Source organism: Pleomorphovibrio marinus (genome assembly GCF_003347495.1).
In the GTDB taxonomy this organism is placed as follows: domain Bacteria; phylum Bacteroidota; class Bacteroidia; order Cytophagales; family Cyclobacteriaceae; genus Pleomorphovibrio; species Pleomorphovibrio marinus.
Genome location: NZ_QCXY01000003.1, coordinates 288,357 through 346,027 on the forward strand (window position 1 = coordinate 288,357; position 57,671 = coordinate 346,027).

Annotated in this window: 47 protein-coding genes and 1 pseudogene (2 of these 48 cut by a window edge); 9 read left to right on the plus strand and 39 right to left on the minus strand. The window is 42.8% G+C overall.

The window, feature by feature from the left end; genetic code table 11:
* The 3 genes from DB520_RS10370 to DB520_RS10380 form a co-directional block, all read right to left on the minus strand.
* Nucleotides 1-338: the 5' portion of an FAD-dependent oxidoreductase gene (locus tag DB520_RS10370; RefSeq protein WP_157972013.1), read on the minus strand. Its footprint begins 1,567 nt before the window's first position; only the first 338 of its 1,905 coding nucleotides appear in the window; its start codon is at nucleotides 336-338; the stop codon falls past the left edge of the window.
* A gap of 88 nt (nucleotides 339-426) precedes the next feature.
* The gene (locus DB520_RS10375) at nucleotides 427-1,026 is read right to left on the minus strand and encodes an alkaline phosphatase family protein (RefSeq protein ID WP_114749651.1); all 600 of its coding nucleotides are present in this window, start codon (nucleotides 1,024-1,026) and stop codon (nucleotides 427-429) included.
* Complete coding sequence (locus tag DB520_RS10380; protein WP_114749652.1) at nucleotides 1,023-1,208, minus strand: FAD-dependent oxidoreductase; 186 nt, start codon at nucleotides 1,206-1,208, stop codon at nucleotides 1,023-1,025. The genes DB520_RS10375 and DB520_RS10380 overlap by 4 nt, the downstream gene beginning before the upstream one ends.
* A 484-nt stretch (nucleotides 1,209-1,692) precedes the next feature.
* Here DB520_RS10380 and DB520_RS10385 point away from each other — a divergent pair, with 484 nt between their 5' ends.
* The gene (locus DB520_RS10385) at nucleotides 1,693-2,226 is read left to right on the plus strand and encodes a VOC family protein (RefSeq protein ID WP_114749653.1); all 534 of its coding nucleotides are present in this window, start codon (nucleotides 1,693-1,695) and stop codon (nucleotides 2,224-2,226) included.
* A gap of 122 nt (nucleotides 2,227-2,348) precedes the next feature.
* Here the strand turns inward: DB520_RS10385 and DB520_RS26600 are convergent, their stop codons facing one another.
* A complete protein-coding gene (locus DB520_RS26600) occupies nucleotides 2,349-2,492 on the minus strand; it encodes a hypothetical protein (protein WP_157972014.1) in 144 nt (47 codons plus the stop codon).
* A gap of 40 nt (nucleotides 2,493-2,532) precedes the next feature.
* Between DB520_RS26600 and DB520_RS10390 the strand changes: the two genes are divergently transcribed.
* Together DB520_RS10390 and DB520_RS26605 are read left to right on the plus strand one after the other, a co-directional pair.
* The gene (locus DB520_RS10390; RefSeq protein ID WP_114749654.1) at nucleotides 2,533-2,739 is read left to right on the plus strand and encodes a hypothetical protein; all 207 of its coding nucleotides are present in this window, start codon (nucleotides 2,533-2,535) and stop codon (nucleotides 2,737-2,739) included.
* 158 nt (nucleotides 2,740-2,897) lie between these two features.
* Entirely contained in the window at nucleotides 2,898-3,059 is a 162-nt protein-coding gene (locus DB520_RS26605) for a hypothetical protein (RefSeq protein WP_157972015.1), read from the plus strand.
* Here DB520_RS26605 and DB520_RS10395 read toward each other — a convergent pair.
* The 24 genes from DB520_RS10395 to DB520_RS10505 form a co-directional block, all read right to left on the minus strand.
* Nucleotides 3,056-3,910, minus strand: coding sequence for a sugar phosphate isomerase/epimerase family protein (locus DB520_RS10395; protein WP_114749655.1), 855 nt, complete (start codon nucleotides 3,908-3,910; stop codon nucleotides 3,056-3,058). The genes DB520_RS26605 and DB520_RS10395 overlap by 4 nt on opposite strands.
* Nucleotides 3,911-3,971: 61 nt before the next feature.
* Nucleotides 3,972-5,243 carry a polysaccharide pyruvyl transferase family protein gene (locus DB520_RS10400; protein WP_114749656.1) on the minus strand — a complete coding sequence of 424 codons (1,272 nt, stop codon included), beginning with the start codon at nucleotides 5,241-5,243 and terminating at the stop codon, nucleotides 3,972-3,974.
* A gap of 164 nt (nucleotides 5,244-5,407) precedes the next feature.
* Nucleotides 5,408-5,551: a hypothetical protein gene (locus tag DB520_RS26610; protein ID WP_157972016.1), complete on the minus strand. Its 144-nt coding sequence runs from the start codon at nucleotides 5,549-5,551 to the stop codon at nucleotides 5,408-5,410.
* Between the two features lie 185 nt (nucleotides 5,552-5,736).
* Nucleotides 5,737-6,204: a nucleotidyltransferase gene (locus DB520_RS10405; protein WP_114749657.1), complete on the minus strand. Its 468-nt coding sequence runs from the start codon at nucleotides 6,202-6,204 to the stop codon at nucleotides 5,737-5,739.
* Nucleotides 6,188-6,433 (minus strand): hypothetical protein, encoded by a 246-nt coding sequence (locus tag DB520_RS10410; protein ID WP_114749658.1) that lies wholly within the window; start codon nucleotides 6,431-6,433, stop codon nucleotides 6,188-6,190. The genes DB520_RS10405 and DB520_RS10410 overlap by 17 nt, the downstream gene beginning before the upstream one ends.
* Nucleotides 6,434-6,516: 83 nt before the next feature.
* Nucleotides 6,517-7,074 (minus strand): Uma2 family endonuclease, encoded by a 558-nt coding sequence (locus tag DB520_RS10415; protein WP_114749659.1) that lies wholly within the window; start codon nucleotides 7,072-7,074, stop codon nucleotides 6,517-6,519.
* A gap of 202 nt (nucleotides 7,075-7,276) precedes the next feature.
* On the minus strand, nucleotides 7,277-8,371 hold the full coding sequence (locus DB520_RS10420) for a hypothetical protein (RefSeq protein WP_114749660.1): 1,095 nt from the start codon (nucleotides 8,369-8,371) through the stop codon (nucleotides 7,277-7,279).
* Between the two features lie 25 nt (nucleotides 8,372-8,396).
* The gene (locus DB520_RS10425; protein WP_114749661.1) at nucleotides 8,397-9,776 is read right to left on the minus strand and encodes an FAD-dependent oxidoreductase; all 1,380 of its coding nucleotides are present in this window, start codon (nucleotides 9,774-9,776) and stop codon (nucleotides 8,397-8,399) included.
* A 362-nt stretch (nucleotides 9,777-10,138) separates the two neighbouring features.
* Nucleotides 10,139-11,668 carry a sulfatase-like hydrolase/transferase gene (locus DB520_RS10430; RefSeq protein ID WP_198675289.1) on the minus strand — a complete coding sequence of 510 codons (1,530 nt, stop codon included), beginning with the start codon at nucleotides 11,666-11,668 and terminating at the stop codon, nucleotides 10,139-10,141.
* 263 nt (nucleotides 11,669-11,931) lie between these two features.
* A complete protein-coding gene (locus DB520_RS10435) occupies nucleotides 11,932-13,086 on the minus strand; it encodes a glycoside hydrolase family 43 protein (RefSeq protein WP_232834911.1) in 1,155 nt (384 codons plus the stop codon).
* A gap of 343 nt (nucleotides 13,087-13,429) precedes the next feature.
* Nucleotides 13,430-14,881, minus strand: a complete 1,452-nt coding sequence (locus tag DB520_RS10440) for a sulfatase family protein (RefSeq protein ID WP_114749663.1) — start codon at nucleotides 14,879-14,881, stop codon at nucleotides 13,430-13,432.
* Between the two features lie 36 nt (nucleotides 14,882-14,917).
* Nucleotides 14,918-15,922: an alpha-L-fucosidase gene (locus tag DB520_RS10445; protein WP_114749664.1), complete on the minus strand. Its 1,005-nt coding sequence runs from the start codon at nucleotides 15,920-15,922 to the stop codon at nucleotides 14,918-14,920.
* 312 nt (nucleotides 15,923-16,234) lie between these two features.
* Nucleotides 16,235-16,468 carry a hypothetical protein gene (locus tag DB520_RS10450; protein WP_198675290.1) on the minus strand — a complete coding sequence of 78 codons (234 nt, stop codon included), beginning with the start codon at nucleotides 16,466-16,468 and terminating at the stop codon, nucleotides 16,235-16,237.
* Between the two features lie 84 nt (nucleotides 16,469-16,552).
* Nucleotides 16,553-18,298, minus strand: coding sequence for a RagB/SusD family nutrient uptake outer membrane protein (locus DB520_RS10455; protein ID WP_114749665.1), 1,746 nt, complete (start codon nucleotides 18,296-18,298; stop codon nucleotides 16,553-16,555).
* A 24-nt stretch (nucleotides 18,299-18,322) separates the two neighbouring features.
* Nucleotides 18,323-21,781, minus strand: a complete 3,459-nt coding sequence (locus DB520_RS10460) for a SusC/RagA family TonB-linked outer membrane protein (protein ID WP_232834912.1) — start codon at nucleotides 21,779-21,781, stop codon at nucleotides 18,323-18,325.
* A 133-nt stretch (nucleotides 21,782-21,914) separates the two neighbouring features.
* Nucleotides 21,915-22,943 carry a FecR family protein gene (locus tag DB520_RS10465; protein WP_198675291.1) on the minus strand — a complete coding sequence of 343 codons (1,029 nt, stop codon included), beginning with the start codon at nucleotides 22,941-22,943 and terminating at the stop codon, nucleotides 21,915-21,917.
* 257 nt (nucleotides 22,944-23,200) lie between these two features.
* Nucleotides 23,201-23,815, minus strand: coding sequence for an RNA polymerase sigma factor (locus DB520_RS10470; RefSeq protein WP_114749667.1), 615 nt, complete (start codon nucleotides 23,813-23,815; stop codon nucleotides 23,201-23,203).
* Nucleotides 23,816-24,037: 222 nt separating this feature from the next.
* Nucleotides 24,038-25,393, minus strand: coding sequence for a Gfo/Idh/MocA family protein (locus DB520_RS10475; protein ID WP_114749668.1), 1,356 nt, complete (start codon nucleotides 25,391-25,393; stop codon nucleotides 24,038-24,040).
* Nucleotides 25,394-25,533: 140 nt separating this feature from the next.
* Nucleotides 25,534-27,036 carry a sulfatase family protein gene (locus DB520_RS10480; protein WP_114749669.1) on the minus strand — a complete coding sequence of 501 codons (1,503 nt, stop codon included), beginning with the start codon at nucleotides 27,034-27,036 and terminating at the stop codon, nucleotides 25,534-25,536.
* Between the two features lie 20 nt (nucleotides 27,037-27,056).
* Entirely contained in the window at nucleotides 27,057-27,356 is a 300-nt protein-coding gene (locus DB520_RS10485; RefSeq protein ID WP_232834913.1) for an alginate lyase family protein, read from the minus strand.
* A 199-nt stretch (nucleotides 27,357-27,555) separates the two neighbouring features.
* Complete coding sequence (locus tag DB520_RS10490; protein WP_232834914.1) at nucleotides 27,556-28,410, minus strand: RraA family protein; 855 nt, start codon at nucleotides 28,408-28,410, stop codon at nucleotides 27,556-27,558.
* A gap of 196 nt (nucleotides 28,411-28,606) precedes the next feature.
* Nucleotides 28,607-30,037: a mandelate racemase/muconate lactonizing enzyme family protein gene (locus DB520_RS10495; RefSeq protein ID WP_114749671.1), complete on the minus strand. Its 1,431-nt coding sequence runs from the start codon at nucleotides 30,035-30,037 to the stop codon at nucleotides 28,607-28,609.
* 156 nt (nucleotides 30,038-30,193) lie between these two features.
* Complete coding sequence (locus DB520_RS10500; protein WP_114749672.1) at nucleotides 30,194-30,526, minus strand: putative collagen-binding domain-containing protein; 333 nt, start codon at nucleotides 30,524-30,526, stop codon at nucleotides 30,194-30,196.
* Between the two features lie 4 nt (nucleotides 30,527-30,530).
* On the minus strand, nucleotides 30,531-32,795 hold the full coding sequence (locus DB520_RS10505) for an apiosidase-like domain-containing protein (RefSeq protein WP_114749673.1): 2,265 nt from the start codon (nucleotides 32,793-32,795) through the stop codon (nucleotides 30,531-30,533).
* Nucleotides 32,796-33,430: 635 nt separating this feature from the next.
* Between DB520_RS10505 and DB520_RS10510 the strand changes: the two genes are divergently transcribed.
* The gene (locus tag DB520_RS10510; protein WP_157972018.1) at nucleotides 33,431-33,868 is read left to right on the plus strand and encodes a hypothetical protein; all 438 of its coding nucleotides are present in this window, start codon (nucleotides 33,431-33,433) and stop codon (nucleotides 33,866-33,868) included.
* Between the two features lie 66 nt (nucleotides 33,869-33,934).
* Here the strand turns inward: DB520_RS10510 and DB520_RS10515 are convergent, their stop codons facing one another.
* Nucleotides 33,935-34,750 (minus strand): hypothetical protein, encoded by an 816-nt coding sequence (locus DB520_RS10515; RefSeq protein WP_157972019.1) that lies wholly within the window; start codon nucleotides 34,748-34,750, stop codon nucleotides 33,935-33,937.
* A gap of 35 nt (nucleotides 34,751-34,785) precedes the next feature.
* Nucleotides 34,786-36,060 (minus strand): purple acid phosphatase family protein, encoded by a 1,275-nt coding sequence (locus DB520_RS10520; protein ID WP_114749676.1) that lies wholly within the window; start codon nucleotides 36,058-36,060, stop codon nucleotides 34,786-34,788.
* A gap of 472 nt (nucleotides 36,061-36,532) precedes the next feature.
* Between DB520_RS10520 and DB520_RS10525 the strand changes: the two genes are divergently transcribed.
* Together DB520_RS10525 and DB520_RS10530 are read left to right on the plus strand one after the other, a co-directional pair.
* Nucleotides 36,533-36,967: a hypothetical protein gene (locus DB520_RS10525; protein WP_114749677.1), complete on the plus strand. Its 435-nt coding sequence runs from the start codon at nucleotides 36,533-36,535 to the stop codon at nucleotides 36,965-36,967.
* Between the two features lie 82 nt (nucleotides 36,968-37,049).
* Complete coding sequence (locus tag DB520_RS10530; RefSeq protein ID WP_114749678.1) at nucleotides 37,050-37,646, plus strand: hypothetical protein; 597 nt, start codon at nucleotides 37,050-37,052, stop codon at nucleotides 37,644-37,646.
* Between the two features lie 117 nt (nucleotides 37,647-37,763).
* On the opposite strand, the gene DB520_RS10535 is transcribed toward DB520_RS10530, so the two are convergent.
* The 3 genes from DB520_RS10535 to DB520_RS10545 all read right to left on the minus strand — a co-directional run bounded on the left by DB520_RS10535 (nucleotide 37,764) and on the right by DB520_RS10545 (nucleotide 44,106).
* Entirely contained in the window at nucleotides 37,764-39,266 is a 1,503-nt protein-coding gene (locus tag DB520_RS10535; protein WP_198675292.1) for an alkaline phosphatase D family protein, read from the minus strand.
* A 179-nt stretch (nucleotides 39,267-39,445) separates the two neighbouring features.
* Nucleotides 39,446-41,368 carry a sulfatase-like hydrolase/transferase gene (locus DB520_RS10540; protein ID WP_114749679.1) on the minus strand — a complete coding sequence of 641 codons (1,923 nt, stop codon included), beginning with the start codon at nucleotides 41,366-41,368 and terminating at the stop codon, nucleotides 39,446-39,448.
* A gap of 116 nt (nucleotides 41,369-41,484) precedes the next feature.
* Complete coding sequence (locus tag DB520_RS10545; RefSeq protein WP_114749680.1) at nucleotides 41,485-44,106, minus strand: alkaline phosphatase D family protein; 2,622 nt, start codon at nucleotides 44,104-44,106, stop codon at nucleotides 41,485-41,487.
* A gap of 283 nt (nucleotides 44,107-44,389) precedes the next feature.
* Between DB520_RS10545 and DB520_RS10550 the strand changes: the two are divergent.
* Nucleotides 44,390-44,620 (plus strand): annotated as a pseudogene (locus tag DB520_RS10550) (DUF433 domain-containing protein).
* Nucleotides 44,621-45,065: 445 nt separating this feature from the next.
* On the opposite strand, the gene DB520_RS10555 reads toward DB520_RS10550, so the two are convergent.
* From DB520_RS10555 to DB520_RS10585, 6 genes are all read right to left on the minus strand, one after another.
* Entirely contained in the window at nucleotides 45,066-46,604 is a 1,539-nt protein-coding gene (locus DB520_RS10555) for a RagB/SusD family nutrient uptake outer membrane protein (RefSeq protein WP_114749681.1), read from the minus strand.
* A gap of 22 nt (nucleotides 46,605-46,626) precedes the next feature.
* Nucleotides 46,627-49,974 carry a SusC/RagA family TonB-linked outer membrane protein gene (locus DB520_RS10560; protein ID WP_157972020.1) on the minus strand — a complete coding sequence of 1,116 codons (3,348 nt, stop codon included), beginning with the start codon at nucleotides 49,972-49,974 and terminating at the stop codon, nucleotides 46,627-46,629.
* 239 nt (nucleotides 49,975-50,213) lie between these two features.
* Complete coding sequence (locus tag DB520_RS10565; RefSeq protein WP_114749683.1) at nucleotides 50,214-51,320, minus strand: FecR family protein; 1,107 nt, start codon at nucleotides 51,318-51,320, stop codon at nucleotides 50,214-50,216.
* Nucleotides 51,321-51,420: 100 nt separating this feature from the next.
* Nucleotides 51,421-52,023: an RNA polymerase sigma factor gene (locus DB520_RS10570; RefSeq protein WP_114749878.1), complete on the minus strand. Its 603-nt coding sequence runs from the start codon at nucleotides 52,021-52,023 to the stop codon at nucleotides 51,421-51,423.
* Nucleotides 52,024-52,603: 580 nt separating this feature from the next.
* Nucleotides 52,604-55,090, minus strand: a complete 2,487-nt coding sequence (locus tag DB520_RS10580; RefSeq protein WP_114749685.1) for a heparinase II/III domain-containing protein — start codon at nucleotides 55,088-55,090, stop codon at nucleotides 52,604-52,606.
* 16 nt (nucleotides 55,091-55,106) lie between these two features.
* Complete coding sequence (locus DB520_RS10585) at nucleotides 55,107-56,522, minus strand: sulfatase (RefSeq protein ID WP_232834915.1); 1,416 nt, start codon at nucleotides 56,520-56,522, stop codon at nucleotides 55,107-55,109.
* 450 nt (nucleotides 56,523-56,972) lie between these two features.
* Here DB520_RS10585 and DB520_RS10590 point away from each other — a divergent pair, with 450 nt between their 5' ends.
* Together DB520_RS10590 and DB520_RS10595 are read left to right on the plus strand one after the other, a co-directional pair.
* Nucleotides 56,973-57,419, plus strand: coding sequence for a DUF2459 domain-containing protein (locus tag DB520_RS10590; RefSeq protein ID WP_198675293.1), 447 nt, complete (start codon nucleotides 56,973-56,975; stop codon nucleotides 57,417-57,419).
* A 38-nt stretch (nucleotides 57,420-57,457) separates the two neighbouring features.
* Nucleotides 57,458-57,671, plus strand: partial view of an AAA family ATPase gene (locus DB520_RS10595; protein WP_157972022.1) — the 5' portion only. It continues 68 nt past the right edge of the window; the window shows 214 of its 282 coding nt (coding positions 1-214); the start codon lies at nucleotides 57,458-57,460; its stop codon lies off the right edge, out of view.

The window sequence follows — 57,671 nt, forward strand, 5'->3', positions numbered from 1 at the left end:
AAGTGGCAATCCTCCACTTGCTGGGAATCGGGGCCGTATTTTTCTGTATAATAGGCAAGCACTCTGTTGGTATAGTTTTGGAATTCACCTCCCAAGACCTCGAAAGAAATAAAGTCAGTGAAGGAAAGCCCTCCTGTCATCAACCCTCCTATATGTTCATATTCCTCGACCAGAAGCACAGTATGCCCCCTGCGTCCTGCGTTGATGGCTGCCATAATTCCTGAGGGGGTTGCGCCGTAAATGATGAGGTCATATTCACTAAGGGAGTGCTTTTTTTGGGTAAAACCAGAAAAAAGAACTACAAGGGAAACTAGCACTATGGATTTAGGGATGTTCATATTATAAATTAAGGCCATCTTAACTCCCGCCAATGATTTGCTTCGGTGACAACTTCATTTTGAAGCTGGATCGTTTTTTTCTCATAACCTACAACAGTTGAGGGTGTTTGGAGGAAATTTCATGTTCCTGACGGGCGTCTTCTTTGATGTTATAGAGCCGGAAATTCTTCCGTTCCGATTCCTTAATCAACCCGACCCATTCCTCATCAAACAGGTTGTCCCTGGGGATATCAATTTTCAAACCTACGATCAGTGTACAATCTCCATCCCCTATAACACAGGCAGGCCTGGAGGGATAATAAAACCAAAATAAGGGGTTATCACGCAGAAGGGATTTGCCTTTAAATACAGGATACAGGCTTACACCATCAATTCTTCGATCCTCTGGCAGCGCTGTTCCGGTGATCTCACAGATTGTAGGCAAAATATCCACTATGCCGGCAAGGGTCTCCTCCCTAACACCTGGCTTTATCTTTCCATGCCAGCGATTGATGCCAGGCACCCGAATACCCCCCTCCCAAAGAGTGGTTTTCCCAGCTTTCAGTATTCTATGACTGACACTATCTCCCATTTTTCCGTTCCTGACACCCAGTCTTTCTATCAAAAGCCTGTTCATTCTCCCCACCGCCTCTATATTTGGACAATCCGTATTAGTTTTAACCCTTAACCCAAAATACCACCTACTCATTTGCTGGGCTCAATAATAACTACGGATTTGTTCTCCCGTTTCGCGGATATTGCAGCCGTGATACCTGAGGGAGTGGCTCCATAAATACAAATATCGACTTCCTTGATTCCCACATAATTATCTGCATAACTGTTGTAGGTTAGAAACAGTACAAGTAGCAATAGATTTGATAAATTTCGCATCTCCAATTTATTTTTGTACCTAACATCCGCAAAGGAGTTAATGAAAGGGCCATAAAAGTGCCTGAATTAACTCGATTCAGGCTTTTTAGGCCCGTTTTTTTCACTTATTTAGGTATTGACAGACAACCTGAACAAGTGAGATGAAAGTTACAAAATCAGCAGAAAAAATCCCCTCCTTCTTAGATTTTAAATCCTTCTCATAGGTAAAAATAGCTTTAGGATTAAACTTAAAAAGGCGTTGAAACCTCTGTTTCAACATTTGAAACATGAGTACTAACGACACATGAGGCTATTTTTTTAGCTTTAGTCCATCCATAGACTCCGCAACTATAGACCAACAATCCTGGGCAATGGGTATGAAAGAAGGGTTTCAATTGGATGTAATGCCCTATATGGAAAAGTAAGTATACTCGAAAGGAATCTAATGGATCCTAGATGTAGGAACGAAATAATCTATTCTTTGTACCAAAAAATTTAATACGCCATGAACGAACAAACAGCAACTACAAAAGGACCAGAAAACACCTTATTTGGACAGCACTTTGGGCAAGTTGCCTGGGTGGTTCCTGATATTGAGGTAGCAGCAAAATTTTTCCAAGAAACAATGGGAGTTCCCCGTTTCATGAAAATGGAAAATTTACGATCCCAAGATCTGGAAGGCACTTATAATGGGCAGCCTGCCGATTTTGAATTTCACCTTTATTTGGCCATGTCTGGAGGTACCATGGTGGAGTTGATCCAACCGGTTTCAGGCAAAAGCATTTATACCGATTTTCTGGACCAACAAAAGAATGGTGGTATACAGCATATCGCTTATGCGGTTCAGGAGGCGGAATTTGATGATGCCGTAGCTCAATTGAAGAATAAAGGTGTCACGATAATTCAGCGCTTGGTTTTACCAGTGGCAAAGGTTGCTTATTTTGACACCTATGCCAAAATAGGAGTTGCAACCGAGATAATTGGGTTAACAGCAGCTGGTAATCAGCTTTTAGAACAGCTCAATACCGGGAATTATTAAGTCTCAAGAATATTAGATAGAAGTGATTTTCAGGTTCAATGCGAATTAATCAGGTCGATGGTGCCGTTCATCTTTAAAGAACTTGTTACTTAGCCCTTTGGCAAGGCCCGCAATCTGCAAAGTCAGTTATTGCCAAGTTTTATCACTTCTTCCCAAGGCAACACCCCGGCATCGGCTGCCCATTCATCGTATTTTTGCTTCAGCTCCAACACCAAGTTTGCATTTAAATCACTGACGTCGTTTAATTCTGTCTGGTCGGTTTCCATGTCATAAAGCTCCCAATCTCCGGAGCTTTCCTCTCTTGCTATGGGAGATTATAACGCTACACTGATCCGGAAGTTTAAAGGGAAAATGGTTATTACCCTTAACCACGACACCCATACCCCTCACCCCAGGGAAAGTTTCCCGATTCTGGGAAACAATGGGGTCGATTTAAAAGCAAGAGATGCCCAACGGATTTACATTGAAGACCAAAGTCCCAAGGATCATCAATGGGAGCCGGCAGAAGCGTAATTAAAGGAATGTGAGCATTAGATCATGAAAGAGTATTTCCCCCGGGACGGATAGGCGGGGCTATCCGTGGCCACGGCAGCGGGGATACGACCCAAACGCCAATCAACTGGCACCGACTTGTTCTTGCCTTACAGGAAAATAAACAACCAGACTGGGATGTGTATGATTCTGTTACAAGTGCTGCCATTATTCCACTAACCGGGACTTCGGTGGAAGACAAAAGTCGGCCGGTGGATTTTCCTGATTTTACCAAAGGGAAGTGGGAAACCAGACCAGAGCTGTATTCGAAAACAGTGGAACTTAAGATAGTATTTTCTTAATATCTTAGACTTCGTAAATAGGCTATGGATTTGGGTACCTGTTTATAGTAAATGGGACTTTCATCCTCTATGTAAAAATGCTCAATTCCAGCTTCTTTGGCCGCTTTCAGAATAGCGGGAAGATCCAGTTGCCCTGTACCCAGGACTACATCGTTTTCTTTGGGGGTCCCCCCGGACATGTCACCCTCCACCCCTTTTTTCAGGTCTTTTAGGTGCATCAATTTAAAGCGGTCCGGGTATTTGTTGATCAGTGCGACAGGATCTTCACCGGGAAAAAAGGTCCAAAGGATATCTATTTCATAGCTTACATATTCCGGATCGGTCTGTTCCATCATGTAGTCGAAGAGGGTGCCGTTTTCATGGGGATGAAATTCGTACCCATGGTTATGGTAACAGAAGGTGAGGTCATGCTCCTCCTTTAGCATCTTTCCTGCTTTATTAAAATCAACAATGGCCTGTTTGGCATCAGAGAGGCCAAAAGGAGCCTCATGGGGTATCCAGGCCACCCTTACAAATTTTGCGCCAAGGGTTTTGGCATTCTCTGCCACTTCATGGGTTTTATTGACCAAATCTGGATAACCGACGCCAAAAGAAGAACAAAACATGTCCCTTTCGTCTAGCAGTTTCCTCAACTCTTGGGCGGTTTTTCCAAAGAGGTTGGAAAATTCCATGTCTTTGACACCCATGGCCTGCAATGTGTCCAAGGTAGCAGCCACATCTTTGGAGAAGCTATCTCTGTAGGTATAGGAAACCATGCCCGGCATTTCCTCGAAAATAAGCCGGTTTCCCTGGGCCAAGACACTATCTACGCTTACTAGAAGGAGGAAGACAACGGGAATTAACTTTTTCATTTTTTGGTCATTTTGGTTTTATATCAATCTAAGCTCAATAATTATTCCCGAAATATAAATTCTATGTCAGTATTTTATTGATTCTAGTAGTACTCTTGCTGTAGATCTTATCGATTTTCCTCATTGATCGAGTTAATTTATTTTTGGCCTTATCATAATCACGCCATACCCCCATAAGTCTTTCCGCTATTTGATGTCCCTCCGTTTGATCGATTTCAAAGATCCAATCATCAAATCCAAGGTCATAATACATTTGGCCTTTGATGGTGTCTTCAGGTTGTCTAAGATAGAACATCGGGGTGCCATTAGCCGCAGCAATGATGGGTGAATGACATTCAAAGCTCAGAACGGTATGTGCCTTTGCATAAATGGATGCCGCTTCATCTGGCAGCCAATATCCACGTTTCACCACATTTGGCTTGACATCCTCAGGCAATGGGTCAAATAGCAATTCGTCCATAATGTCCACCTGGTAAGTCATTTCAGGGCATACCAATACCTTGTTTCCTGTTTCCTTTATCCATCGGATCATCGCTTCCCTCATCTTGGAATGATCCTTTTCCTTATATTGATCATTGGTGTCCTCCACCTCTTTTATTTTTTCGGCAGACCAATCCATTTTTCGAATTTTATGGTAGGGGGTGTACCGCAACCTGGGAATTACACATATGAATTCCTTTTCATTCAATTCATGTTGTTTCAAAAATTGCTCAGCGCTGGAATCATCACGCATGTTGAGGTAAAAAGTGGCATCAGGAGCAAAGGAAATGTGTTTCCCTCTTATTCCGCTTTTTTTCAAGACTTCTAAGGAAGCTGTTTCCCTTGTGTATATAAATGCGGATTGCTTCAATAGAACCTCCAAATCGGAGTCGATATGCTGTATGGTGGTCCCAAAAATACCGAATGGCTTATCCGTGTGTTTAACCCATGCTTCCAAATTTGTCTGTCCTACTACCGAAGGCCCCGACCCATGGATCATGATATCCGCTTTTTGCATTGCGTCCAAAACTTCTCTATTGGAAACGTTTTTATCATTATCCACCGCTCCGTAAATTATGCTGACAGCTGGGTAATTTCTATTTAAAAGGTCTTTCACTTCCTCTCCTTCGCTTCTTTTCCAAAGCACGATTTCATAATCAGGAAGGAATGTCTGAAGTATGTGCAATAGCCCCGGTGTATGGGCAATGTCCCCAATATTAACGTCCTGCCAACCTGATACTAATAGGATAGTTTTATTTGGGGAAGCATAACTATTGATTGTCAATAGCAGGTCTGAAATCAGCAAGGAGCCCGTCAGAGCCCCTAAATTTGTCAATGCTTTTCGTCTATTCATTATAGTTGGGTTTACCATTATTTTTTGACCAATTTAATCACAAATCCACAGGAACAGGCCATTCAAAAGACCCAGAAAACAGTGATCCTAACCAGAGAAGACCAGGCTTTTTTACAATCCCTGTATTTGTCCGGATTTAAAGCGTTGATAAAATAAATGTAATGTTATTCTAGAAAATCCCTAACCTTTTTCTCAATGGTTTTCTTTACCTTTTTCCAGGATTGACCTTTGAGGCTGACGGGATCTTCACTTTCCTCCGCATCCCCAAAATAAATCAAAGAGACTTTTTTCGATAAGGGTATTTTCAAATGGTTGGCAATTAAATAAATCCAAATCTACCGAAGTCCGATGTCCATATTACAATGACAAGGCTGTTCCCCATACAAGATGAAAATCCTTCAATGCCGGAATTCTCATCAGCATTTTCAATATGGAAAAAGTTCCGGGTTCGCCTGTTGGTCTCTATATGATAAACCTTGATCCGTGATGGGGCTTATCTTCCCCTATTGATCTTAGAAAGGTTTTCTACATCATCAAGATCCCTTGGTCTGGCAGATGCCAATTTATTTGTTATCAAATCATTATAATGAATTACCTTTATTAAGATTCCTTCAATCACCCTTGCCTCTACTTTTGAATAGGCTTCTTCAAACTTTACCCCTGCAATTCTGTTTGTAAGTTCAATATGACCTGGTTCATTTCTCGACCCCAAGCTAAACATGGTTATTTCTTCAATATCTATCTTTTTATAGTCGGAAGTATCATAACCAAATTCTTCTATGGCTGCAATTAATTTTTCCTTATTCGAATTACTTGAGCCAATCCATATATCAATATCACCGGTTCCCCTGCTATAACCATAAAAATTGACTGCTACAACGCCTATCAAAAGGTATTCTACCTCAAATTTATTAAGCAGTATGATGAATTTCTGATGATCCTTGTCAAATAGATCGGCCATTTTTATCTATCCGTCTGTAAAAATCATTTACACTTTCATCAGGAAATGCTACAAATAGCTCTGTTTTTTTTGAAATTTTTCCATAGCTTTCACCGTATAATTTTTTATTTATCCTGTACATTTCATTTAACCTTTTCGTGGCATTCCACCGAATGGAAAATGATTGGCCATGTAACCTTTGTTCTTCAAAACTAGAATGAAAAACTATCTTTTTTAATTTCTTTTCCATAAATGTACCAAAGAGGATAAATAAATATAAAGGTATAATTTGGAATTTCTCCGTTATTTTAAAGTAGTAATTTTCTTTTTCCCTTAATCCAAAATAAGCAACTCTTTTACGGAGAGCATTTTGCCCATCAGTGAGATCTCATCCCAAGGCCGGAAAATCCGGGTTTCTGTATAGGCATCGTCCTGGGGTTTGGAAAAGACTTCAATTTGATTGGTGTCCAGATCAATGATCCAATATTCCCGTATGCCATGTGTAGCGTATAGCGGGGCTTTCACTTCCCTGTCAAACCTGATGGAAGAACCTGCCACTTCAAAAATGGCTAGCACATCGGCCGGTACCGGATGTGCCGAAGCGTAATCATCGGCTTTGTATTTCAACAGGGAAATATCCGGCTCAGGTTCATTGTTCATATCAAATCTGATGGGGTTTTTAACTCTAATATTTATTTGGTTCGGGAATAATTGATTTAATTTTCTGGCTAATCTATCAACTATCGCTGCATGCCTGCTTCCTATCGGGCTCATTTGAAAAATTTCTCCATTAATAAGTTCTACATGGTCATCCGGTTTTAGAATCCCTACTTCGGCCATTTTATAATATTCATCCACATTGATCAAGCGTTTCACTACTTCAGTTACCATGGTATTCAACGTTTTCCGTTATTAAAGATAGCCAATTATACGGCTGAACACAAAAATTCAAATCTTAATTCGGTCACCAATTTGGTTATTCACTACTCACACATCTTCTTTTAATATAATTCGCCCTGCCCTTTAAAACAGTAGCAATTTGAATTACTATTTATGCAAAAATTCACCCCCATAGGCGTTAGGGATTGCTAATTTAATCAAAGCTATCGGAATTCTTCTTCAGGAACTGTAACACCTGATTATCAACATATTTGTTTTCATGGGGTATTATCCGGCTTAGTTCCCCCAGTAATTCTGCTTTCTTTACCCTATGATGCGAATAAAGTTTCAATAGCCTTACCAGCTGTGCACCAGTCAAATCCTTTAGGATAGAAATCGAATGATCCACAACTGCTGGACTTAAATGAGAGGCATCGGCTAATTTATCAAAAATCAGATTTTCTATGCTTTGGTCTACCTTTCCTACTAGATCAAAAAGCTTAAGTTGTAAATCCTCTGATTCCAGTTGATGGGATGAAAGTGATTTCAGTAACAAATAAGACTGAAAATATTCCTCTTCATGGAAGACGCCGATTAATGCTTCAATCACTGCATCATCCAATTCAGAAAGCAAAGAAACACGTTCCAATGCCCAGGTCCTATCACTTTGATCCGTACTTTGTAGAATCTTGCGAAACAAAAAGGGATCAAAGCTACTTTCTGTCAGCCTCATTACTTGTTCCCTGATGGGGCCATGGACCACATTCCATAGTTTATGGGTAGTGTAGGCAGCCCCTTCTACTACATATTCCAGCACATCCTTTGCCGTTGCCCCAGACACACCATCTACCGAGTGACTGACAGTATCCGGAATAGTTACTAACTCTTCAAACTCAAAATTACCCAATGGCAAGAATGGGTCTGCCAGCAGATGATGTAATTCTTCGTATTCCTTTTCGGTAAACGGCGTATGGTCATATTTACTCAGAAATTCTCCATCCAACAGCTCAAAACCCAAGTACCTGCCCGTAATATTCCAGTATATCACAATATCCAAAGGTCGACACTTGTTATCAAAACAAATTCCTGTCTGAAGTTCAATAAAATAACGCAGCGGGGTACCACTGGATGTCCTTCTCAGGAAAATCTCATGACTTTCTTGTGAATCATCAATGGATACGGTAATTATATCCATGGAATCCCCAATAGGTATGGTAGAAGATTGAAAGTATCGGATGTCATCCCCATTCTCAAAGCAAAACAGGATCAATATAATCCCAATCCATAAGCCCTTGATCGAATTGATCATTTATCTGTTATTTTCCATTAATGACTCAGGCTTCCGGTACGATCCCACCGTGTTCTTTAAGCATATTTTTCAACTCACCGATAGGAACGTCAGCCGGGGTGACGCTATGTTTAATAGCCAAAACAGCAGCCGCTGCCGCTGCTTGTCCCATTCCCATGCAGGATGCCTGAACCCTTAGTGCAGAATTGGCCAGTCGATCACTACTCAGGCAACGCCCAGCAACCAAAAAATTCTGGCTGTTTTTAGGTATCAAGGCCCTAAGGGGTATCGTTGCAACAATGTCTTCCTTTAGAAATTCCTGGTAGATGGATTGCCCGTCTCTATGCAAATCAATAGGGTAAAAGGAATAGGACAATGAATCGTCAAATACTTTTCCGGAAACGTAATCTTCATGTGTGATTTTATAGAGGCCGTCAATCCTGAAGGTCTCCCGAACGACTGTTTCGGGCTGGGCACTCACTAATTTTAATTTTTCACAACCCGGGAACGTCCTTAGTTTTCTAATAAGATTCAATAGAGAAGCTCTCCCCTCTATATTAGCTTTTGTGTGCAACTCCGCTGTTGATGAGTCAGCACCATGCACATAAACGTAATTATAGGGAACGGTAGGGGGGAAATTGTTAACGGATGATTCCACCTTAACGTCCTCATTGATGAGCATATTTTGCCTGAGCCTGGCATGGTATTCCTTTGGGATTTTAGAAAGGTCCAGGGATTCAAAATCATACCCCCCAATCCTGAAGATAAAGGATCCCGGTTGTGTATCTGCCTCTCTCAAAAGGGGAAAGCCTGCTATGGATGCGGCTGCGGCATTCCCGGAACAGTCAATGATCTGATCACAAATAATTTCATTGGCAATCCCTTTCCCCACTGTTTTTACTTTCCACTTCCCCTTAATAAAGTTGATTTCCGTTGGGGTTTCATAAAAATGAATATCCACACCGGCCTCCACACACTTTTCCTCTGCCAGCATGGCATAAAGTGACCCATTTACGGTTACCTGATGCCTCCAGTGGCGAACTGATTTATTATCGGGTATAATGGAGAAGTTTGGCAATATATCATCGTTTAGATTTACCGCATCCATCACCAATTCCCAGCCTATTCCTCCGATAATCTGTTTCCCCCAAGCATGGAAAATTCCGGGGAAAGAAACGCCCCCCGTGGTTGTGGTCCCTCCCAGTTGGCTGCCACTTTCGATGAGGACCGTTTTGGTTCCTGCCCGGCCGGCTTGAATGGCAGCCACAACACCGGCTGTCCCCCCTCCCACAACCAAAATCTCGGTTTCTATTTTCCGCTTTTGCACTTTATAGGGAGCCGCTAGGACCTCCCCTTTTGAAAGATGGGGGGTAGCAAACCCTAGGGAAAGCGCCCCCATTTTGGTGATCATTTCTCTTCTTTTCATTTTCTATTGGGTTTGAACTACCTAGAGAGACCTGGCAGGTTTTGAAAACCTGCCAGGTCTCTAATATAACTAATAACCGGGATCTGGATCTGTAGCAGGATCAATACGGAGAGATACTTTGGGATAAATTTTGATTTAAACCCCAATTTAAACATTCATATTGTAAAAAAAGCTGTTGACTGAAATTCTCCCTTTTGGGAATACCCGGACCGCTGATCAATAATGGAGGTAATGAATAAAGCGGACCAACTTTGCCTGCCTTCGTATTTTGTTTCGATCATATTACCTAAGGGTATTTGGGGCAGACTTTAAATATTTTTAACATGCTTTTTTATTATTGAAATCAATAAAACATATTTTAATCAATAACCTGGATTTTGAGTCAAATCTGTTGTTGGAAATTCTGATTTTTCGGTATTTTCATAAATTTTCCAAAACTCCATGCCCTGATTACTGGCAAAAGCCGAAGTGGAATTGCCGTCATTTTGCCTTAGGCTTTCTGATTTCAGCATAGTCCTCAAATTTTCTAATACCTTTGTATATTCAGGGTTTGCCGCTAAGTTATTGAGTTCTTCCCTGTCCTTGGAAAGGTCAAACAACTGGGTAAAACGCTTACCCTCCACGGCATATTCAATCAATTTATAGTCATTTTTCCGGAGGGATCTTTGCCAAGACATGAAGGCAAAGTATAAATATGCTCTATGCATCTTACCTTTATCCTTTATACTTGGAATCAAACTTTTAAACTGCACTTCATCCGGAACCCGGATACCTGCAAGATCGCATAATGTGGGGTACACATCATAAATATAACAAAGCTGATCTCTTGTTTCACCTTTAGAAATCCCTGGCCCTGAGATAACAAATGGAACACGAATTGAATGTTCATACACATTTTGTTTACCCATTAAACCATGTTTCCCCACAGCCAATCCATTATCAGAAGCGAAAACGATAATGGTGTTTTCATACTTTCCTGATTTTTCAAGAGCATCCAATATACGGCCTATCTGCCTATCATCATGTGAGACCATGGCGTAATAATCAGCAATGTGCCGTTTAATTTCCTGAGCTTGTCGGGGGAATCCTGCAAGGTTCTCATCCCTAATTCTAAGCATCCCATTGTCGAAAGGATGCTCAGGCAAGAAAGAGGCCGGCAACTCCATTTCCTCCGGTTCATACCTATCAAGGAACTCCTCAGGAGCCTGTCTTGGATCATGAGGTGTCTGGAAAGCCACATAAGCAAAAAAGGGCTGTTCGCTTTCCCTTTGATTTTCAAGAAAACGAATTGCCGCATTTGCGTATAGCTCAGCAGAATGAACCCCTGTATGGATTTCCTCCTTATCGGGTGAATAATCTCCCTCCGGTGAGAATGGGCACAAGGGCAACTCGTATTGAGAACCTGTCATCCCCCGAAATAATATTTTATCCCCTTGGCTGAAAGAACGTGCAAAATGTCCTTTACGTCCCGGCTCATTTTTACCGGTGGCAAATGTGATATATCCATTTTCCCGAAAAACCTGTGGAAGTGTCCTGTACTTTTTAGATATTTCAAATCCATACATTCCCTGGTTTTCCAAGTTCCACAGCGTTAGTCCACTAAACAACATTGCCCTGGAAGGAGAACATATTGCTGGGGAGCTTCCTCCCATAATGTAAGCATTTGAAAAACTAATACCACCTTTTACCAATTTATCCATATTGGGCGTAGATACATCCTCGTTTCCCAATATATTTACGGATGAATAACTTTGATCATCAGTGAAAATAAATAAAATGTTTGGTTTTTGTAATTCCTCCAAAGGTTGGTCAATCCCACTAATGCCAGGATAAACCAATAAAAACAAAGCAACTACTACCGAACAAAAACCTAAAATAAAGTACTTTTTCATATAATTATAGTTGTTTTTTAAAAGGTCATAACCTGTCCCGACCCTCGGGAACTTGCCCCGCAACGCAGGTCGGGGTGCCATGCCTGTCGGCAGACAGGGAATCCCTGCCTGTGCCCGGCAGGCAGGTCGCAAATGAATCGCAATGTTTTACTACAATGTTAGTACGAGCGTCATTTATTTCTGATATACAGGGAAAAAATGCTGTTGATAACAGCAAAAGAAAGATTATAATATTAAGTTGTATCATTTTATATGTTTAAACATTATTCTTCTTCAAAAACACTTAAATCCCATTTCTGTTTCCATTGCAAACGAACTTTGTCACCTTTAAAATAGATAGGCAACCATATATATCGACCATCAATGGGATTTTCAGGTACCCACCGGTCAGCCATGAATATGAAAGCATCTTGTTTCCCTTGAACGGGAATATTAAAGGTGCCTTGCGAATTAAAAGTGGTTAAAGAATCCGGACCAATGCTTGGGTTTCCTAACTCCTTCCATGGATCAAATATGTTATCCGAAACAGCTGATCGGGCAGCATTTGGAGCCCAGCCCGTACAATCCGAGGCAATGAAATAATATTTCCCTTTACTGGTCTTAAGGATAGTTGGTGCTTCCATGTATCTGTGGATAAAAAATCTGGCGTATCTTCCTGAATGGGTAAGATAATCATCACTTAATTCGGCTATATGTAAAGTGCTATTTTCTTCAGAAGAATATAAATGGTAGGCTTTTCCGTCATCATCAACAAACAAATTCATATCTCTGGCCATTTGTCCATGCTCAAAATCCCGGCCTAAAATATTCAACGAATCTACATGACCGGGAAGACAATCCGGACCTCCGCAGTAATTGGTTTTTATGGTATCCGAAACAGGAAGTTTATGAAATTCCTGAACGTTAATAGGCCAGACACCTTTGTTTGGTCTCATCGATTTAACGTATACAAAAGGCCCTGTTGGATTATCGGCTACTGCTACACCAGATCTTGCAGCGTTATACTTCTGTCCTTTTAATTCCAGGTGAAACCACATTACAAACTTTTTAGTTTTTTTATTGTAGATTACTTTAGGCCTTTCCAAAATGCAACCCATTGCAATATCTGAGTTAGCATCTAAACTATCTACCGATAAAGCGATTCCTTCATCCTTCCAGTTATATAAATCTTTAGATGAATAAACATGAACCCCTACTTGTGCCGTATTTCCAATACGCCCTTCAACCATATGTTGACCGTACCAAAAGTAGGTTTGATTATAAAACAAGATCCCTCCTCCATGGGCATTTATATGAACACCATTATCATCTTTCCATTCTTGTCCTGGATAAAAAGCATCATAAGCTTCCTTTTGGTTATTACAAGAAAAAAATAGAGCCAACCCCAAAATAAAAATTATCATTCGTATCATTTTCATGTGTTTATATTTTCTTTTCATCGGTCATAACCTGTCCCGACCCTCGGGAACTTGCCCCGCAACGCAGGTCGGGGTGGAATCTCGCATGATTGATAATCATCCCTCCGTTTGTCGCCTGCGTCATGCCCTGACTTCCGTCAGGACAGGCTCGATTTCATATGTTTAAGCATTTCTATTTTGCATTAATCGTAAACAGGATTTCTGTATCACCTTTTATCAATTCTCCATAGTATAGTCACTTGTCAATTTCTTTAATATTAAATTGAATTATACAACGCAGTTGGATTTTACCAGACCTTATAATTGTTCATTCAAAAACTCATGTTATTTAAAAATTACTAGTCTATTCACCTCCTCTACTCCATATATGACTTCCCTCTAATAGATTGTTATACTCCACTTTCAAAAGGTATTTCATTTCCTCAAGTTCCTCCGGATATTTTTCAGCAACATCTTCTGCTTCCTTAATATCTTCGTTCATATTATACAATTCAAAATCAACCAAATGGGCCTGCTTTACCAATGCTTCATTTCCTTCATACAAGTTATGTGTCAATGGGAGGTAGGTAGAATCGGTTTTCAGGCGGGCGAGAATTTTCCATTCATCTGTTCGCATGGAGACTATGTGTTGATTTATCGCATCATAAAAAGCCCATATGAGGGGTTTGTGCCTCTCCATCTTTCCGGTTTCAATTACTGGAATCATAGACTGCCCGTCCAGCGCTTTTTCAGGCAGTTTTGCTCCGGAAACCTCTGCTAAAGTGGGCATGAAATCCAACAGCGAGACAACAGCATCCGAAGTTCCGTTATAGGTCTCTTTTCCTAACCAGGATATAATACCCGGGACCCGGATTCCTCCTTCAGTTGTCCACAATTTCATTCCTTTTAACGGCCCCGGCGAACCATAGGCCCTTATTGCAGCTTTAAAGCGGTGTAAAGTTTCTTGTCCGTTATCTGAAGTGAAAACAACAAGTGTGTTTTCACCATAATGCTCCTTCAGGTATTCCACCAAACGCCCAACAGCATCGTCTATATTAGCCACATTCGCAAAATATTGTGCCTGATCTTCATTTATCGATTTTGGCAAATAGTCTTCCACCAAAAACTGCGGGGATTCTATAGGCCCATGGGGTTCGTGAATACAAATCTGCAGATAAAATGGATTTTCGGATTCCCTGTTTTGTAACCAATTCAAGGCTTCGTCAACAACAATCTGGCAACTAAAACCTTTCAATTCCCCTACTTCTTCGCCATTGCGCACAAAATTAGTTGGGTTTTCATGGCTTGGCCTTGCGACGTTCTGCGTAGCAAACCAGTGGTCGAAACCAAAATATCCGGGTGTTGGCTGTGCCTCGCTGTTAAACTTTGAATTAAGATGCCATTTTCCCGATAAAAAGGTGGAATACCCTACCTCCTTTAGCATGGCAGGAATCGTTTTTTCGTCTGCCTGTAAATGTACCAGGTCAAGACAGTCTTCCACTTTTCCGTTCGCTGGTCGTATATAATCATAGATCCCTGCTCGATTAGGACTTCTACCTGTGAGCATACCTGCACGCGCCGGAGAACAAACCGGAGCTGCAGAATAGAAGCTGGTAAATTTAATCCCATCTTCAGCCAATTTATCCAAATTAGGCGTTTGAATGATCGGATGCCCATAAGCGGATAAATCACCATATCCTAAATCACCACATAGGATTACCACAATATTGGGTTGGGTTTCTTTAACTTCTGATTTACAAGAGAAAAATAAACTTGTAAATAGAAAAAGAAAAATTATGATTTTAAACTGTTGCATTCTATTTGTTTTTGTTAGTGTCCTATATTTAGGCCACTATTTTTTCTTGGTACCCAACGCATCACCAATCTTTCCCAACTGTTTCATAAAATCGTCGGAAATGGTTCCATTACGCAAAGGAGGAACATCCCAGGTTACTGCACCGCCTTTTTCATTAACATCCAGGCTATACTTAATAACTTGTTCAGCGGTAAACCGGGGGTCGCCTTCTCCCCAGGTTTTGCCTAAATAACTTAAAATTTGGATTTGATTTCCATCAATCATTCCATCTTCATTGTACTTCCAACGAATGCCACTTGGGTCATTAATTTCGCCTGCTGTATAGTCCTCATAAGGTGTCAAAGACATGACTCTGGGAAAAACACCCGGGTTAAAGGCAACACTACTGTTTGGATTACCGGCACGGGCGGCGGCGGCCATGGAAGCAAAATTTGGAATATCCGGGTGTCTGAAATGTGAATTGGGTGTATAACAACCATCTATCCACCATCCAGAGACCTTATCGCCCCAACGCGTGGAAAATTCCCTGATAACTTCCTGCCAACGCAGATACATTTCTGCCTTTCTTGGATCGTCACTATCGTACGCAAATGCTTTTACTTCTTCCGGATTAAAACGAAACTTAGAAGATACGTAGGTAATTAGCTTAATTCCGTATTGATCCAGAGCTTGATGTAAATCAACTATTAGATCGCGGTTACTACTAATACTGGGCGCTTGCCCCATATAATGCTCATACATTGAATTGGGTGCCATAAAAAATCCTCCTACATGTCGAATTGTGATGATGAGGTATCCGGCACCTACATCCGACAATTGCTTTGCAAGCTCTTCACAATCAAAATTATCTATAAGATGATTCCATTTATCAATGTTGATTGAGTCCGCATCTAATTTATTTTCCGATGCTAAGATTGCGGCACTGTAATGTAACATAACGCCCCATTTTGCATCTTTCATCCATGATGCCCTGTTTTGCGCATTTACTGACAGGGTTATTGAACTAATTAATAATATTGTAATAATTATTGCTTTTCTCATCTCAATTATATTTTATAAATAATAATTTGTTCTTAACAGATGGTTTACCTGAATAAATCAATAACCCGGATTTTGCGGATATCCTGGCGAACCTTGGTGATAGAAGGCCAACCGACATTATTAAAAACCATGTTGGCTTCTACCTGAAGAATCCTTAATTTGTCTAATTCATTCATTTACAGAATCAATGAGCGCTCCTATATTTGACAGTTCCAATAAAATTGAGGCCTAGAGGAACAACCTTATCTATTTGGAACTCATCCTTCAAATACTACTACTTTGTAAGGTTAGCTTATGGGTCTGATACTGTGGTCAAACATATTTTGCTTGCCCATCAGCCCATGGTATCCCACGGCCAGGCCATGGTTGAAAGTGAAAATAATAGGTGTTGTCCCTTTTCCCCGTTGCCCCCAGGCTATCCAAAATTTTACCGATCTGTGCATCCATATGGCTGATGATGGCATAGTACTCCTGGATGTTTTTCCGTACCTCATAGGCCGTTCTTGGAAAGGGATCCAAGGCCTCATCCCTTTTTGGTTGACTCATAAAGTTCGAATTTAAGGGATGGCTAAGTTGGTAGTTTATTAGCCATCCCTTGTTAATATAAATAAAAATTTTAATCACGATGCCCTAAAACCCCGGATTTTGGACCAAATTAGGATTCTCAGCCAAACGATTCAAACCAAAAGGCAGGTAATACCTTCTCGGTTCAAATACCCTTTCTAGGTTTTCGGCATTATTTAGGGTAATGGCATACTTATCTTCATCCAAATGGTAACTGTACACCATGCCGGCAGTCCTCACTGAAAGCACCTCGTGGGCAATTCTCCATCTCACCAGATCATAGTACCTATGGTCTTCAAAACAAAGCTCTACCTGCCTTTCATTTCTAATTTTTTCTTCATCAAGTTGAGTATGAAGCGGCATTCCGACCCTTTCTCTTATTTGGTTGATGGCATCCAATGATTCTCCAGCCCTGTTTAAATAATAGGCCGCCTCAGCGTAGTTCAACAATGTCTCCGCATAACGAAATATTACGTAATCCTGACCTGAATTGGCTGCCTGAGGCAAGGTATTGGAATCATCCACTCTTTTTCTCAATTGAAAACCGGACCTTATCCTGTTTCTCTGGGGGGCAGCTCCTGGAAAGATTTCTCCGTTTAGAGTTTGGAAATTTTGGGCTTCCTGAGTTGAAACCCTCCTTTCTCCATTTTCAAAATATACCGTATTGGAATGAAAGAAAACCTTTCTCCCTTGAAATTCGGTTTCAGGATAAAATACAGATGCCCTAAATCTAGGATCCCTATTGCCAAAGAAATCATCAATATCCCATAGGTTTTGGTTGGTAAATTGAGACCGTTCAATTTTCCCTGACCTACCATCTGTGAAGTCAAATAGTTCTACAAAATCGTACATCACCGTCCAATTGGAATTCCAAGTCGCATTGAATCCAGCTGGAAAAGCCATGAAATCCCAATCATGCCCTTTGATAAACGGTTCAAAAATTTCCGCAAAAATAATTTCATCATTACCTTCGTCAAGAAAAATGTTTCTATAGTTCTGAACCCTATCGGGGTTTTGGTCATAAAGCTGGAATAAACCTGAATCTATTATTTCTTTCGATGCATTATAGGACCGCTCAAAAAACTCATTTTGGCGGCTGGATGGTATTCCAACTACCCCATCTAGCTCCACACTTCCATTTCTGGCAATACTTGCGGCATAGAGCATGGCCCTACTTTGCAGCATCAATACTGCATACCTATCTGCACGACCGTTGGCACCTGTTTTATTTTCGGAATAATCGTTTAGGATATCTTCAAGTTCATTGAAAATATAATCATAAACATCTTCTTCCTTGTCCCTGGAAACCCTCAAATTTTCAATGGGTTCATTGATATCCTGCACACGCAGGACCAATGGAACTCCACCAAAAGTTTTCACCATTTCAAAATAGGCAAAGGCCCTGAGAAATCTGACTTCTGCTTTTTTCATGGTGATGTATTCTTGAGAAAATGTAGTACTGGATTCAATTTCCTCCAAAAGAAAATTCATGTCCCGAATTGGCGTATACAACCATCTATCCAGGTTTCCTGGACCGGTTTCTGCAATATATTGCCTTGTAGCTACACCGTTTGCCGGCTGCCAATTGCCAAAACCAGTGTATTCTGCACCAGCTGCACCTCTGATACCCATAAAAACATCTGTACTCGTTTGGAAATTGAGCCGCTCATATAAATCCGCAATATACGCTTCGGTTAGGTTTTGATCCTCAAAAACCAAGTTCTCTGAAATAAAATCAGGTTGCTTATCTAAATTGTCAAAACAACTGGAGGCTATCAATATAAATATTAGAATATATATGTACTTTTTCATGTTGTTTTTTTTCAGTGTTGTAATTTAAATACCTAACATGATACCTAGCGTATAGGATCTTAGCAGAGGAAGTCCGAAACCTCCTACGTTTGAGGATTGCTCAGGATCAAGAATACCATTGAATATCCCTAATCTGGAAAATGTCATCAGGTTCTCACCTGCCACATAAAACCGGATACTTCGGGTCCAAACTTTTTGGGCAACAACCTGGGGTACATTATAAGATAGTTGCGCTGTTCTTAGTCTCAAATAAGTTCCGTCCTTTAACCAAAAGTCAGAATTCACATCGTTCCAAGGTCTTCGGCCATCATAATCAAAGGCTGGAAGTTGTGCATTTGGATTATTGCCTACCCCAGGATTGTTGGGGTCCTGGGTCCAACTGTATTTAGTATGGATGGCCATAGGTACAATTTCATTGTCGAAAGGACTTCTATACATTCCAGTCACATTGATGTTGAATCGGCTTGCTCCCTGCCAAACAGTAGTCAAAGCGAAATTATTATAGTTTAAATTTAAGTTGAGCCCAAAGTTGATTTCGGGAAACCCACTATAACCGATCTGCTGTAAATCAAACCTGTCAATTACGCCATCAGGTACGCCATCTGGACCACTTACGTCCAAATACCTGATATCCCCGACTCTAGGAGTACCGTTAATGGTGACCACATCGTGATTGGCTATCCAGGTTTCCACTTCTTCCTGAGAGTTGAAGATGCCATCGGTACGGTAGCCAAACCAACGATTGACCCATTGATTGGAATTTCTGTCTATCCTTACCTGATTGGGGTCGTCAAAGTCTATATTTTCCTGGAATTTTTCATATCGCTGTCTGGCATAGGTAAAGTTTCCACTCACATCCAATTTTACCTTACCTATATTAGTTTGATAACCGACCAAAAACTCAAACCCTCTATCACTTCTTGAATCGAGGTTGAATAAAGGAAGATTGGCCCCGAAGGTGGATGGCAGTCCTTCTAAAGGCTGTCGTAACAACCCGTCCCTATACCTGTAGAAAACATCCACATTACCGTACAATTTACCTTGAAACAAACCAAAATCCATACCTGCATTATACATAGTGGTTTCTTCCCAAGTAATAAATGGATTGGCCAGGCCTGTGGTTCTAATTTGAGTAGTTGGATTTGCACGATCCAGGTAGTAAACCTGAGCCAATTCAGAAAATCCGCTTAAATACTGAAAAGCGGTATTTCCGACATTGGCATCTATACCCGTCTGTGTGTAGCTAAGCCTTATTTTCATTTCATCAACGGTGTTGCTGTTCCTTAGAAATTCTTCATTGTGAATTTTCCATCCCGCAGAAACTGAGGGGAAAAATCCCCACCTTACTTCCGGGTCAAATTTCGAACTACCGTCTGCCCTAAAGGTACCCTCTAAAAGAAACCTGTTGTCAAACTCATAATTCAGTCGGCCTGCATAACTCGACCTACCATAACCAACCATAACACCAGTTCCACCTGTTGTGGTAAGTGCATCATCCCCCGCAGACAATTGAGGGATACTGGGAGACAACAGGTTCCTTCTCAACGCAGAGGTGATATTTATTACATTATCTTCCATTTCATAAAAAACCAATCCGCCTACCTTATGCTTTTCAAATTGTCTTTGGTAATCCATAAAAAAGCGGGAAAGTACCCTTCTATTTGGGTCATTCTCATTTCCTCCAATTCTTTTTGAAAATTGATTAACGGACCTATTCCCTCGTAAAATATATTCTTCATTGATTGGGTTATATTCAAACACTTCAAATGGTTTGGCTAAAGTTTCATTGTAAATATTTCTCATCCTTACATTGAATCTAAAACCCATATTCAGCCCCTCTATATTTGGGACATCGTAATCGAGTTGAAGTGCTGCCGCTATCGTTTCCAACTTGGTGTAATTGAATCCTGAAAAATCCTTTCTTGTACCACCTACAGGGTTTCTTTCTGTAAATCCAGAATATGGAACCCTGGATGGATCAGGTAATTCTGTGGGAAAAAACGGTTCTGCAGTCTGGAGGTTTCTCCAGATTGTAGCTGGATCAAATTCGGCATAATCCCTTTCTTCTTCTATGTAAGAGGTCATTAAAGACAAATTAATCCGTTTCCCTATTTTAGCGTCTAGGTTATTTGTAATGTTTATTTTTCTATAATCATAATCTCCATCAAAAAGGCCGTTTTGTGTCAAATATCCAACCGAGGAGTAAAATCTCACGTTTTCATTTCCTCCACTGGCATTGATGTTATTCGAATTAATCCGGCCACCACCGTCCCTAAGCAATGCACTTATCCAGTCATGGCTTTGCAGCTCTCCACTTTGGTATTGGTAAAGTCTTTCCTCTGTAAATTCTCCATAATTAATGTCCTGCCCAGGATTGTTAGGGTCATATTGTCCGTTGAGATGACCTGCTCTAGCCATTTGGATATATCCCGCAGCATCAGCATGCCGAGGAAATAAGGTTGGGTTTTGGACCCCAGCATAGGAATGAACGTTTAATTGTACCGCTCCCTCTTTTCCTTTTTTGGTGGTGATCAAAATCACCCCATTACCAGCTCTTGCTCCATAGATAGCTGCTGAGGCATCCTTCAATACGGAAATAGATTCGATATCATTTGGATCAATTCTGTCCAAAAATGATTCAACACCGTCAACAATCACCAGTGCGTTGCCGAACCCCCTGATCCTTAAATCAGCATTATCGTTACCTGGTAGTCCCGGTGTTTGCATGGATAAAACTCCAGGCACACGCCCTGCAAATAGGTTCTTCACATTGGTGACAGGAACAGTAACCACATCCTCAGTTTTCAGCGTAGCGATTGAACCTGTAATATCTGACCGCTGTTGCGTACCATAACCGATTACTACCACCTCATCCAACGACGACTGATCTTCCTTCAACACCACATTAATGGTGGATAGATTTGATACCGTAACCCGCTGGGCCGTATAGCCAATGAAAGAAATCCGCAATACAGCACCCTCCTCTGCCTCTAAAGAATACCTGCCATCGATATCTGTTACAGTCCCTAAGTTGGTTCCCTCAATTATTACCGTTACCCCCGGCATAGGCTCCCCATTCTCATCCGTTACCGTCCCTGTGATTTCAATATTGGTGTCTACCACTTCAATGACTTCATCGGTATAGGTGACCGGTTTACTTACTGTAATGTTGTTGTTGACTTGCTTGAACTTGAGCTTGTTTTCCCTGGCAATGGCTACCAGTATATCCTCTACGGATAAGGTCTGCCTTTCCAGATTGAATTTCTGACTTAGAAAGGCATCTTTTTTGTCATACACGAACGTGAAAGGTGATTTTCGCTCAAGGACTCTGAAGGTTTCAATTAGGGTCTTGTCCTGAATCTCTACCTGAATCACCACATCCTGTATGCTTTTTACACGCTGTGCATGGGTTTCCGTTGCCCACAGCATATTGATAAACAGCAACTGGAAAACAAAGCCAATAAAGGTATAGGTTACCCCCATAAGTATTGGTTTAAGTACTCTTTTTTTTCATAATTTTAAAGGTTTATTGTTTTAACACGCAATACAACTGATCACCACCGTATTGATTGGCAGATCAATACGGTGTTTTTTTGTTTTATATAGGCAGTGAATTTTAGTTAAACATAATGGTCAATTCTTTATCCTTTAAGGAATACCTGAATCCCTTGTTGTAGGAAACGGCATCCATAACATTGGTCAGCAGCTCATTTTCGAAACTTGCACGGATATTCCACCCCTTTGGAGGAGTACCTTTTACTTGAACCTGTACGCCATACCAGCGTTTTATTTCCCTTACGAAATCCTCAAAGTTCCTCCCGTCAAAAACAAGGTTGCCGTTTTTCCATCCCGTGGTTTTGCGAAACAGTTCAGGATTGTCATGCTTGGAAAATTCATGGTAGTCATTTTTTTCTTTGGAATAGACAAGGCCAGTTCCTGGTTCAAGGATCAAATTGTCCTCCAGCTTGGAGTTGGAAACCTTTACCGAACCATCCACTAGGGTAACCTTCAGGTCTTTTTCGGCTTCAAAGGCACTGATGTTAAATGAAGTCCCTAAAACTGTAACCGTAAGCGACTCGAAGTCCACCACAAATGGCCTTAGGCTGTCTCTTACTACTTCGAAATAAGCCTCTCCCTCCAATTTGATAGCTCGGAGTGAATCGGAAAAATGCTCATGGTAACTGATTCGACTATCGGAATTCAACCATACTTTGGAGCCATCAGGAAGCTGTATCAAAGACTTCTGGCCAGTGGGGTTGGATTTAGTGAACAACCTTACCTCCGGTATTTCATCCTCACTAACCTCCTCCTCTTGGAAATAAAGGGAATAGATTGGGAATAGCATGATGGCTACCACTACAGCCATCCGAAACCAACTCCGGCGATATAGGGGAATGACGGGTATTTTCTTAGGTGAATGCTTGTCGGACAAAAAGGCTCTCCATATTTTCTTTTTATACTCCTCATGGCCAATAAGCTTTGAATCCTGAATACGTTCCTCCCAAATCCCTTTCAATTTTTGAAATTGGAATGCATTGTTTTTGGACTCATTGACCCAATAGTTCACAAACTCCCTTTCCTCTTCTGAGGCGGTTCCGTTCAAAACCTTTAATATCTTTCCGTCTATATCTCTAAATTCATCCATTAATTTTACAGACTTTACCCTTAAAGACATTGATTTTGGAAAAAACCCGTAACCGAGAATTAAATTTTACTGAAAAAAGTTAACCAATAATTTAAAATCCAGATTGGTTCATCGATGTATAAAAAACATAATTTGGAATAGTAGGGTCTTTAGGTTTCCATAAAGTATAAAAATGCTTAATTCATTAACAAGATGGAATATAACTTTGAAGAATGTTTTTGATTTAAATTTTTCAGCATTCAAAAATTGTAAGACATTTAAAGTAGAATGGATAAAAAACGTTGCCTGGAAAGAGGAATTACTCCTTTATTTTCATTGTAATAATGACTAAGGGCTTTCCTTAAATCCTTAATGGCCAATTTCAGGTGGACTTCAACGGTACGTTCAGAAATTTCAAGGATTTCTCCCACCTCTTTGTAAGACATATTTTCATCCTTAACCATTCTAAAAACCAACCCTCTTTTGGGAGGCAACCGTTCTATGACATGATTAAGTAATTTCCCCAAGTCATGGTTGATCATGTTTTTCTCCGGGTCATTATTGTCGGGGGAAAGATAATCCTGAACATCATCAATGAGTATATTACCAGCAAACTTACTCTTATTACTTTTAAGGTAGTTTAGGGCTTCATACTTCACCATCTTAAACAAATAACCCTCAAAATGCTGTATGCTAAGCAGTGTCTCACGCTTACGAAGCAAATTAAGGAACACCTCAGATACCACCTCCTCCGCTTGGTCAAACCGTGGTACAAAAAGCAGCGCCAGCTTGATCAATCGGGTATGGTAATGATCAAAAAAAGTGGAAAAGGCACGTTCGTCCTTCTTCTCCACTATTTTTTTAAGCAGTTCTCTAAGTTGAATTGGGTTCATTATACTCGTCAAATTATAGGAAAAAAACCCTAAATCCTAATGATCATCCTGAAAATGGTTTTGGTGTTAGTCATACATTTTGACCATTTCGACCCAAATTTTCGCTACTTTAACTAAAAATTGGGGTTCGAGTAAATTCATGCCTAAATCCAAAAAACTTGCCCATCTAATAAATACTTATCATTTGAGAGTTCATCTTTTCGACTAAATTTGGCCAAATCCCTACCCCCACCCTTCCCTATACGTCCTTTTCAAATACCCATCCGCTTCGGAATTATTTCTAAACCTCATCCTTTTTGCATCCCAATTCAGGATGGTGTTGGGCTGCCGGATGGCAACTGTTCCCAAAATCACTGTTTCTGACATAGGGCCGGAAACCTCAAAATGGCTTTCCACTCGCGTCCTATCAAGGCAGGCGTCCACGAAATGATGATAATGATCGCGCTCCTCTAGTTCAGGGGGAATTACTCCGGAGAACTGTTTTTCGGGCAACAACACCGGCATTTTCGTATGGGGGATCAACAGGGCACCCTTGGTACCTACCAACATGGCCGATTCAGCAGGGTAGTCCTCCACCGAATATAAGGCCCTCACCTCCTCAGGTGGATAAAATTCCCCGTCAAACCATTCCACTTTTAACTCTTTGGAGGCTGTCAAGCGGTTGCCCGGAAACACCCATGTAATATGGTTGCTTTGGGGCCAGGTGTCTTTTCTCCTTTCGGTAGATTGTTCCCATGATTCTTGAACTTTGGCATGTACGGATTTGGGGGATTTGAGGTCCAACCCCTTCCATACCGCATCCAGAATATGGCAGCCTATATCCCCGGACCAGCCAGTGCCGAAATCCTGCCAGGCCCTCCACTTGGCAGGATGGTAAATCTTCTCTGCATAGGGTCGCATAGGTGCTGTTCCTGTCCATAATTCCCAATCCAGGTGATCGGGTACAGGATCTCCCTCTTTAGGCCGGGGCCCTACAAACCTATAGGCCTCCGTAGCACCTGGCCTATTGGAACAAAGGTAAACATGCTCCACCTTTCCGATATGTCCCTCCTTGATCCATTGTACTGCTGTGCGGTCCCCTTTCCCGGAAGCATGCTGGGTACCCAATTGGGTGATCACCCCATTGGATTGGGCTAATTCAGTAAGTGACCTGATTTCAGCCACATCGTGGCACATTGGTTTTTGGCAATAAACATGTTTACCCGCATCCATTGACTGTTTTGCAATGACGTAGTGATTGTGGTCCGGCACACTTACATTGATGGAATCAAAGTTGCTCTTTTCATTCTTCAATAATTCCCTCCAATCTTTGTATTTTTTGGCCTGAGGAAGGGCCTCAGCAGCCCGGTTCAGGTGGTTTTCATCCACATCGCAGATGGCCACTATTTCCACATCGGAATGTGCCATAAAGCGCTGAAGATCATGCCAACCCATCCCTCCAACCCCCACACAGACATGTCTTAACTTTACCTGCTTTTTACCAAAAAAAGGGAGTTGCGAGATAAAAGGTGGGGTAAGAACAAATAGCAGGGAACGGTTTAAAAATTTCCTTCTGTTGATTTTTGAAAACTTCTTCATGTATAAGAAATATTGGGTTTATGCTACAATATAAGGAGTGCTTCCCAAAAAACAGTAGATTTCAGGAAAGCTTAAGGTCATTTTAGGCAAGGATAACAATGTGAACGGAATCCTGAGTTTTGAGGTCCATCCAATCCCCTTTATTTGTTGACACTTGCCAAATGGTCTTTCAATTCATTTTCTAGCATTTCCCCAATATCAGGAAAATCTGCAAATAAATCCTCGCTTTCTCCGGGATCTTTTTCCAAATCATAAAGTTCGTAAACTGGGTTCTCCTTATCGCCGTTTCCCACAATTTTCCACTTTCCTTTTCTCATTCCATATATCTCCCCACTTCCCCGGACAACGATGCTTTCCCTCTTGGTGTTTCCAGGTTCTTCGCCGAAAAATGAGCGTAGAAGATCATACCCGTCTTTAGCCATGCCATCAGGGATCTTTTGCCCTACCAAGGTGGCAAGAGTAGGTAAAATATCATTTAAGGCGATTAAATCAGGACTTTCAGCCCCCTTTGGGAAATGTCCTTCCCAACTGGCAATTAAGGGCGTCCTGACTCCTCCTTCATAGGCGGTCCATTTAGTCCCTCTTAATGGATAATTCGGTCGATGTGCGTCCGGGTCTATATTCTCCTTGAAATCATCCATGCTGTTTGATGCATTGCCCGGATCATCTTCTGGGCTTGTGGCTATAAACTGGGAACCATTATCACTTGCAAAAAGAATCAAAGTGTTTTCCCTTAATCCCAATTGATCAATTTCATCCAGCAATTTGCCAATATAATGATCCAGTTCATGAACATAATCGCCATAAGGACCTGCCTGCGTTTTGCCCAAAAACCCAGGTTCTACAGCAAGAGGAATATGGGGTACGTAAGGGGAAAAATAAAGAAAAAAGGGCCGGTTTTGATCTCCCTCGGTGTATTCCCGAAGATAGTTTACGCTTTTTTCAGTGAGATAAGGTAAATAATCCTCCAGTGGTATTTTTTCCAGGTTTTCTGTACCTGAGGCGGCTTCAATCGTATATAAATCGTGTAAAATAGCTCCCATTATGGTATTGTCCTTGAATATCCAGCACTCGCTGGCACAGCTAAAGCCCAACCAATGTTCAAAACCCCGATCCAGAGGACCATCACTTACGGGTTGGTTGAAGTCAATATTGGCACCATTGAGGTGGTCCCTGAATTCTCCATACCCTACAGGTTTTTCCCCGTCGGTGGTGGGGAAAGTGGTTCCCAGATGCCATTTACCGAACCCTACCGTTTGGTAACCGGCGTTGCTCAACATCTGGGGCAAAGTGAGTGTATCTTCATCAATCATGGAAGGTTCATAATTCCTCATTACCCCGGTTTTCCTCCAGCTTCTCCATGGATATTGTCCTGTCATCAGGGCATAACGGGTAGGGGAACAAACAGAAACTGGACAATAGGCATTGGTGAATTTTATGCCTTCACTGGCCAATTTATCCAAATGGGGAGTTGGGATTTTTGATGCAGGATTGTAATTACCCATATCCCCATACCCCATGTCATCGGCAAAAATAAAAAGTATATTAGGCAGGTCCTCCTTTCCCTTTTCTTGCTGAGGGGCAGCACATGAAAGGATAAAAAACAAAATAAGAACTTGGATGATTAGGGTTGCATATCGCATATGACTATAAGTTAATAGCTTTATTTCTGGGCATAAAGCAGGTGGGGGTTCATCATGGTTGCCGTATCCACAAACCAGGCATTCAAATGCTCCATTGTCTTATTTGAATAAACCAGATCTTCGGTAAGCAACCAGGCGGAGGTAAGTGTGGCAAAAATCTCGCTTAACCGTATTTCTGAATGTAAGGCCCTTCTGGGTTTTCCGGATCTGGCCACCAGTAATCTCCCTCGGAATAAAAGTCCTGCCTCCCCTCCGCACTCCTTCCTGAGTAGGCATCCGTAACTGTTACGGGATTGGATATTAAAAATGCTTTTGCACATGCTATTTCAGTTTCCTCAATTGCGTAAATTACCTTGTCTTTTAAGGTGTCGGATGCGAACAGGCTGTTATTTAGGGTAGCTATTCAGCCCAGCAATACGCCAATCAGGTATATTATTTTTTATCACGATAGTTATAATTTGATCGATAAATTATCTAAGCGATTGGCATTCATTATCCTGCTCTGCGGAAATAAAAAATTCACCACGTCCTTGTTTTTAACAACTCCTGAATTTCTTCCCTCGGAACGGGCAAATCATCCATATTGGACTCCATCCATTCTGAAAAATCCCTTTCAATTTCATCTGTCCAGCGGGCATCTATCTGACCAGGGGTATATTTTCCTTCGCGCAGGCGTTGGTGGCCAAAGCGATCCCTTAATAACACCAATTCCCCTGTTTTCACCACCTTTTCTGCCAAATGGGGAGGGATGAAGATTACGCCATCCAATTTTCCCAATACCACATCCCCTGGCAGAACAGTTACTGGACCAATTCGGATGGGAACATTAATGCCTGTCAGCATCATCTGTTGCTGGTAAGAGGGGTGTGATCCCCGGAAGAAGGAGGTAAAGTTGGGGATTTCCATCAAGCCATCAAGATCCCGTACCGTACCATTAAACACTACCCCGTTGCCAGATTTGGCGGCTATTGCTGTGCCTAAGTTATCCCCTATGATTGGCCCATCTTCCACTTTCCCGTAGGAATCTGCCACATAAACATCCCCATTATTAAGCATGTCTATAGGCCAGGAAACCATGTCCCCTATTCTTCCCTCTTCAGCACCTCGCTTTTCATGATGTTTTCTGATCTCTGAACGCAAAGGCATGTATTGGGCGGTTAATGCCCTTCCTACCAATACCTCCCCAGGATTAATATTCTGCCAACCCTTTTCGTACTGATGGGGATAACCAGCTCCTCTCAGCACTGACCAAGCCTGCTCCAAGGAGATCTGCCTCATCCTCTTCAAAATATCATCTGGCACCTTAGGCCTTCCATCCGGAAACCTTTCCCCTTCCCAATCGGGGGTCAAAGTAATTATCTCCTCCCTTTCCATTGTAAGGGATTGAGACTGTAGGGTGGAAAATAAGCAACAGAAAACTGGGACGAGGAGGAAGCTATATGATCTCTTTTGCATGGTAGTAATTTATGAATGTGAATGGAGGTAGGGTAAAACTATACCCTATTGATGGTTTTCCAAACCCTGGCAGTAAAGTGGTTGATATTTCTACTCATTCAGAACATAAGCAGCATTAACTCCACCAGAGAGGGATGTCCGCTCCTTCCATTACAGGGTTTGGTTTTCCGTAAAACCCCGGTTTAAAGGGGAATTTCTTTTCTATATCATCTATCAACTCCACACCATAACCTGGTTTATCCGGAATGGTCAAATAGCCGTTTTTTATTTTATAGGGATCCTTGAATATTTCCCATTTTAGGGGGTTATAAGTCATATTTGTCTCACACATATGCCCACTGGGAACGCCCGCCACCAAATGAATGCTGGCTATGGTGGTAAGCCCACCCACCCAATTGTGTGGAGAGTATTTCATTCCATGCTCGTGTAGCATTTGCCCAATATACCAGCCTTCACTGATCCCAGTCAAGTTGGGGTCTGTCTGGATAAGGTCCATGGCCCCTGAGTTGGTGAAAGGGTACACTTGATACCGGTTCCACAAGGGTTCACCCCCCGAAACCATCACGGAAGGCATGGCTTCGTTTATGGCAATATGTTTTTCCACAGCTCTTGGGTCATAGGGTGAAACAGGTTCCTCGTACCAATAAAACTTAAGCTCCTCCAAAACCGGGCAGAGCTGGTTGAGAATAGTATCCATATCCCATGGAAACTTTTCTATACAGAGCCTAAAATCAGGGCCAACTGCCGCTCTAAGATTCCTTAATATGGGAATGTATTTTTCCATGGTCATGCCACTGAATTTCCAACTGGTCCCTTGGCGAAATTTAAAGGTGTCGAATCCTGCTTCCTTGTAGCGTAGTGCTTCTGCGATAAGGGCCTCTTCCCCATTGTCGTACCATGCATGCTCCACTCCTCCACTTGCGTACATATGCACTTTATTGCTAGGCACCCGTTCACCAGCTAAAATTTTATACACCGGAAGCCCCTTAGCTTTTCCGATAATATCCCAAATGGCGTTGTTGACGCCTGCCCATGCCCCTTCGGCGATGCTATTATGTCCCTGGTTATTAGTGATAAAATCCACATCAAACACATTTGCTCCCTTCAGAAGAGGAGTAATGTAGGAATCGGTATATTTTTTCAGGTGGTCCGGCCCACGATAAGGGCTGCCCTCTCCAATTCCAATAATTCCTTTGTTGGTAAAGACCTGGACAAGTGCCGCATCCGATTTCCAAACTATAAGCCCCCCTACCCTCCACAGGTATTCCCCTTCGTGCACATAGGATAGAGGAGTGACTTTTATGTCCGTGATAGTGATGTCTTCCCGCTCCAGACCCTCTGCTGGATGGGAGCGTTTTTCATCGAAATTTATTGGGTGTATTGGCATTGTTTTTCCAGACCCATAAGGCAGAGAAGGAGGTTTTATTTGATTGGTGGAGGTAAGAGGAGCCCCGGAGAGGCCGTAAACCAGGCCGGTTGCCAATGCAGTCCCTCCGGCGGTCAAGAAGGATCTACGCGATAGACTTTGAATTTTTTTATTTTCCATTTTTTCTATATAACTATGGAAATTAAAAAGTAATGGCTAAAAATCAAAACATTATCATTTTCCTTTCAGATTTAGGCACTTTTCACCAAATTTGGGTTTTACCTACCAACCAACTATTTCATTCATCCCTTTTTCCATAAAATTGAACTCAGGGTTTCATTTTAATGAATATCCGTATTTGGCATCATCCAACACAAGCACCCAATCATTTCCGGAAAAGCTATCCCCCTTGGAAGGTGGGTCGAAGGATTGGGTTTGTCCTTTGTTCTTGATTTTCCCCTTACCCTTGACTTCCCCTGATCTGGGGCTGAACCAGTACCAGTTAAGGTTTTTTCCACTAATTTTCGAAACATCAACCTGGAACCCCTCACCTTTGGGGGTGTAAACCATGGCGTAACTTCCATCGCCTGCCCTGCAGGCTTTTATCCTTTCCAGTCCCTTGGATTCGTTATTGACCAACAGTTCCTGATAGGGTTCCCTAAGTAACATGGGTCTACTTTGAAGCAATTTCCCAAGATACTGGATCTGGTTCCCAAAGCCCTCCCTCGTGAAAGGATTCAGGGATCCTGAATTCGGCTAAGTCGTTCCTTGCACCGCAATGCCATACATTCCAGGAGCCATAGGACGTGCCAAAGCCCCCGGCAAAGACCCCCCAATAAATCGTCGCCCTTACCTCATCGGTGTTTTCGCCGTCTTGGGTATAGTGGGGTTCGAAGTCCATAATGGGCTTGAGTTGCCTTGCATAGCCATCTTCTATCATACCCTCCAGGTTTTTAAGGCTGTGGCCAGACTGTATGGTATTGAAGTGCATGAAGGGTTCATCTTCGGGGAAATAGTCCACAGTGGAAGTGGGGCCGTGGGTATGGTAGGTCATCATTAGGTTGTCGTATCGTTCCTTACCGTTCACGCCTATGGACACTCCCTTGGCCAGGTCTCGGTGAAGGCGGAGAAATCCTTCGTTTTCCGGATGGTGGTCACCTCCCATCACCCAAATGATCCAGGGATTATGGTGTCTAAATCTCTGTCCAATAAACATTCCATAGGCCAGGGCATTCCCAGGATTTAGGTTGTTCTTTTGATGCCACTGCTCTCTCCATGTGGGCAACAGACACACGAATAGTCCTCTATTGACGGATTCCTCCACCACAAATTCCAGATGATCCCACCAATCATAGACATTGTTACCTGTAGAAATATCACCCACGCTAATATGTGGCCTCAAAAATTTCTCATTTTCAAAAGGCTCCTTTCCATAAGGATTGGCACCCATATAATGTCCATGAGCCAAAACTTGAATGGCAGTGAATCCTTGCTCCTTGCAAATATCCAGCACTTGAATAATCTCCTCCCTGTCCAGTCTTCTTGCCATGGACCAAAGGGTCTGTCCCAAAAACAGGAAGGGTTCACCCGAGTCCCGGAGTACCAGATGCCGCCTGTTTTCAGTTACCATAAGCCTGGAATCAATATTGTTTTCCCCTTGATTTTTTTCCCCACTTATGGCTTCAAGGATTGCCAAAACATCAGTGTCAATGGTTTCATGGAAAACGCTTTGAGTTGCCTCCAGGCTACTGGACTCCCCTATAACCCTAACCTGATACTGCCTTTGAAAAGAACCGCTTTTTGAAACTACGGCAACAAAAGTCTCACCCTCCCCAGTTGCACAAATTTCCCCATTTTCATCTACCATAGCTACATCCTGGTTGCCGGTTGACCAGCGATAACCGGAATTTTGGTGGGTGGATAGGTTTGCCGTAACGCAATTTCCTAGTTCCAGACGAAAAGTCTCCTGAATTTCTGATACTTCCGATAATTGCTTGTTCAACGCATGCATAACCCGCCAAAACTCTCTTGTGGCCACTTCCTGCTCGGCTTCCTCTGCCTGCCAGATATTGCCCGTTTCATCATGCCGCAGTACAGGCCTTCCTGCTCCGTCCAACTTTTCGAAGCTGAACCGTTTCCACTCAGTCACATAATCAGGTTGGGTGAGCAAAATGGCAGGGTGTCCATCGAAATCCCCCTCGTTGGGAAGTTCGTTGGAGGGGTGTCGCTTTTCGTACATCCAACGGAAAAAGGCCACACTCTGGTCCAGCTCTTCCCTTATCCTAGCCTTGGGGACCACCGGGGGCTTCATATAAACGGTGCCCCGGTTTCCCGGAGGGCCAATAGGGATGGCCACTACCCGGAAATTGGCCATGATGATGGCCCAGGCCCAGGCATCCAACCCCGCATTGTAGTCGATTTTTTCCCCACCGAAAACCCCCATTACCACCACCTTTTCGGCAATGCTAGGATCCAATAGATAGGCGTTGGCCACCGAGGTCAGTTGCCCCCCTGTGAGGACTACCAGGGGTTGTTCCGGTGTGCACTTCAGGGCATTTTCCACGATAAACTGGGATCCGTTTATCTCCAGGGGCCTGGTATCCTCCATCCTGTTGCTTGCAGGCTTCTCCAGCTTTTGGTCGGTTCCCTTAAAAAGCTTGGGAAGGTTTCTCAGCCCACTTTCCCGGGCTATTTCCAGCACCTCTTCCCTGCCTTTTACAAAAAGGGGATATTCATCGGGGCTATAGGTGGTGATGATGCCCCTCAGGTCGGTTTCCCCCAAGCTGCCTAGGGCCATCAGGTACTCCTCCAGGTACACATCCCGATGGTCATCGTTGTCCACAATGACTGGGCTGTCCTTATAACGGGGAAGAGTCTGGGTATACCCATTATAGATGAACAGGAGCAGAAAAAGGGTAGTCGAAGGTAGGAATTTCATTTTATGTATTTACTTTTACTGTAACCAATAATATAAAATCCGAAGTGCCCGAAGTTTCCTTCAAAGGAAAATGCCTCTCTTCCATGGGAAAAAAACCTTGATAGTCTCTTTCTCGAAATTCCTGAATGATGATATTAAGCCCTTATGCCCAAAACCCACTGCACGCCATATTCCACCCAGAATCTATAAACTTAACCATTATAGACTTCCATTTACCACCTGTATTTTTAATTTTAATTACTGCCGTCCGAGAACCGAACCAGATTAAATGATAAAATAGGCCTTCAAAAAATGTAGAACTAGCCATTCCTTTCCTGAAGGGAGGTGGTGAAACTATCAAAAAGGTCTTCCTACCACTTTTTGTTAATACATACAAATGCGGATTCGTTCCCTTCCCAAAATTGGTCCCAAAGTAAATTATCTTCTGATAACCTTATGTTGACCTCGGTCGCAGGCTGGCCTTCATTCTCATGGATCAATTTTTTTCCTGGGGAAGGCTTCATGGTTTTTTTTTAGAATTGCTGGACTAAATTATTTTTTCCCAGCCAAATAAGAAATAAAATCATGTATGGAAAAATGCTTGATGACAAATTCAACTTTTTGAGATGTTAAATAAAAACCAAAAATCTTTAAAAATGAGAAAGCAAATTACCACTTACCGAAACCATTTTATGGCGATCACATTGATGTTGCCCATCTTGATATTTTCCTGTAACCATAATGAAAAACCAAGGGGAGTACAGCTCTACAAAGGGGCCTGGAACGGGACCTATTCAGGTGCTGATGACAATGGGGCTTGGAGGGTACAAATCGATGACAAGGGTACTATCTCGGGAACCGCCACTTCCATTACAATGACCGGAGGCTTTGAACTTACAGGAACCGTAAATTCAGAAGGTGATTTTCAAGCAACCTCTGGATCTACCACTTTTGGAACTACTTTTAACGGAAAATTAAACGGTACAAATGGACAGGGAACCTGGCAAAACATCCAGGCGGGAATTTCTGGCAACTGGTCAGGAAGCAAGGAGGAAGATCCTAGTCAGGGGATAGGTATAGAGTTTGAAGAATAAGCAACATATCTATATCCACATAAACCTATTATATGCCCATTAATTCCTTACAGTATTCAAATCATCTTAAATCCCAATATCGGTAGCCAAGGTGTTTACTCGATACTCTTCTTTTTTTTCCACAAAAAACAATAAAGCAACAACGGCCAACGGAACCAGGTAATGGGGTGCCCTGACCAGCACTTCTGGATAGGACATCCATCCTGTTTCGGTTATTCTTGCCATTGCAGTGACCAAACCCCAAGTGCCCATCCAAAAGGCAACATATATATTAGGTCGGATAGCTATCCATAAGGAAGTGAGTATATCCACGCAACCAATTACAAACAAAGCCTGCAACGCCACTGACTCGGGTATATAGAGACCCATAAGATTGATCCCAGAGCCAATGATCATGTCTATAAAAAAAGGATGACTCCCAATGGCCTCCACTCCGTGGGTGAAGAAGGTGATGGCCAAGCTGATAGAAAGCACCCTCAACAGCACCTTAGCCCAACTCCTGCTTCGATCCTGTATCCAGTTCTTTTTTTGGATGAATAGTGCCAATATAAAAGCCAAGGGGGTAACAATACGGACAAAATAAGCAAAAAGAGTATATTCGCTAAAATGATATCCTCCCGTCTTGTACCCCAAATAGGCCACCAAAAAAGCATAAACTGCCGCTACGGCCAATAGGGGACGTACAGGGTAAAGGAAGGAGGATACCCCCACAGCCAACACAATATATCCCATAATATGCTCCGTCCTTACCGAGGAATGATGGCTCCACTCCCATTCCATAAACAGGAAAGTCCCTATGGCTGTGCCCGAAAAAGCATTCAGCGCCAATCCAAGGCACATAACACCCGTTGCAAGTCTCAGGCAGGTAATCGCTTTGTTCAAGTTATCCACGGAATTTCTTAAAATATACCTTTCTACTACTCCACTTGGCTTGCTACCATTCTAGGTTGTAATTCATGGTCGTCAAGAACTTTCTTATCCATGCCAATGGCCCTGGTTCTTAAACCATCCATTCGGAAGTCGATCAAGAAAACGTGATGGGCACTGGTAGCCATCCCAGGTTCCTGAACGAACCACCTTGAATTGTCCGTTTCCCTTTGTGGAACCCCCAAACCTCCTTCCCCAATATAGATAACACCTTCTGGGTCATGCTTCCCACCCTTTATAGGCAAAGTTCTTTTTAAACAATGACCATCTGCCTCTGCCGCAAGGTCCACTTGGTACTCTTCAAAAAGCGGCACCCAAAAATTCCTTACCCTGGACGCAGTGGTGGCATTAAAGTCCTTTACCGCAGGATAGGCAGGCACGTGATATTGAACCATAAGCCAACGGTTGTTGGGTCGTAGAGAAGCCAACTCCTTCTCCAGCCATTGCCGCTGGTCCCCTGTGATGCTTACCTCTGTGTTCAAGGTTACCAATGCTACCTCTGGGGTAAGTTGAGATGTATAATAATATTGACCCGTTGGAAGATCTTCCCCCAACCAAAAATTTTCTTCAAAACCAATACTCCGGTCATGGTTTCCCCTGGAAGCTATAAGCGGCAGTACCCTCCCATCTTCAGTGGTCGTAAGTTCGTGGTCATGAAACCACCAATAGAGGTGTCTCCAGTCGGCAGTTACCCCCCAATCCGCACCATGGGCCAGCGCATAGATGTTTGGATTTTCTGCCAACAGTTCAGACATAAGTCTGTTCATGGCTTTGCGGTTCTCATGGGGATGGACCCCTGCATACCTAGGATCGGCTGCACCCATCCTCGAATCACCGCCCCAGAATAAGCTGATCTCCTTGTCCGAATCCGGTGCCGTGATAAAGTACATCTCCTCTGAGACCTTCCCATCAGACTCCACTACAAAATAATACCTGGAATCTGCATTCAACCCCTTCATTTCGGCGTGGTTATAGTGTCCTCTTGGTACTTCCATTTCCATATCCGAATCGGTAAGAGTGATTTCACCTGTAAGCGCAAGTTCAGATTTATGCGTATAGGCAGCCAAATCACCCTCCCTGCTTTGCGTATCGAAATAAACGGTGGCCTTTTGTGTAGCGGAAAAGGTGGTCCAGGAAACCACAGCGTGTTTGGAAGGGTTCTGAGTCCAAAGAATGCGGACATGATAAGGGCCTTCCCTATCGGGGGTCACTGCTATAGCAGATAATATGGGCATTAAACCGAGTAGGACTACTATGTTTATCATGCTCACAATGTAGATTTTATATGCAGAAAATGGCTGTGCGTTGTTGGTATTCACGGCGATATACAGATTATTGGTGATACTTTAATTAGACTTAAATCTAAACGAATTTATGGGCTTTTTCCCAATTCTGATGTTATTTTTTCTTTACCTATACTACCGGAAAGACAATATATATTACTACCAAGCTGAAAGTTAATTTTCAGAAAGCACAATATTTAGAAATCTCCGTTTCTATTTTTAGAATTCGAGCAGGTTTTAAATGAGGAAGTTATGCCAACAAGGGGGGGGACTGCCATCCTGTAAGCCAATTTTACCGAGTATTCCCAAATTATTGTTAAGGCAAAACTCAAATAGTTGATAGGCCAGCCCATAATTAAATGTTAATCCTTTAATTCGATAAGGAAATGAAAAAATAGTTGATGACAAATTCAGCTTTTGGAGATGTAGAATAGAAACCAAAAAATCTAAAAAAATGAACAAGTACATGACCATCTCCAGAAACTTTTCTCTTTTGATTACATTGATGATCCCACTGGTATTTTTGTCTTGCGATAATGATGACGAACCGGAGGGAGTACGGCTTTACGAAGGTTCCTGGAGCGGAACCTATGTCGGATCAGGCGACAACGGTACCTGGAGGGTAGAAATTGATGACCAAGGAAATATTTCAGGCACTGCCACCTCCTTTGTATTATCTATGAATTTTGGTCTTTCGGGTACAGTTAACTCTGAGGGAGAGTTTCATGCAACCACCGGATCCGCCAGCTCCGGAACGACGTTTACCGGTACCCTAACGGCTACGGATGGACAGGGAACCTGGGAAAACAGCCAGACAGGACTGTCAGGTTCATGGTCTGGGTATAAGGAAGAAGATGAGGGTGTTGGGGGAAGTAATAACCCAATATAAGGAATAATCAAATCATTCCTTAGAGAAATTAAACCTAAAATGATGGCAATCCGTAAAGTTACATATCTCCAACAATGTTTCTATGTTCAGGAAAGCTTTATATGGTTTGCTGTTTTTCCCTCTTTTACTGGCCTGTTCCATAGAGGAAGAACCACTTCCCACTGGGACACAGTTGATGCTAAACCCCAATCTTTCCCAATATTCTGACTCAGTTTCCCCTTGGACTAGCAGCCAATCCGGAAGTGCACAAATAGGGACAAGTAGAGAAGATTTCCTCACGGGAAACCGGTCATTGTTTATAGAAAATCAGGATCCAATAAACATCCATAATGCATCCTGGGTACAAACTTACACTGGTCAAATGCCAGCACCGGGAAGTCAACTAGAACTCACGGTCTTCCTTAAAGGGGAAAATTTACGGATTGAAGAAGGATCCACCGCAAGCATCAGTATTTATTTTACCGTATCCCTTCCGAGTAATGAAGGGGGCAGTACCCAAAATAGAACCGTTGGTTCTGATATAGCCTCCAGCTTAGAGGGTAGTTTTGATTGGACCCCCATAAGAATCACAATGGATAGCTTTCCCCCAGAGGCAACTTCCATTAGAGTCCACTTAGGGATGTTTGGTTTGACTACCGGGAAAATCTATTTCGATGAAATTACGCTTACGGTACTGTAAGTTCATCCTTTTCCCTTTTCAGCAAACCTAGCCAATTAACATACTTCACTTATTGAAAGGGATACCAGAATTTGTACCTTCACACTATTGAAACATCCACTCTCTTTGCTCTTAAAATCAGGGGGACAGTTTTTCATAAGGAACAGTGATCTCTTCCATAATTTCACCATACTGATCAATAAGTCGGAATTCAACCTTTTGATCTCCATTTTCATGGATAAATGTAAACTCGCCAAAGGCGATTAAATCCAAGCCCGCATAGCCAAAAAGCTGAGTGCTTGAGTCATCGGCAAAAACCTCCGGCCCCGGCACCCCACTCAGGGTCGCCACCTGGAATTCGTGAAATCCGAAACCCGACTCATGGGGAATGGTAAAGGCCCTCGCACCGTGACGGTCACCGCTGATCAATAGCACACCGGGTATCTTTTCTTCAACGATAAAATCAAACAATTCCTCCCTTGCCTTAGGATCCCAGGTACCCCAGGAATCCTTTCCTTTGCTAATATAATCGCTCCACATTGTCCCGCTTGAGATCACCTTGTAGGGAGCTGTTGAGTTTTTCAGTTTTTCCTTTAACCAGGTTAACTGTTCGGAGCCTAGATAGGCACCGTATTCCATTCTTCGTTCATTATCCCTAAGGGACCTGGTGTCCAGCATAATCATCTCCACAGGGCCCACCCTGTCATTGAAGTAAATACCCGTATGGCCGTTGGGGGGATTGATCCAGTTCTGCTCCCATAATTCACGTATTTTCACCCTGTCCTCCTCGGTGAATCCCTCTGGGACACCACCAAGGTCATCGTCAAAATAGTCGTGGTCATCCCAGGAAGTATATAAGGGGATGTTTGCCGAGAGTTCTCTCCAAGGCTTTGAGACATCCCTAAGGAGGTAATCTGCCAGGTGCATGTTAAATAGGTTTCTTCTATCATCTACTGCGATATCACCCAAAATCATCATAGCGTCCGGGCTCCTTCCTAATATTTGGTTGATCAAATTTGGGTTATGGAGACCAATTTTATGAAAACAGGATCCAAAGGCTATGCTGAAAGTTTCACGGTCCTCCTCCTTAGGTGCAGTTTTAATTTCACCGCCTGCGACCTTTTCTTCTTCAACATAAACCGAATAGGTATAGGACGTATTGGCACTAAGCCCTTGTAGGTCCACCCTTTCGTCCAAACCCGCTAAGGTCGGGTTAAAATCATAGCTCTTTTCTTCCCTGCCATCTGCCCCATAAACTGCAATCGTATGTTTTTGAGTAGTGGCCGGGCGTAACCAAATGGACACACCTTCCTCATTCAACCTGCCTAACATAGGCCCTCCCATCAAGGGAATATCCAGCTTTTTTGCAGTGTTTACTATTTTAGGATCTGTAAAATCTACCTCGGGGTTTTCTTCAAAAATTTTTCTGCTTTGGAGATAAAATGACCTTTCATTTTCCGGTAGTTCCAGATAACTATCCAACAACCTGGTGTCAATCTCTAAATCTCCAATATGTGCCTCCCGAAGTGTGACCTTGTGCCTGGGCTGCACAGTGTCTTCGGCAGTATAAATGGCATTATTAGACCTTGCATGATTTGTGAGTAAAATTGATAGTAAACTAATTAAAATTGTGATTTTCATGTGTTTATATTTTCTTTTCAACGGTCACATGGAATCTCGCAATCTATAATCATCCCAGTGTGTGACGTGCTCGTCATGCCCTGACTGCCGTCAGGACAGGCTCGATTTCATGTTTTTATGTTTAATTCTCAGCAGCTACATCTGTCTGACGGTTTGAAACTTTCTGACAGATAATATTTTCAATCAACGATCCTTCTTTCAGGCCATAATTCCAGCGCATCATCAATGATCCGATTCGGGTAAGCCAGTTGTGCTGCCCGGTCGTTTTCAGGCCATTGCATAGTTTTAAACAACTCCCAATCACTTTCTTTGAGTTTGTGGTCCACATGGGCATATTGAAAAGCTGTTAGCGCCTGTAGCATTAGGTAAGTATCCTCGGCACCTTTGGCCTCTTCCAGCAAAACCCTGAAAGAAGTATCTGGGTCACCACATATGCCGAGGGCCTGTGCTGCCATCACCCGGTTTGCGGCGAATTCATCCCCCTCTGCCAACTCCCTTAAAAGGGACAACACTCCTTGATTGGAAAACCTATTAAGGAATATCGCATAGGTGCCCCAAAACCGGATAACAGGGTTCGGATCCCGGCAGTACCGAAAATAAGTGTCCCTTAGGTGAACTTTCCCGGAACTGGCTGTTTTTGCCACCTCCAGTATCTTTTCAATGGGGTAATCATCGGACTGCGCATATTCATACAGAGTAGCGTGATTTTTACCCTTACCTACCAACTGATGATACATGGGTTCGGGAATCAGCCCGATATCCCGGCTTTGTATCATATGCCTGTCCAAAGCCTCCGACAATTCGCTCAAACGTCCTTCTTCAGCTGGGTTTTGGGTGATAGGTTCTACCTGCCATGGGTCCGACTCGATATCGAAAAGCTCATAAGACTGCTTGGGGCTAAAAAATTGGGATTGTATATCATTACAAAGCCCCTGGTCATAATGTCTTTCCCAGGCTGTCCAGTTAGCTTGCACGGTAAACCCGTACCTGCTATCCCGGCCTAATGGACGATGAGGCATAAAATTACGGATATAATAGTACTTACCGTCTGTCACTGCCCTGCTAAAGTCATATCGCTCTCCCATCCGGTCACGATAAAAGAAAACCGTCTCTGGATCTTTCTCCACATGAGGCCCTAAAAAAGCATATCCCTGCATTTCCTTTGGAATATTTAGCCCTGCCACGGCCAGTGCCGTCTTGGCAAAATCCACAAAGGTTACCAGACGGTCATCGCTTTCACCGGGTGAGGATGGACTCAGATGCTGCCATTTTTTGGGAAGGTAAACGATAAAAGGAACCTGGGTGCCCACATTGTAAATGTAGCGTTTAGATCTTGACAACATTCCCCCGTGGTCGGAATAAAAGAAAATAATGGTGTTCTCAGCTTCCCCGGACTCTTCCAGCTCTCGGAGCAAATCACCTGTCATAACATCCATCAGGGTAATCAGATCATGTAGCCTGGCCCAGTCATTGCGGATTTCAGGCAAATCCGGATGATAAGGCGGCAGGTCTATATTCTGGGGCTTAATCCGGGGCTGAGGAGGGATTTGGTCGTTATTTACATAATGATCTATCCGGTCTTTGTGCAACTGACTTTCGTGGGTGACTGTGTTGTTGAAAACAGCGAAGAAAGGCTGCCCCTCTTTCCTGTTTTTATAATGCGCCTGATTACTGGACTCGTCCCACAAGGTTGTATCATGTTCAAAGATCGAGTTATAGTCTTTTTTCACATTGTTAGTGCAATAGTAACCTGCCTCCCTGAATAATTTGGGATATGCGGGGATGTCATCCGGCAGATTCACATAGCTTCTCATATGATGCGTACCTATGGTGGAAGCATACATGCCCGAAAGCAAAGTTGACCTTGCTACCGCACAGACCGGGGCATTGGCATAAGCTTGTGTAAACCTTATTCCTCTACTAGCCAATTCGTCCAGATGCGGGGTTTCGGCCTGTTCAAACCCATAACTTCCAAGGTAGGGGCTGATGTCCTCGCAGGTGATCCATAGTATGTTGGGCAGGTCATCCTTCTTGGTTTTTTCTTCTGTTACCTTACAGGAATAGAAAATAAGTAAAAAAACCAAAAGTTTGATTTGGGTCATTAGTTTTTTGTGAATTAATCCAACTCATAAAATTAAAGAATATCCGCAGAAAACCTAAGTTTTGAGGTTGAAGGGATATTTCTTTTGTTGATTACTTGAACCATTTTCACCTTAGATCAAACCATAATAGCCGGTGATTGCCCACCTGATAAGCCTACCCCTTCAAAAACCTGCTGGGTGTTATTTTCAGTATCCCTTACAATTACGGTGTAGGTACCAGCTTCAAACACTTTAGGTGTAAAGGATGTCTCCCCTACCCTGAGCGCAAAGACCAATTCCCCGTCAGCTTCATTAATTACCGAGATAACCGGGCTTTTCACAGATTTAAATACAACTTCGGGAAGATATCCTATCTCCTTTCTGGCGTAATTCTGTTCCTGGGAAATGGTTTTAGGCCATCCCGTATATTGGCCATCCGGTTCCTTTTCAGGATCCACATACCTGGGCCAGCATTCCATCTTCATGGTCCTATCACGTTTGTTAAAGGTAACCATTCCATAGCCTGTTGACCTATCGTAGATAATAGCGGGTTCCCTGCCTGTCTGAGTTGGGTTCGCCACGGCATGCACGGTCATCTTGTTCCCAAAACCATCATGGAAATTCCCGGTGTACAAGGGTTGACCCTCTAACGGTTGATGGTTCTCAGGAATGGGGGGCCACCAACGCCTTGGGAAAATGTTATTCAATGCCGGCCCGGCAAAGGCAAACCCTGCGTCTCCAAACTCGTCAATGCCATGATGGATGATTGTGGCCAGGTGCTGATCCCCGGCTATATGCAGTGCAAAGGCCTTCCTGAGCAGTCGCAGGGTTTGGTCCCTTTCCTTTTGAGGCCAGCCATTGGAGTCCATGTCTGTGGTGGGTGCGTCGCCCTCCACATATTCACCGGGTTTGGGTATGGGCAATCTAGGAACTATGCTGTCAATAATGCTGCCCTTGGGCAGTGTGGCCGCAGTGCAAAAATTGGTCTGGGAAAGAGCCACTTTCATTTCCACACCATGCTCCCAATCGGAGGCCCACTTTTCCAAAAACTCCATTTGCCTGTCCCCCAATAAATGGGCGTCTATGTCATAATGGGCCTTGATGTCAAACTCCGGGTTCTGGATGAATCCGTTAAGTACTTTCGCCTCTTCAGGAAGTATATTTTTAGGTGCGGTTTTGAACTTTCTGTCTTCCAATACGGCCATGCTAATGCCCCCATATACCCAATCCGTGTAATAACTCCCAATTCCTTGAATAAGAGGCGAGGGGTCATAGGGTTCGGGAAGGTGACCCGTCTGAGTAAGCTGAACCATGTTCACCCACTCGGGGGGCATTTTATATCCTCCCTGATCCTGTGCCGCGTAGTTCCAGCCCTCATCCGTGGGAGCCTTCTTCCCTCCTTCTCCCCACACATTCCCATGGTAAACGTCATGGTCGTCAGGTATGAATATGGCAGGAATATTCCTAAATATCTCCCTATATGACCACCCGAACATGTACCATTTTCTTAGGTAGTCCAAACTAGATCTTTCTAATGGTGAAATCTCTATACCAAAGCCACCGGTGCTTTCATAAAACTGGTCTCCCAGGAACACCGCTAGGTCTGCACGGTGTTTTCCGACATTGTCCACCACCTCCTGATCGGGAAAGCCGTGGTCAACGTTGCAACTGAACACGGCCATTTTTACTGCATCCTGTTCCACTGGCTCTTTGGCTATGACCCCTTCATAGAAATAGGGTCGAACACCTGAGGAAAAAGGCAGGTCCACTCGGACACGGTAGGCTACCTCCTCCGCACTGTCCCAGTCCCGAAGGACAAACCTAGCCACCCTTCCCAACCTGTTGATCTTGCCTTTAAGGAGAGTCTCCCACTCCCCTTGCCTTTTCACTTCCAGAAATATTTTATGGTGGACAAAGTTTTCTATGGGAGCCATTTGGGCGGTAAGTCGCAACTCATTCTTGTGAAGGGTATAATAGGCAAAACAGATCGGACCAAATTGTCTCTCGGGATTATGGTCTAATTTTTCCCCGGTAACCACCCAGGATGAGAAATTGGCGGAAGGGAGGTCATTTCTTTCCTTTTCCCCATCCACATGGGAAACCAGGGCAATTTGACCTTCCAGCAAGTCCGCCGACAAAGCCTCGTACTCCAAGGAAGCCAAGGTTCCTGTACCATCTGTATCTAACGCCTCAAGCCGCAACCTAAAGCCACTTTCCCCCAGGAAAACTTGCAGTTTTAAATGGACCTCTTGGGAAAGATCCACATTTTCTGACCCTTGGGCTTTTTCCCCAATAAACAATCTTCCAGACCTGGTAAGACCACAATCCAGCCCTTGGCCAAATACTGCCGCGGACCTGTAATCATCAAACCTACCCTTTGCCCCAAGCCTGAAGGCAGCATAATCTTCGGCACTAGCCCCAATATCCTCTCTGTTTAGGAATGAGATATTCACCGAGGTGCTAAATCCCTCCCGGCGGTCGGAAAGGTGCATTCCCAGGTGATAAAGTGTCCGGTTCTTACCGCTGACCATGCAGGTGGCCTTGCCCTCGACTATTTTCCAGTCCTGCAGCCTATTTCCCCAATATTCAGGGCCAATCCAGTCCAGGTTGGGCCATTGATTCCAATCACTCTTAAAAGTTGATGCAAGGGGTTCATACAAGGGTTTATTTAGTGTTTTCAAGGCATAAGAACCTGAGGGTAACAGGGTAGAGCCCATGCCTCCTACGGCGATTACTTTTACGGCTTTTCTTCGTTTCATTTATTAATGCATTAGATTGGGTTACTATTGGAATATTAATATTAAAGAAAATTAGCATGAAACCCTATTTGCCATTTGCTCTAACCGGAAGTTTTTTAAAATGAAAAATCAAGTGTAATAATTCTTGAACAACTGTATTTCCTTATTCCCCCTAATCGAACTTTTGTGGACTGAGAATCATGAGTGATTTTAATCCCTTGTGATCCGCCGTCAGATCCTCCTTTTTAAAAATTCTTTTCTTTTCCACAAAATGTAAATAATGCGTAAATTTGGAAAAATCAATATGTACAATTACATAAATATAACGATTGACCCTGAAATATGTCATGGGAAACCGACAATTCGAGGATTGAGATATCCGGTAGAAAACATGCTGTAGTTATTGGCATCGGGTATGACTATTGATGAACTTATTGAGGATTACCCCGATTTGGAAATAGAGGATTTTCTTGCATGCTTAGAATATGCCTCTAAACTGGTTCATGTGAAAAGTATTCACAGGATCGCCTTGTGAAATTCCTTGTCGATGCCCAACTTCCTAAATCACTTTCGGATTATTTTAATCGAAATGGATTCGATTCAGACCATACTTTATACCTTCCTGACAAAAAAATAAAACAAGTGATATTCAATTTTTAAGACTTGCTAATAAAGAAGAAAGGATCGTATTCAGTAAGGATATTGATTTCTTAGAGTCGTATCTATAAAAATCAGAGCCACACAAGTTAATTTTGGTAAAGACAGGAAATATACCGAACAAACAATCGATAAATATATTTGATAAAAGCCTTCAGGTTCTACTTGCAATGATTTCAAGAAGCAATTTAATAGAGTTAACTAAAACCGAGATAGCAGAACATGGATAAAATGATTTACCATACAAATCCTAGACAGACCTGATTCTTATAAAAAATGGTGGGGTAGAACTTAAACCATTCTACCCCGATGTTAACCTGTAATCAATACCCATTATTCTGAATGATCAGACCGTTGGTCCGGTCAATTTCATCTTGGGGCACGGGAAACCTCTCGTGGATACCATCTTGGAAATTTGACCCTTTATCAGCATTGTATTGTTGAGAAAATGACCGCAGGACATCTCCTGCCCTTCCTTGTCTTACCAAATCGTAAAATCTATCCCCTTCCAGAGCAAGTTCCACCCTTCTCTCCTGCCAGATGATCTCCCTCAATTCAGTTTGCCCTGTTTCCGTAATTTCAGGCAAGACATTTTCGGGTTCAGCAAGTTCAAAGTTTATAAAAGTCCTATACCTGTCAGTCCTGCTTGAATTTCTTGCTCTTTCCCTTACTAAATTTAATTTTTCAAGCGCTTCACCGGATTGTCCTAATTCATTGGCTGCTTCAGCATAAATCAACAGTATTTCAGCATATCTCATCACCCTAAAATTCTCTCCATCATTTGCGGAATTACCCTGAAGAGACACCGGCTTAAATGCTTTCATATTGTGCATCTGATCAGGATTATCATACCCTGAATGATCATGGGTCTGACCTTCTGTAATATCTCCATGGAAAGTTATGGTATGGATAGTTCTAGGATCACCGGGTTCAAAAGCATCTAACAAGTCTTTTGTAGGACAATTCAATCCCCATCCTCCAAATACGTTCCTTGACCTTTGGGCGATGGCGTGATAAGTGGGGTTGGAGAGTTGATCATTCTCAGCGAAGGTTATTTCAAACAACGATTCCGGACCATGTTGAGCCTCTCTTGAAAAAATATTGCCAAAATCAGTTTCCAACTGGTAGTCCCCCGAATTGATAATCAACCCAGCTTGGTCCAATGCCTCCGACCATTTTTCTTGGTATAAATACACTTTTGAAAGCAGTCCTCGGGCACTTCCTTCTGTTGCCCTTCCCAAATCCCTTAGTTGGTATTCGCTTTTAGTTGGAAGAAGGTCTATGGCCTCTAACAATTCTCTTTCGATAAATTCATAAAGGTTAATCTCAGACTCCCTGACTTTATTATGCTGATCTGAAGATAATGGCTCCTCCACCAAAGGAACATCTCCAAAAGACCTTACTAACCAAAAGTAGTGCATAGCCCGAAGAAACTTTACCTCGCCCAACAACCTTCTATTAAGTGCTATTTCCTGATCCAGTCCCTGCAGGTTAACAATGGCCCAATTAAACCGGAAAATCCTCCTGTAATACATGGACCACACATCCCTAGGGATGACGTTGCTTGGTATAGTGGCAAAAATATTCATCTGATAGATGTCAATTTGATCCGTTTGCGAACTCCCACCCTTCCATGCATCATCAGAAAGTGCGTCGCCCAGAATTAGGATTCGCCAATCTGACCATCTGTTATCGTAGTTGCCCATAATATTGTAACAGGAGGTGACAGCCATCACCGGATCAAAATTCGCGTCACTTACGAGTCCTAAAGGAGGAACATCAAGAAAGTCATCATCGCAGCTTACAGTACATAATAGAAAACTAACTATCAACAACTTATATATTTTTTTAATCGATTTCATGATTTTGTCGTTTTAAAATTGATCAGAAATTAACCATTAAACCAGCCATATAGGTTCTTGCAACAGGATAAACATATTGGTTCATTCCTGCACTCAAGGTCCCATGGTTAACACCAACTTCGGGATCCAATCCTTCAAAATTTGTAAAGGTCAGCAAGTTCTCCCCACCTACCCATATTTTGATCCCGGACACCCCATACTTTTCGAATATTACCGAAGGAAGTCTATATCCAAGTTGCAGGTTTTTTAGCCTTACATACGAACCATCTGAAAGGTACCAATCAGAAACCCTGAAATTGTTGTTCGCTGTACTTGAGGAGATAATCGGCTGCGTATTTGATGTGCCTTCTCCACTCCAGGCCATGTTTTCCAGACCTTGAATGGTATTATACGATCCATCTCCTACCCAACTGAAATACTTCTCATACATAAAAACATCATTTCCTGACTGGCCTTGGAAAAACAGGTTAAGATCAAAATTTTTGTATTCTAAAAGTATATTTGTTCCAAAAGTCATCGTAGGGTGCGGGTTCCCTATGAAGGTTCTGTCATCATCGGTAATCTGCCCATCTCCATTGAGGTCCTTGAACCTGAAATCCCCAGGTCTGGCATTCGGCTGGTTGCCGGACGCCACCTCTTCCTCATTTTGAAAAATACCATCTGTCACCCAACCATAAAATGCTCCAATAGGTTGGCCTACAGCTGTTCTACTCGATGCTCCAGCCCTAGTATTCCCACCTGAAATTGGCTCCCCCGAAGCCAGACTTATGACTTGATTGTCAAGAAAACTTATATTTCCATTAATACTGTATTTTACTGCACGGTCATAGTTTCTGTACCCCAAGGCCAGTTCCAAACCACTGTTTCGGATTTGACCCGCATTTGCCCAAGGAGTTAGGTTGCCTGCGTATAATGGCTGTGGAAGCAACAACAGGTTGTCCTTGGTGTCCTTAACGAAATAATCGGCCGTCAATGTGAGTTTTCCGTCCAACATGGCTGCATCAAAACCAATGTTCAATTGCTCAACGGTTTCCCATTGGATCATTGGGTTCCCAACATTATTCGGCCTCAAGGCAGGATACAAGGTTTCATCGGGTCCGAAGGCGTACCTGTCCCTGTCATTCCCTGTTAGGAGATTTATGAAGGCATTATTGACAATCCTTTGATTTCCAATCTGACCCCAACCTCCTCGAATTTTAAATTCGCTGAATACGTTCCTTGTCAATGGTTCAAAAAAGGTTTCATCAGAAACTCTCCACCCAGCTGACAAAGATGGAAAATACCCCCATCGATTTTCCTCCGCAAACCTGGAAGAGCCATCGGCCCTAAGACTAACCGTCAAAAGGTATTTGTCATCAAAGGCATAATTTACCCTGCCCAAATAGGACAATAAAGTGTTTTTGGCGGCACTTCCCGTAACATTACCCAATATGGCTCCCGCATTCAGGTACCAAAGGGATTCATCATTCGTCGGTGTATCGAACCTCTGGCCGGACATTGTCTCAAAGAAAAATTGCTCTGATGTAATTCCTGCCACTGCACCGATGGTATGCCTATCAAAGGATTTCTGATAGTTTAACGTATTGGCAAAAACCACATCAAGGTTTCTCGTATAAGACCTATTTACCACGCTTTCGTCTAAGCGATCATTCGGTCCGATCCAATACTGTGGGCCGAAACTTCTGAAATCATTGTATCTTAAATGAAGTCCCAAATCACTTCTAAATGATAATCCGTCTAATATTTGAACCTCTGCATATACATTTCCCAGCATTCTCATTTCTGAGTTTGTGCCATTATTTCGCGACAATCTGCCCACTAGGTTGTTCCTGTTGGTAAAGAGAGATTGTGCATAAATATTATAGGGGTTATTTATGTCAATTCCTTCAGTAATAGCCTCTTGTTCGAGTTGGGTTTGGGTCTTATATACTGGAGTTATGGGGTCCAGTTGATACACTGACGCTATAACCCCGCTTCCTTCGCCATCGTTTTCATTAATCCCACGTCGGCTGTTGTGTATCAAGGATAGGTTGCTACCGAACTTTATTCTCTTTGAAAGATCATACTCCGTATTGATTCGGAAAGTGAGCCTGTCAAACTCAGAGGTTTGGATATAGCCTTTATCCGAAAAATAGGCCAGACTAGTGGAATACCTTAGCCTATCCGTTCCTCCCATCATCGAAAAGTCATGATTTTGAATGACTCCCGTTTGATTAATTTCACTCCACCAATCCGTCCCTGTACCCCAGGATTCCGGATTTGCATTTGCAATGGCAGAAATGGGTGAAGAACCACCATTTTGATGGGCTAGGAGATGAACTCTTGCAAATTCAGTGGCATCCGCCAGCTCAGGTCTATTCCAAGCATTTTTTACTCCGTAATAGGAGTTAAAAAATATCTTGGGAGCCCCAGAGACTCCTTTTCTAGTAGTAATCAAAACTACCCCATTGGCACCACGAGATCCATAGATTGCCGCTGCTGAGGCATCCTTTAATACCTCAATACTCTCTACATCAGTCGGGTTGACGATTTGTTCGATGCCTCCCACGTTTTCCCCCAAGGGCACGCCATCCACAACATATAAGGGGTCATTATTACCATAAATGGAACTGGTACCCCTTATCCTTACCGTAGTTCCAGAGCCTGGAGAACCACTATTGGCTGCAATGCTTACCCCAGCAGCCCTTCCTTGCAAAGCCCGGTCGATCCCTGCCACAGGTAAATTTCGGAGCTCATCTCCTTTCACTTGACCGACTGCCCCTGTAACATCTCTTTTCTGCTGGGTACCATAGCCTACCACCATCACCTCCTCTAGCGAAGCCAAATCTGGCTCTAAAACCACATCTATTTGGCTTCTGTTACTCACTTGGATCCTCACGGTTTGATACCCGATATAGGAAAAAACCAAAGTAGCCTCGTCATCTGCAGTAATGGTATAGTTCCCATCCAAATCAGTCACTGTACCTTGTGTAGTTCCTACTATCGAAACGGCTGCTCCCGGCATAGGCTCCCCGTTTTCATCTGTTACCACTCCGGTTATCGTAATCTCTTCTTCCTTTTCTGCAATAGATACGGAAGTATTCATTTTTGATTTCTTCACATGAATATTATAATCCACCTGCTTAAAGCTAAGGTTGGTCTGTTTTGCCAAGCTCAATAGAACATTATACAGTGAATGGTTATCCGAGTGAACCTCTACATTGGGAATGTCCTTCAGCTCTTTGTTGGTAAACACAAAATTATACCCAGTACTTTTTTCCAATTCCCGAAATACGCTCTTGATTTTAACATCCTCCAAGGAAAGAGAAACCGTCACTTCCTCGATATTTTTAACTTGGGCACTTCCATTCCATGCTAATAAGAAACTCATGGTTATGCATTGGAAAAGGAATGCTATGGAGAATAACTTGGTCATGTTTATAACATGCTTTAGTATTGATTTTTTCATATCTTTGAATGGTTTGTTTAGGCTATGCCAATTGTTTAAACAGACTTTCACCGGAATAGAGATGGCCGTCTCTGTAGCCGGAACTTACTGGCCATGGGTGTTAGCGCATCCATGGCCTTATTTCAATTTTCTAAATGATTACTACATAGGCAAAACGTTAATTATGATGAGGTGTCAAATCTTAAAGTAACCCGGTCCTTATCCACTTGAAAATCAAAGCGGGCAGAATAACTCAATCCTTCTAGGACGCCTCTCAGCGTCTGGTCCACAAACTTCCCGGATAGGAGCACTCCCTTACCTGGCCGGTTTAGCACTTCTATCTTTACCCCGTACCAGTTTTCCAGCACCCTAATGGCTTCCTCCATAGGCGTCTGCTCAAACAGGATGGTCTTTTTTGTCCAGGCCAATACTTTCTCTTCCCTGAACCTTTGTTTCTTATGTGACCCCTCCCCCACTTCTACATTCAAGGCCTCTCCGGGATGCAAATCAATTTGATAAGGCTGTTCAAATCCCAATACCACGTTGACCCTTCCTGAAAGAAGGGACACATCATGACTTTCGTTTTCGTAGGCACTGATATTAAAGGAGGTACCCAAGGCAGTGGTAGAAACTGGGCCCGTCCTCACCGTAAAAGGTCTCAAACTGTCCTTGGCTACCTCAAAGTAAGCCTCACCGGTGAGGAACAGCTCCCGTCTTTCCGCTTCAAAATTTTTAACATACCGTAAGGTACTACCTGAGTTGAGTATCACTTTGGAGCCATCCTGCAAGGTAAGGTTGGACTTCACGCCGGGAGGAGCCTCGTGCTCCTCATATACCAAAGGAATTTCAATGGGGGCAAGCTCCGCTTCTTGGTGGGTCAAGCTGAACAAAACGCCAAGGGAAAATGCTATTGCCAATATTGCCGCCACCCTGTAAAACTGGAGATTGGGCCGATAAGACCTTATAAACGGCCGATCTGCAAAACGCTTAAGGGTAGTTTCAGCGCTTAAGGGCACCACCCTTCTTTCTGCATTATCGTCACCTGCTTCCTCAACTCCCTTATTAATTGCGGTCCAGGTAAGTTCTATCCTATGTTCACTTACCTCAGTTACACTTCTGGAAAGGTTAAGTAAGGTCCTGCGGGCCAATTCCACCTCCTTGTATTTCTCCGGATGTTCAACTAGGAAAGCCTCCCAATAGGCCTTTGCCTCCTCGTCGGGGGAAAGCACCCAGTTTCGGAACTCCGGGTCCAACATAAAATCTTCAACAGTGTATTCGGTTTTACTCATAAAATGGAAGTCTTTCACTTATCTAAGCCAAGAACTTTTAAAAGTTATCCTTTGCATTTAAAAAAAATAAAAAAACTTCCTTCTAACCGATAAGGGCAAACTAGGACAGGTAATGCACTAAGGGAAAGGCAAACCACAAAACGGCCTTTTTCAATGCGGAAAGTGCCTTCCAGGCCAAGGTATAAACAGAGCGGAGGTTGATGCCCATCAATTTAGCAGTATCCTCATAGGATAGGTTCTCAAAAAACAGGTACTGGATGACTTCGTTTTGCCTAGTGGGCAGATCGTTCATGGCTTTGGCCAATTTCTTTTGGAGTAATGCTTCACGCTGGGAATTTACGAGTTTGGTTTCCACACTTTCAAGAAAACGTGGATATCTTTCCGAGACATGCTGCTGCCGCTCACTCCACCTTAAGGCCTTCCTCCTCTCCTTGTTGATTTTGTTGGAAAGGGACCTAAAAAGATATAGCTTGACGTTATCGGTGGACTTCATGTTTGCCCTGTATTTCCATAAGTCAATAAAAAGCTCCTGTATGCAATCCTGTACAAAATCGGCATCTCCGGTGATGGATATACCCAGCCTAAACAATTCCTTGATAAATCTCCTGTAGAGTTGCTCCAGCGCATCTTTATCCCCTGATTTAAGCGATTCCCAGAGCAACTCGGCACTGATCTTACCATTCGATTTCGGAATTTGACTCATAATGGTTATTTGGGCTATGCTATTAAATACCACATAATTATAGGGAAAAAAACCCAATTCCCAATAATTTTTAGAAAAAAAACGAATAGAGACAAGCCGATAATCATATCATTTATTTGTGCAGCATCAGTTGGCATATCGATAGAGTGGCTATGGCTTTTGCCTAGCTTGACCAGATTCCTTTGGAAATACCCTTCAAATCGTGACCTCCCTCCGAGGAATTAGTAAGAAGGGTGAAATTATGGTATTGTAACAGGGACAAGCCTAGAGAAAAGAACAAATCAGAAAAGTGCCTCATAAGGAAGTATTGTTGGAATTTCGTTATATATCCATCTATTCTCAAACCTCTAACAGCCAAGGTTAAAAATTCGGCTAAAGCCGGTCCCATCTTACATCTTCATTATAATGGAATGGGCTGAAGCCGCATTCGAATTGAATTGGCAGCCATTTATCCGTGTTCTTGAGGAATGGTTCCCCCCAATTTGGCCCCTGCTTTGAAGGTTATTGTGTGCCAATCTCCGCCATTGGCTATAGCCATACCCTCTATCATTTTATCCCTATACGTTACTAATATACAGAATCAAAATTCCTTATACATGGATTTTTTTTGATTATCCGGTTTCAAAATGATTTCACCATACTTGAGCTCCTCCCCTTCACCGATATATACATTTTGGAGCTTTCCATTAGAATTTTCGGTGATCACGGCAAATGACCCCTTAAAGGAAATCCCAAGTTTTTTATCGATATATGCTTCGTTCCTAGCCTGAGCGATAATGTATTGTACCCGCATGTTTCCAGCCACCTCACTTTGCACCCGTAACCCTTTAAAAACCCCTCCCTGTTCCAGTTTTTCTACAGATTTTATGGAATGGTTGTCCTTGTCTCCATCAAAGGGCTCGAATACCACCACAAACGGTTGATCCCAGGCCTCTCCCATTTGACGAATGACCAACGTTGGTGTGGGTTCACTTTCGTAAGGTATAGGGGATTCAAAAGTAGGTGGGGCAAGCACCTTTGTGTACTGCCGGTTGGCATCACCCGGAATGTGTAAGTCCATAAAGATCGGCTCTTCAAATTTTTCGGCCTGAAACCTTACCCGTACCTCTTTGGTATAGTTTCCAGTCGATTGTACTTCGTCAAAAAAATGCCACCCAGGGTGGCGGTAGGTTTGGTTTTGTACCCATGGCAAGTCCGCATTGGCCATGTATCTTTCAGGAGTAGGCTTAAAGTTGATATCACCATTCAGCAATGCTAACCTGTCTCCAATATTATGGTACAAATAATCATGGTATTGATCGGGCAATTTGGACTTTGACCGGAAAATATCCACGTAGTATCCTGTAGTTTCAGAGGTCCGAATCAGTGCCAGTGTGCGTTCCTGATAAGCCTCCGCCTGCTCCCCCTTGTCATCCACAAAACTGGTCGTTGAAAAAGAATGGTATGGTGAAAGAGCCTCTTCTTTTGGCATGGGCTCCATGGCTAACAGCTGAACGGTATTGATGCCCAAGTTTACCCAACCTTCATCACTCTGGGAGTTTCCATTCACAATTACCGTATTGTGGGCCGCAAAAAGTCGGGAATAATTTTCATGTATATCCTGTTGGTATCGTCCCCTTCCATTATCTACCCCCAGTATTTCCCCTTTACCGTATAGTTCTATGTTCATTCCTTCTGCATGGCCATGAACCATGTGTGCACCTCCAACGAAAGCCATTAAGGCATCCCTGGGATTTTGGGAAGGGCTTAAATTACGTTGAAGGTAGATGCCTGCATGGTCCACCTTGTCGGTTCTGGGAAGCTCAAAGGCTGCCTCCTCGCCTATAAATTCTCTTTCATACCAAAGCACAGCCAGCATCCCCGACCTTTTGTATTTTCCCTGGTTAATGGCCCTGTTAAGCAGGGGGCCGAATTCATTAGTGATTTCCATTACACCATCCATCTCCCCTAGCAGGAAAGCTTCTTCATAACTGCTATATGGGGGGGTACCTGTGCGTTTACCATCCCCCCACCGGATAAGCTGATGGTTTGGGTAGACAAGGTAATCCAGTGCCGGTAAGGAGAATAATACGTTTGCGTACTTATCCCCTAGCCTAAGCCCGGGATCATATCTATTGACCACCAACATCAGTCTTGTTAATATGGATGCTGCTGCATTCAGGTATTGGGAGGTTTCGGGCCAGAGGACTCCCTTCTCTTTGTATATGGCAGCCATCACATTGAGGGCATCCTGGTGATCCGTGCTCTCGGTGAGGAAATAAGAAAGCAATTTTTCACGTTCTTTTTCGTCCTCTATCGCCAAGGCATTGTACACCAAGTTGGGTGCCTCTAATATGGGGTGATTTGAACCGATCCCGCCATAATTAATGGTGATGTTGGCATAGGTGCGGAAAACCTCCTGGGCTTTGTCTATGGGGAAATCGGTTTTTCCTTTTTTTAGCAGGTCATAGGGCCTTCCTCCCTTTTGAATAAAATCAGCGATAAAATCATAAATCAACGGTACCTTATAGCCAATTTCTCTAACCTCCCGGAAACCATCATCCGGAAAAAGCCAACCTCCCCTTCCTCTCCACTCTGAAACTTCCGACTGAAGCACACCTTTTACAAAGGAATAAAGGATATCCGTGGCGCATTGGGCGTATTTTTCATCCTGCGTCAGGAAATAGGCCATGCCACAATCGATGCCCGTTTGCAAGTAGCGAATCAATGTTCTGGCATTGGCCATTTCTTCCTCGGTGGCATTGTCTAGGTTTTTATGCTTCCCGTTTTCGATGTGAAAGGTGAGGTAGAAAGGCGGGTAGTGATTTGGTTTTTTACTATCCCAATTAAATGGTAGGTTTTGAAGAAATAGCAACGGATCGGTTTGATGTGCTTTGATTTCCTGATCCACTTGGCTCATAAAATCCTTGTAAATTTTTCCAGCCCAGGCCTGTTTCTCGATTTTTTCCAGAATGGCGGGCCTTTCATCTGGGCTCACCCAAATATACGGACGCTCAGGCTGTTGGGCTACAAGCGCTAAAGGCAAGACTAAAAGAAGAAAGATGACGTTTATACTTTTCCTCAACATACTAATCAATGTTTTATTAAAAGAAATCTTTACCCCATTTCTCTTTCAGTTCAATGGATAATTCATTCACCCGGGACCGATATACCTCTTTTTCTGCCAGGTTATACAATTCAAGGGGGTCGGTTTTGTGATCGAAAAGCATTCTTTCATAAGGCTCACCCTCATCGTTTGTCCATTCCGTATAAAATAGTGATCCTTTGATAAGCGTCACTCCATCAAAAAACTTGGAAACAGCATAATCTTTTTCCCGTTTCCCATTTTCTATCAGTGGGATAACGCTTTCACCTTCCAGGTGATCGGGTTTTTCAATTCCGGTCAGCTCACAAAGACTGGGATAAATGTCTATCGTTTCTGTGATGTAATCAGTCCGCTGACCTTTGGTTTTACCCGGGACTTTGATGGTCATCGGTACTTGTAAGGATGAATTGAAATTGGCGTGTTTGCACCAAAGCATATGGTCACCCAAATTCCACCCATGATCCCCCCAAAGTACGACGATTGTATTCTCGGCCAACCCCAATTGGTCGAGTTCTTCCAGCACCAAGCCGATTTGTGAATCGATATAGCTGACACAGGCATAATATCCATGAATCAACTCCTTTGCCAGGCCATCTTCTAAATGCCCTTCTTTAGGTATGGTCTCATAGTTTCTAAGCTCTCCATAATTGTGATATGCTTTGCGGGGAGTAGTTTCCGGCTGCTGGTAATTTTCGGGAAGGGATATTTCTTCACGTTTGTATTTGTCCCAGTATTTTCTGGGAGCTGTAAAAGGAAGATGAGGTTTGTAAAAACCCAAAGCTAAAAAAAACGGTTTATTTCCATCTTTTAGTTTTCTCAGATCATTTATGGCTTTCAAGGCCAGTTTTCCATCCTGGTAGGCGGAATCAGGTACATCGGCATTTTCCATGGGCATGCCCCGATAGGTATTTGCCCGTATCTTCCGGTATTCTTCCGTAGCATAGATGTATTTTCCCGCCGGTTGCCATATTTCGTCCCAGGCCAGAGAATCGTCTTTTGCGTGATGGTAAACCTTTCCGTTGGAGATGGTGGTATACCCATTGTTTTTAAAAATCATTGGCAGAGACAAAACATCTGGATTGTCCTCGTCTTTTAAAGTATTGAAATCAAGATACCTGCTACGGGTAGGCCGTGCGCCTGTTAGTAGTGTTGCTCTTGAGGCCCCACATACAGGCACATTGCAATATGCACGGTTGAAAACAAGGCTTTGCCCCGCCAATTTATCGAGATGGGGTGATTGGATTTGGTTTGCTCCATAGAAGCTAAGTTCAGGCCTCAGGTCATCAACGGCGATAAATAGTACGTTTAGATGCTGAGCTTTCTTATCAAGTTGCTTTTCCGGGCAAGCCATTAAAAATAAAATAGCAAAAACTGACAAAACGAAAATCGGTGTAATTTTAAGTATTCTTGACATGTTTTTTATAGTTAAAACAACCTTCTTTATGCTATTCATTTATGAACTCTTCAACTGAATTAATTGCTCAGTCTCTTTATGCAACATTTCCTAAATTTAACCAATTCCGAAAAAATGATCGTCCAGAAAATCAGTAAAATCCCCTAATTGCCATTTATCCCGAAGAATGTTCCAGAACAATTACTACCTAGCTTCTTAGTAAACAATCAATGTAAGAAATTTATCGTATACGGTATATTACATATCAAAAGAAATGGCTGGTGCTTTGCCGCGGAGGCATAATGGAAGTTGGTGACGGCGGTCCCAGAATAAATTTCGACTTCTTAAATATAAATGGTGGAACTCTTTGTACAATGACCCCAGTAAAACCTCAATTGGAACATTTTTGGTGGGATTTCACATTTTGGTAAGTAATTATTTGAAGCTATGGGTCTTCGAAAAACTATCGGCATGGTAAAACTAGGGTCGCTTATATGGGTATATAAGTTCTTTTGGGCTGGATCAATGGCTCAAAATGAAAAGAGACCAGCCGATAATCACACCATATATGTGAGCAGCATCAATTGGCACACCGGTATTGTGGTTCCTGCGTATGCCTTGCCTGACAGCCTCTGGGCAGAGTACCCTGAATACAAATCCTACACCTACCTGGAAATTGGATGGGGGGATGCGGATTTTTATACCCATGAGGGGTTTAATCTTTTGTATGCATTCAAGACCGTGTTTTGGCCTACGTCTTCCGTACTTCACTTAAACCCTATTGATAGGAAAGTGGAGTCTTCGAGCTTAAGAAAAAAGCATATTTCGCTGATTATGATTTTTCAGGAGCCCGTAAAATTTGCACTTAATATTTATGTAAATTTAGGAATCAAATTCCTAAATTTACATAAACCATAATTGTCGCCAGAGATATCGCATCAAAAATTCAGGAGATTTTGTCGAAATTTCCCATCGTGGCTATTACAGGTCCCAGGCAAGCTGGTAAGACCACCTTGTGTAGAATGTTGAAACCGGAATACAAATACGTGAACCTGGAAGATATTTCTGCAAGGGAATTTGCCAAATCAGACCCTAAGGGTTTTTTAGAAACCTATCAGAATGGTGTAATTATTGACGAAATCCAATATGTGCCCGAATTGACCTCTTCTT

Bases quoted from the DNA above. Each gene is read 5' to 3' on its own strand.
- DB520_RS10375 (WP_114749651.1), bottom strand. From the start codon at position 1,026: ATGAGTAGGTGGTATTTTGGGTTAAGGGTTAAAACTAATACGGATTGT.
- DB520_RS10380 (WP_114749652.1), bottom strand. From the start codon at position 1,208: ATGCGAAATTTATCAAATCTATTGCTACTTGTACTGTTTCTAACCTAC.
- DB520_RS10385 (WP_114749653.1), top strand. From the start codon at position 1,693: ATGAACGAACAAACAGCAACTACAAAAGGACCAGAAAACACCTTATTT.
- DB520_RS26600 (WP_157972014.1), bottom strand. From the start codon at position 2,492: ATGGAAACCGACCAGACAGAATTAAACGACGTCAGTGATTTAAATGCA.
- DB520_RS10390 (WP_114749654.1), top strand. From the start codon at position 2,533: ATGGGAGATTATAACGCTACACTGATCCGGAAGTTTAAAGGGAAAATG.
- DB520_RS10395 (WP_114749655.1), bottom strand. From the start codon at position 3,910: ATGAAAAAGTTAATTCCCGTTGTCTTCCTCCTTCTAGTAAGCGTAGAT.
- DB520_RS10400 (WP_114749656.1), bottom strand. From the start codon at position 5,243: ATGAATAGACGAAAAGCATTGACAAATTTAGGGGCTCTGACGGGCTCC.
- DB520_RS10405 (WP_114749657.1), bottom strand. From the start codon at position 6,204: ATGGCCGATCTATTTGACAAGGATCATCAGAAATTCATCATACTGCTT.
- DB520_RS10410 (WP_114749658.1), bottom strand. From the start codon at position 6,433: ATGGAAAAGAAATTAAAAAAGATAGTTTTTCATTCTAGTTTTGAAGAA.
- DB520_RS10415 (WP_114749659.1), bottom strand. From the start codon at position 7,074: ATGGTAACTGAAGTAGTGAAACGCTTGATCAATGTGGATGAATATTAT.
- DB520_RS10420 (WP_114749660.1), bottom strand. From the start codon at position 8,371: ATGATCAATTCGATCAAGGGCTTATGGATTGGGATTATATTGATCCTG.
- DB520_RS10425 (WP_114749661.1), bottom strand. From the start codon at position 9,776: ATGAAAAGAAGAGAAATGATCACCAAAATGGGGGCGCTTTCCCTAGGG.
- DB520_RS10430 (WP_198675289.1), bottom strand. From the start codon at position 11,668: ATGAAAAAGTACTTTATTTTAGGTTTTTGTTCGGTAGTAGTTGCTTTG.
- DB520_RS10435 (WP_232834911.1), bottom strand. From the start codon at position 13,086: ATGAAAATGATACGAATGATAATTTTTATTTTGGGGTTGGCTCTATTT.
- DB520_RS10440 (WP_114749663.1), bottom strand. From the start codon at position 14,881: ATGCAACAGTTTAAAATCATAATTTTTCTTTTTCTATTTACAAGTTTA.
- DB520_RS10445 (WP_114749664.1), bottom strand. From the start codon at position 15,922: ATGAGAAAAGCAATAATTATTACAATATTATTAATTAGTTCAATAACC.
- DB520_RS10450 (WP_198675290.1), bottom strand. From the start codon at position 16,468: ATGAGTCAACCAAAAAGGGATGAGGCCTTGGATCCCTTTCCAAGAACG.
- DB520_RS10455 (WP_114749665.1), bottom strand. From the start codon at position 18,298: ATGAAAAAGTACATATATATTCTAATATTTATATTGATAGCCTCCAGT.
- DB520_RS10460 (WP_232834912.1), bottom strand. From the start codon at position 21,781: ATGGGGGTAACCTATACCTTTATTGGCTTTGTTTTCCAGTTGCTGTTT.
- DB520_RS10465 (WP_198675291.1), bottom strand. From the start codon at position 22,943: ATGGATGAATTTAGAGATATAGACGGAAAGATATTAAAGGTTTTGAAC.
- DB520_RS10470 (WP_114749667.1), bottom strand. From the start codon at position 23,815: ATGAACCCAATTCAACTTAGAGAACTGCTTAAAAAAATAGTGGAGAAG.
- DB520_RS10475 (WP_114749668.1), bottom strand. From the start codon at position 25,393: ATGAAGAAGTTTTCAAAAATCAACAGAAGGAAATTTTTAAACCGTTCC.
- DB520_RS10480 (WP_114749669.1), bottom strand. From the start codon at position 27,036: ATGCGATATGCAACCCTAATCATCCAAGTTCTTATTTTGTTTTTTATC.
- DB520_RS10485 (WP_232834913.1), bottom strand. From the start codon at position 27,356: ATGTGCAAAAGCATTTTTAATATCCAATCCCGTAACAGTTACGGATGC.
- DB520_RS10490 (WP_232834914.1), bottom strand. From the start codon at position 28,410: ATGGAAAGGGAGGAGATAATTACTTTGACCCCCGATTGGGAAGGGGAA.
- DB520_RS10495 (WP_114749671.1), bottom strand. From the start codon at position 30,037: ATGGAAAATAAAAAAATTCAAAGTCTATCGCGTAGATCCTTCTTGACC.
- DB520_RS10500 (WP_114749672.1), bottom strand. From the start codon at position 30,526: ATGTTACTTAGGGAACCCTATCAGGAACTGTTGGTCAATAACGAATCC.
- DB520_RS10505 (WP_114749673.1), bottom strand. From the start codon at position 32,795: ATGAAATTCCTACCTTCGACTACCCTTTTTCTGCTCCTGTTCATCTAT.
- DB520_RS10510 (WP_157972018.1), top strand. From the start codon at position 33,431: ATGAGAAAGCAAATTACCACTTACCGAAACCATTTTATGGCGATCACA.
- DB520_RS10520 (WP_114749676.1), bottom strand. From the start codon at position 36,060: ATGATAAACATAGTAGTCCTACTCGGTTTAATGCCCATATTATCTGCT.
- DB520_RS10525 (WP_114749677.1), top strand. From the start codon at position 36,533: ATGAACAAGTACATGACCATCTCCAGAAACTTTTCTCTTTTGATTACA.
- DB520_RS10530 (WP_114749678.1), top strand. From the start codon at position 37,050: ATGTTCAGGAAAGCTTTATATGGTTTGCTGTTTTTCCCTCTTTTACTG.
- DB520_RS10535 (WP_198675292.1), bottom strand. From the start codon at position 39,266: ATGAAAATCACAATTTTAATTAGTTTACTATCAATTTTACTCACAAAT.
- DB520_RS10540 (WP_114749679.1), bottom strand. From the start codon at position 41,368: ATGACCCAAATCAAACTTTTGGTTTTTTTACTTATTTTCTATTCCTGT.
- DB520_RS10545 (WP_114749680.1), bottom strand. From the start codon at position 44,106: ATGAAACGAAGAAAAGCCGTAAAAGTAATCGCCGTAGGAGGCATGGGC.
- DB520_RS10555 (WP_114749681.1), bottom strand. From the start codon at position 46,604: ATGAAATCGATTAAAAAAATATATAAGTTGTTGATAGTTAGTTTTCTA.
- DB520_RS10560 (WP_157972020.1), bottom strand. From the start codon at position 49,974: ATGAGTTTCTTATTAGCATGGAATGGAAGTGCCCAAGTTAAAAATATC.
- DB520_RS10565 (WP_114749683.1), bottom strand. From the start codon at position 51,320: ATGAGTAAAACCGAATACACTGTTGAAGATTTTATGTTGGACCCGGAG.
- DB520_RS10570 (WP_114749878.1), bottom strand. From the start codon at position 52,023: ATGAGTCAAATTCCGAAATCGAATGGTAAGATCAGTGCCGAGTTGCTC.
- DB520_RS10580 (WP_114749685.1), bottom strand. From the start codon at position 55,090: ATGTTGAGGAAAAGTATAAACGTCATCTTTCTTCTTTTAGTCTTGCCT.
- DB520_RS10585 (WP_232834915.1), bottom strand. From the start codon at position 56,522: ATGTCAAGAATACTTAAAATTACACCGATTTTCGTTTTGTCAGTTTTT.
- DB520_RS10590 (WP_198675293.1), top strand. From the start codon at position 56,973: ATGGTAAAACTAGGGTCGCTTATATGGGTATATAAGTTCTTTTGGGCT.